We start from the raw sequence: 57,671 nt of genomic DNA on the forward strand, positions 1-57,671 counted from the left end.
ATTGACAATTATTTCGATATATTTTTCTCGGAAAGTAACTCCTCTCTGAAAGAGATAGAAACTGGAACAACCAAGGTTTTGCCGTTAATGAACTTAAGTGTTACTCGGAAAGTAACTCCTCTCTGAAAGAGATAGAAACTCATTTCCATCATTGTTAATAAAGAAATCCCTAGTTCTCTTCTCGGAAAGTAACTCCTCTCTGAAAGAGATAGAAACTAATCATACGAGTTTTCCATGAAATTCATTTCATACATTTCTCGGAAAGTAACTCCTCTCTGAAAGAGATAGAAACTACGGTTCTACCGTTCGAGACCCGATTTTCCCCCTAATGTCTCGGAAAGTAACTCCTCTCTGAAAGAGATAGAAACTTATCTCATGTAAAAAACTACCGTTTTTCCCGGCGTCATTCTCGGAAAGTAACTCCTCTCTGAAAGAGATAGAAACCCAAATTTCTCTTCTAAATCACTTAATAATCTCTCTGGTTTCTCGGAAAGTAACTCCTCTCTGAAAGAGATAGAAACATCTGGGTATTTTTTAAACCAGATGTCAAGGTCGTCGCCTAACTCGGAAAGTAACTCCTCTCTGAAAGAGATAGAAACTTTCCTCAAAACTGGGGTGGGTAAAGCTATATTTTTCATACTCGGAAAGTAACTCCTCTCTGAAAGAGATAGAAACATTTAAGTCATTTATTACTTCTTTATAATCCCCACTATTAGCTCGGAAAGTAACTCCTCTCTGAAAGAGATAGAAACGCCTTGCCGAAAACATTGTTTCGGCATTCCCACACTGTTCCTCGGAAAGTAACTCCTCTCTGAAAGAGATAGAAACTCTGGCAATGCTATTTCCGTTACTAATTGTTCTTTTTCTCGGAAAGTAACTCCTCTCTGAAAGAGATAGAAACTGCACTTTTTCTTTCGTTCTTTTATTAATAAGAAACCATTCTCGGAAAGTAACTCCTCTCTGAAAGAGATAGAAACCAATAGGAAACCGAGGAATCATCGCTGAAATCTATGATTTCTCGGAAAGTAACTCCTCTCTGAAAAGAGATAAAGCTACAATTATAGCAATATAATTTAGTGGTAATAAAAAATAAGACGCAGTTATGCGTTTTATTTTTTTATTTTTTGTTCATTAAATTTATATTAAAAATAATACAATTTAAAAATACTATTTTGTTAATAATGATAATATATAAATTCATTTATTATTATTAAATTAAAATAAACTAAATAAAAAATAAAATATTATTACAATAAATAAGATAAAGTTAATAACTATTGACAATATATATAAAAAGGTATAATATTATTAATGTATATATATTCTTATTAAAATTATGAAGGAGTGAGTTTTGTGGAAATAAAAAATGTTATGATTGCTGGTGCGGGAGTGTTGGGGTCACAAGTTGCTTGGCAAGTTGCTTTTAATGGATTTAATGTTATAGTATATGATGCTTTTGAAAAAGGAATAGAAGCTGGTAAAGAATTTCATAAGCAGTTTGCAAAGTTATTTGAAGAAAAGAAAGGAGCAACTAAAGAGGAAATAGAAGATACTTTTTCAAGATTGAATTATACTACAAATTTGAAAGAAGCTGTTGAAAATGCAGATTTAGTAAGCGAATCTATACCTGAAGTAGAAGAGATAAAAAAGAATTTTTACACTGAGTTATCAAAATATGCACCTGAGAAGACAATATTCACAACAAATTCTTCAACAATGCTGCCAAGTATGTTTGCAGAATATACGGGAAGACCAGAAAAATTTTTAGCGTTGCATTTTGCTAATCCAGTTTGGGATGCAAATATTGGAGAAGTTATGATGCATGATAAAACTGATAAACAATATTTTGATATAGTATTAAAATTTGCATCAGATATAGGGATGATACCTATACCAATTTATAAAGAACAACCGGGATATGTATTGAATTCATTGTTGGTTCCATTATTAAAAGCAGCAAGAACACTTCTTTTTAGAGGTATATCAGATCCGTATAGTATTGATAAAACTTGGATGATTAGCACAGGTGCGAAAATAGGTCCGTTTGGTATTATTGATATGGTTGGTATGGATACAGTATATAATATTGCATTAAGAAATGGAAAATTAAATAATGATGAGGAATCATTAAAAATGGCGGAATATTGTAAGAAAAACTATATAGATAAAGGTAAAAAAGGTATTAAAACAGGAGAAGGGTTTTATAAATATCCAAATCCTGCATATCAAGATCCAGAATTTTTATCCGTTAATAAGTAAATAATTAAAAATATTTATTTTAATTATACTAATTTAATATATTGACATTTTTGGAATTTTTTGATAGAATCACGATGTAGTATTTAAAAATTTAATATTAAATTTTTATCCTCTTCCTGTATAATCCTGGGAATATGGCTCGGGAGTCTCTACCAGGTGGCCGAGAACCACCTGACTACAGGAAGAGGGGTGTGGGATTTTGTTATCTATAATCACGCCTCTCTTCCTGAGAGGCGTTTTTGTTTTTTTAAAATAATTTGAGGAGGTATATTATGCCAAAAGTGTTAATTGTTGCAGGTAGTAAATCTGATCAAGATTTTGTAAAACAAGCTTTGGATCTTTTTAATGAATGGAACATAGAATATGAATTTAAAATCTTTAGCGCGCACAGAAACTTGATTGAGCTAACAGAGTATATAAAAAATTTATCTTCCGATTTTAAAGTAATTATTGCTGTTGCTGGACTTTCTGCCGCGCTTCCTGGTGTTGTATCTTCTTTAACTTCTCTTCCTGTGATAGGTGTCCCCCGTGATGTCGGCCCTCTTAATGGAGTTGATGCTCTTCTTTCTATTGTTCAAATGCCTAAAGGAGTTCCTGTTGGAACTATGGGTATAGGAGATCATGGGATGAAAAATGCAGCCTATTTTACAAAGAGAATACTAGATTTGGAGGAGAAAAAATGAGACTTCAGAATTTAAAACTATTATATGAAGGAAAGGCTAAAAAGATATTTGAAAATACAGAAAGTGAAGTAGTCGTTTATTTTAAAGATGATGTGACAGCTTTTAATGGTGAAAAAAAAGATACAATTCTTGGAAAAGGAAAAATAAATAAAAAAATTACTACATTTTTCTTTGAAATGTTGGAGGAAAAAGGGATACCGACACATTTTATTAAAGATTTTAACGAAAATGCTTTTATTGCTAAAAAAGTTAAAATAATCCCTCTTGAAGTTATCGTAAGAAATTATACAGCAGGAAGTTTTTGTAAAAGATATGGTATTGAAAGAGGAGTGAAATTAGAAAAGCCAATTGTTGAATATTCATTAAAGAATGATGATTTAAGGGATCCTATGATATGTAGAGATGTTATTTTTTCTTTAAATCTTGTAGAAGAAAAATTTTTAAATAAGATTGAAGAGTATTCATTAAAGATTAATGATATACTTTCACAATTTCTTGATACAAAAAATATTATTCTTGTGGATTATAAATTGGAATTTGGAATTGCTAATGGAAAATTGTATCTTGCAGATGAAATTTCACCAGATACATGCAGGTTTTGGGATAAAAATACAATGGAATCTTTAGATAAAGATGTTTACAGGGAAGAAAAAGGTGATTTAATAGATGAATATACAAATTTCTTAAGGAGGATAGATTTATGAATAAATATATTTTTGAAGTATTAATTACATTAAAAGAAGGTATTTTAGATCCTCAGGGGAGTGCAACTCAAAAAGTTTTGAAAAGAATGGAATATCCTATAGATAATGTGAAATTTGGTAAATTAATTACTTTTGAAATAAGTGCTGATAATGAAGAAGAAGCTAAGAATTTAGCGAATAACATAACTTATAATTCTTTGATTAATCCAATATTGGAAAATTATGAATTAAAACTTTTAAAGGAGATAGAAATATGATAAATGCTGGAATAATAGTTTTTCCGGGTACAAATTGTGATAGGGATGCAGAATTTGCTTTAAAAATGGCAGGTTTTAATGTTGAATATGTTTGGCATGATTTCGAAAAAGTAAATGATTATGATTTTATATTTATTCCTGGGGGATTTTCATATGGTGATTATTTAAGAGCAGGAGCTTTAGCTAAGTTTTCACCTGTTATGAAACATATAGAAAAATATGTAGAAGAAGATAAAGGTTTGGTTTTAGGAGTTTGTAATGGATTTCAAATTTTAACAGAGGCAGGAATACTTCCCGGTGCTTTAACTAAAAATAAATCATTAAAGTTTATATGTAAGGATGTTGAAGTTAAAAGTGTTAATAATAAAACGAAATTTTCAAAGTATATAAGAAAAGAAAAATTAACAATTCCAATTGCTCATGCTGAAGGGAATTATTATATTGATAATTATGAAGAATTAAAAACGAAAAATTTAATAGCTTTTGAATATATTGAAAATCCAAATGGTTCTATAGATGATATTGCTGGGATATATAATGAAAGGTTTAATGTTTTAGGGATGATGCCACATCCAGAAAGAAATTCGGTTAAGTTATTAGGGAATGGAGATGGGTTGGAAATTCTTCTTTCTATTAGGAGGTCTTTAGAAAATGAATAAATTGTATAAAGAATTAGGTTTAAAGGATTTTGAATATGAAAAAATAATAAGGGATTTAAATAGAGAGCCTAACGAATTGGAAGTATATATGTATTCTGCTCAATGGTCAGAGCATTGTGGTTATAAACATTCAAAAGATTTATTAAAAAAATTACCTAAAAGTATAGAAGATGAAAATGCAGGTTATGTAACTATTGATGATTATACAGTTGTTTTTAAGGTGGAAAGTCATAATCATCCAAGTGCAGTAGAACCATATCAAGGAGCTGCAACAGGTATTGGTGGAATTGTTAGAGATGTTTTAGCAATGGGTGCAAGGCCAGTAGCTTTGCTAGATTCTTTAAGATTTGGAATAGATAAGAATTCAAAGAATATATTTGAAGGTGTTGTTTCAGGAATTAGTGGGTATGGTAATTCTATAGGTGTTCCAACTATTGCTGGAGAAACTTTTTTTGACGAAAGTTATAATTCTAATCCACTTGTTAATGTTATGTGTGTTGGTCTTGTAAAAAAAGAGAATTTAGCTTCATCAAAATCAAAAGAACCAGAAAAATTATATGTATATGTTGGGTCTAAAACAGGAAGAGATGGTATTCATGGAGCATCTTTTGCATCGAAAGAGCTATCTGGTAAAGATGAAAGACCTTCTGTTCAAGTTGGAGATCCTTTTGCAGAAAAAAATTTAATAGAAGCAACTCTTGAGATTCTTGATTTAAATGGCGTTTTAGCTTGTCAAGATATGGGAGCAGCTGGTATTTTGAGTTCATCTTCAGAGATGTCTTTTAAAGGCAATTTAGGTTGTGAATTATATATGAATAAAGTACCTTTAAGAGAAAAAAATATGAATGCATGGGAAATATTATTATCTGAATCTCAAGAAAGGATGTTATTTTTAGTTGAACCTGGTACAGAAAAAGAGATTGAAAATATAGCAAAAAAATATTTTCTTGATTTTGCAGTTATAGGTAAGACTATTGAAGGAGAAAATATTAGAATTTTAAAAGAAAATAAATTATTATCCGAAATTCCTATACCTTCGCTTGTTGATGCACCGTCTATGTATAGGAAAACAGAAGAACCAAAATATATAGGAGAAATAAGAAAAAAGCAATTTAAAATAAGTATTGACTTAAAAAATGCTTTGTATAAGATATTGAATAATTTGAATATAGCGAACAAATCATGGATTTTTGAACAATATGATTATAAGGTTGGGACAAATACTTTGATAACTCCTGGTAAAGCAGATGCTTCAATTATATGGATAAAAAATACAAATAAGGCTATTGCTGTTACTATTGACGGGAATGGATTATATACCTATATTGATCCATATGAAGGGAGTAAAAATGTTGTATTTGAAGCATCAAGAAATTTAATTTCAGTAGGTGCTAAACCTTTAGGAGTTACTGATAATATGAACTTTGGAAATCCTGAAGATGATGTGGTGATGTGGCAATTTGAAAAAAGTATAGAAGGAATTACTGAAGCTTGCAATTATTTAAAAATTCCAGTTACAGGAGGTAATGTAAGTTTTTATAATGAATCAGGAGATAAAGCTATATTACCAACACCTGTGATAGGAATGGTGGGAGAATTAGATGTAAATAAGAAAATGAATATGTTATTTAAAAACCCGACTGATAAGGTTTATTTAATAGGTAAGGTCGATTTGGATTATAAAAAGTTAGGTGGTAGTTTATATCAAAGAATTTTATCGGGATTTATAGGTGGAGAAATTGATATTGTTGATATTGAATTAGAATTAAAGTTGCACAAAATAATTCTTTATTTAATCGAGAATGAAATTGTAAATTCAGTTCATGATGTTTCAAAAGGTGGTTTAGCTATAAATATATTAGAATCATGTTTGAATGGGGAAAAAGGATTTAATGGCAATTTAGGAAATTCAATTGAAGAATTATTTGGAGAAAATCAATCTCGATTTGTTGTATCTGTTTCTACAGAAAAAGCTTTATTATTAGAAAAATATTTGGTTAATAATTATGTTGATTATAAATATCTTGGTGAAGTTATGCCATATGATTATGGAATAGATTTAGGTTTTGGATTATTGAATTATAATGAAATAGAAAAAATATATTTTAACTCAATTGCTCAGTATATGGAGGAGTAATAATGTTGATGGAAGAATGTGGTGTATATGGGACATTTTTAAAAAAGGAAGATAATGCTATTTTGTATACAGTTGAAGGGTTGATTTCTCTCCAGCATAGAGGACAAGAATCTGCGGGTATAGCATATTCTACAAAAAATGAAATAAAAGTATATAAGAAAATGGGGATGGTTTCGGATATTTTTAATAATGGAATATTAAGAAAGTTAAAAAGTAATATAGCCATTGGACATGTGAGATATTCAACGAAAGGAAAATCAGAAATTCAAAATTCACAACCATTTCATGTGAGATATATGAATGAACATTTTGCTATAGCACATAATGGACAGATTGAAGATGCTGAAGAATTGAGAAATGAGTTAGAAAAAGAAGGAACTATATTTTTAACAGAAAGCGATACTGAAATTATTTTACATATGCTAATAAAAAATTTAAACAAAAAAATATCAGAATGGACTTTAGAAAGCGTTGCAAAAGCAATTTTTAATAAAATTTCTCCATCTTATTCATTGCTATTATTGTTCAATGATAAAATAATTGCAATAAGGGATAAATATGGTTATAGGCCACTATACTATTATATTTCAGAAGATGGCTATTATATATCTTCTGAAGATAGTGGTTTTAATTTTTTGAATCCTGATCAAGATAAAGTATATGAAGTATTGCCTGGAGAAGCAATTGAATTTTCTCAACAAGGAATAAAAAGATATAAAATTGAAAGCGAAGAAAAAAGATATTGTTTTTTTGAGCATATTTATTTTGCAAGGCCAGATTCGAATTTATTTGGTAAGAATGTACATTTAATGAGAAAAGAGCTTGGGAAATTATGTGCTAAAGAACACCCAATTAATGCAGATATAGTTGTTCCTGTTTTAGATAGTGGATTTTCAGCAGCTTTGGGTTATTCACAAGAAAGTAAAATCCCAATAGAAATGGGGTTAATGAGAAATAGATATATAGGTAGAACATTTATTAATCCAAATCAGTTAGACAGAGAAATTGGAGTGAAAAGGAAACTTCCTCCAATTATGCCTGTGATTAAAGATAAAAAAATTGTTCTTGTGGATGATTCAATTGTAAGAGGAACAACGATGAAAAAAATAGTATCTATGCTAAGGAAGGCAGGAGTTAAAGAAGTTCATATTAGAATAGCTAGTCCAAAAGTGGTTAATGTTTGTAATTGGGGTGTTGATATTCCTGATATTAAAGAATTAATTGCAGCAAATAATACATTAGAAGAAATGGCTAAATATTTTAATGCTGATTCTATTGGATATGTTTCATTAGAAGGTATAAAAGAAATGTTGAAAAAAGAATTCAATGATTATTGTTTTCATTGCTTTTTAGGAAGGTGAGAATATGGATTATATAGGAAGTGGAGTTAATATAAATGAAGCTAATAATATGTTGAGTGGAATAAAGAATAAATTAAAGGAAAATGCTGATATGTATGCAGGATTATTTTCTATAAATGAATTGGTAAATGAATATGAGAATCCAATGTTGGTAGCTTCAACTGATGGCATTGGAACAAAAATGCTTTTATTAGAAAAGCTAAAGAGATGGGATATTGTAGCCCAAGATCTCGTAGGTATGGTTTTGAATGATCTTGTTTGCGTTGGTGCAAAACCGTTGTTTTTTCTTGATTATTATGCTACTGGAAGATTAAATAGTAAAGATGGGGAATCATTTTTAAATTATTTAATAGAAATATTAGAAAGTTTAAATTGTAAATTAATTGGTGGTGAAACTGCTGAACTTCCTGGTTTATTAATTAATGATAAGGTTGATGTTGCAGGATTTGGTGTTGGAATAGTGGATAAAAACAATATTTTAGGAAAGTCTAAAGTAAAAGAAGGGGACATTTTAGTAGGTCTAAAATCAAATGGAATACATTCAAATGGATATTCTCTTGTAAGAAAATTATTAGAACAAGAAAAAATAAAAATGTCAGAAAAATTAATAGCTTCAACAAAAATAATGGTAAATCAAACATTGTTAGTAAAAGATTATATAAATGCTGCAGCTCATATAACTGGTGGCGGTATTGAAGGTAATTTATCAAGGATAATACCTGAAGGATTAAGTGCAAAAATTGATGTTAAGTGGGAAATTGATGATATATTTATAGATATCTTAAATGCAGGTGTTTCATTAAAAGAATCATTTAATGTTTTTAATATGGGAATCGGTATGATTTATGTATTACCTAAAGAAAATTTAGAGAAGGTAAAGCAACTTTTAAAAAATGAAGAAATTATTGAAATAGGTATTGTGAGATCAGGTGAGAAAAAGGTTGAGATAAATTTTTAGGAAGGCGATATTATGAAGAAGAAAATAGTAGTTTTAGCATCCGGAAATGGTTCTAATTTTGAGGCTATTGTTAGAAAATTAAGGAATAGATATGAAATAAAGTTAATAAGCGATAATAAAAAAGCATATGCTTTACAAAGAGCAATAAAATTATATATTGATTATGAAATAGTAAATTATGAATATTATAGGGAGAGGGAGCGTTTTAATAAAAAACTGTTTGAATGTTTAAAAAATGAAAATCCGGATTTAATTGTGTTAGCCGGTTATATGAGAATACTTCCAGATTATATTGTTGAATATTTTTCTGGAAAAATAATAAATATTCATCCATCTTTATTACCTGCTTTTAAGGGACTAAATGCTATAAAAAAAGCTTTTGATTATGGAGTTAAATATACTGGTGTTACTATACATTATGTAAATAATGAACTTGATGGTGGGGAAATTATTACCCAAGATATTGTAAAAATAGAATATGAGGATACGTTAGAATCTTTAGAAGAAAAAATACACAAAGTAGAGCATAAATTATATCCAAAAGTAATAGATAAAATTTTAAGAAATATGTAAGGGGGTTAATATGAAAAGGGCACTTATTTCTGCGTATTATAAAGATAATATAGATAAATTAGCTGAAACATTAATTGAGAATAATTATGAAATAATTTCAACAGGTAAAACAGCAAATTATCTTGAAGAGAAAGGTTTTAAAGTAACAAAAGTAGAAGAAATAACAAAATTTCCAGAAATACTAAATGGAAGAGTAAAAACATTACATCCAAAAATTCACGGAGGAATTTTGGCAAGAGATATTGAAGAGGATAAAAAAACGTTAAAAGATTTAAATATAGAAAAAATAGATTTAGTTTATGTTAATCTTTATCCCTTTGAAGAGAAATTAAAAGAAGAATTAGATACATCTGAATTGTGTGAGTATATAGATATTGGTGGCCCTACGTTAATAAGAGCAGCTGCGAAAAATTTTGAAAATACTATTGTATTAGTGGATCCTGAAGATATAAATTTTATTATTGAAAATTTAAATGATATTGATTATGAAAAAAGGATATATCTTGCTGCTAAAGCTTTTAACTTAACTGCATATTATGACTCAGTTATCTCTATGTATTTTAATAAAATAGTAAATATAGATTTTCCAATATATATGAATTTGCCCCTTAAAAAGAAAACAGAATTAAGATATGGGGAAAATCCACACCAAAAGGCAGTATATTATGAGAATACTATGGAAGAAGGTTTTTTTAAGAATTTTGAAAAATTAAATGGTAAAGAATTATCATATAATAATATGAAGGATATTGATGTTGCATGGAAGGTGGTTAATGAATTTGAAGAAAATGTATGTTGTGCATTAAAACACCAAACACCTTGTGGTGTTGCTGCAGGAGATACCAATTTAAGTACATATATGAGGGCATATGAGTGCGATCCTATTTCGATTTTTGGAGGAATAGTTGCATTTAATCATAAAGTAACGAAGGAAACTGCAGAAGAGATAAAAAAGATTTTTTTAGAGGTTGTGATTGCTCCAGATTTTGAAAATGAAGCTATAGAAATTCTCAAAAAAAAGAAAAATCTAAGAATTATAAAAGCAAAAATAAAACCATCTCAAAAATTTGAATATACATCTATAGATGGTGGTTTATTAATTCAAGAAAGAGATAATAAGTTATTTGAAAAATTGAATATTGTAACTAAAAAAACTATACCAGAATATTTAATTGAAGATATGATTTTTGCTTTTAAAGTAGTAAAACATGTTAAATCAAATGCTATTGTTGTTTCAAAGGGTAAAATGGCAAAAGGTATAGGAACAGGACAACCAAATAGAATATGGGCAGCTATTGAAGCATTAGATAGAGCTAAAGATGGGGTTGTTTTAGCTTCAGATGCCTTTTTTCCGTTTGATGACGTTGTAAAAAAAGCAGGTGAGTATAATATAAAGGCAATTATACAACCAGGTGGGTCTGTTAGAGATGAAGATTCTATTAAGACGGCTGATGAATTAGGAATTTCTATGGTATTTACAAATATGCGACATTTTAAACATTGATTTTGAATTTAATGAGGTGAAAGAATGAATATAATGATTATAGGGAATGGCGGTAGAGAACATGCAATTGCATGGAAATTATCTCTAAATGATAATATTGAGAAAATTTACTGTGTTCCTGGAAATGGTGGTACTGAACTCGAAAAAAAATGTGAAAATATAAATATGAAAGAAACTGATGAAATAATAAAATTTGCAAAAATAAATGATGTAAAATTAACTATAGTAGGACCAGAAAAATATTTAGTAGAAGGAATTGTTGATGAATTTAAAAAAGAAGGTTTAAATATTATAGGGCCAGATAAAAATACTTCAATACTTGAAGGTAGTAAGATATATGCAAAGAAATTTGCTGAAAAATATGGTGTTCAAACTGCAAAATATAAACCATTTGATAACATAATAGATGCATTAGAATATATAAAAAATATTGAAGATTTTCCAATAGTAATAAAAGCAGATGGATTAGCAGCTGGTAAAGGTGTTGTTATAGCAGATAATTATATAATAGCTAGAAATGTTTTGACAGATTTTATGATTAATGATATCTTTAATGGGGCCGGTAAAAAAATTGTTATTGAAGAATACTTAACAGGTTATGAAATGTCAGTTTTTGTATTATTAGATGGAGAAAATTATAAAATTTTTCAAAGTGCTATGGATCATAAAAAAATAAATGAAGGCGAAAAAGGTTTGAATACTGGCGGAATGGGTGCAATATCTCCACATCCTAAGTTAAATAAAGATTTATTAGGAAAAATTGAAAAGAAAATTATTATGCCAACAATTAGAGGAATAAAGAATGAAAAATTAGTATATAATGGAGTTTTATTTTTTGGTTTAATAATTCAAAACAATGAACCATATCTTCTTGAATACAATGTAAGATTTGGAGATCCAGAAACGCAAGCTATGATGCCTCTTTTGAAAACAGATTTATATGAAATTTTTGATAGTATTTTAAAGAAAAAATTAAAAGAAATAGATATAGAGTGGGAAGATGAGGTTTCTTGTTGTGTTGTTTTAGCTTCAAAAGGTTATCCAATGAAATATGAAAAAGATAAAGAAATAGTAATAAATGATAATATAAAAGTTTTTCATGCGGGCACAAAAGTAGAAAATGATACGATTTTAACAAACGGCGGTAGAGTTCTTTCTGTAGTAGAAACAGATAAAAATTTAAAAAATGCACGAAAAAAAGCTTACCAATCATTAGAAAAAGTAATATTTGAAAATAAATATTATAGAAAAGATATTGGTAAGATATGATATAATAATAAAAATAAAAAAATAAGGTGAAAAAATATGTTTTTAGATTTTTTATATAATTATACCCTTACCAAGGATCAAGAATATTTATCTAATGAATTAGATAAGTTTATAATAAATTCTTTAGATTTTTTAATTATTCAAGGCGGTGCTGGAACTGGAAAAACATTTTTAATTTCTCAATATGCTAGATATTTAAATAGAAAACATATAAATTTTATAATGCTTGCTCCAACAGGAAGAGCCTCAAAAATTCTTCACGAAAAATCTGGATTTGAAACAAAAACAATTCATAGTGATATATATAGTTTTTTTGATAAAAAAATTAATCTTGATAAAGATGAAATAAAAATATTTTTTAAATTAAAAGAAAATCCTCGAAACAATACAATCTTTATAGTTGATGAAAGTTCGATGATTTCTGATATTAATTTGTCAGATGAAAATCTTATTTTTGGAAGTGGTAAATTACTTTCAGATTTGGTGACATATGTTAAATTTGGAAACAATAATAAAATAATTTTTTTAGGAGATGAATATCAGCTTCCACCAATAAGATCGAATAGTTCTCCTGCATTAGATAGAAAATATATAGAAGAAAATTTTGATTTAAAAGGTGAAAAGATAATTCTTAATGAAGTAATTAGACAAAAAAAAGATAGTTATATTTTAAAAAATGCTATTACAATAAAAAATCATATAGATAGAAAAACTTTTTTTGATTTGAAATTTGAATATAATAATGACTTTATAAAAGAAGAAAAATTTACCGAGAAATATAATTATTCAAAACCAGGAAAGGATATTATTATTTGTTCAACAAATGAAAAATCTTTAAAATATAATGTTGAAATAAGAAAAAAATTGAATTTTAAAAACAGTATCGAAATAGGAGATGTTTTATTAAACACAAAAAATATATATTTTAATAATAAGACTATTTTTAACGGTGAATTCTTTAAAGTAATTAAAATATTGAATCATGAAAAGAAAGATGCTTTTTTAGGAAAAAGTGAACATATTGTATTAGAATTTTATGATTTGATATTAGAAAATATTTTTTCTAATGAGAGAATAACTTTTAAAGTTTTTGTGAATTCTTTATTTTCAAAGTCTACAGATATAGATTTAAATTTAAAGAAAGCATTATATAGTATGTGTCTTAATGAAATATATCAAAAGACAGGGTTATATGAGGAATATGTTTTTGAAATGTTGGAATTTGATCCATACTTTAATGCTCTTCATGTGAAATATGGTTATGCGGTTACTGCGCATAAAGCTCAAGGCGGTGAATGGGATAGAGTTTTTATTGATACAAGTTACTTTAATTCTATCAAAACTAAAGAATATTTTAAATGGCTTTATACATCTATTACTCGTGCTAAGGAGAGGGTATTTATTAAAGAATTACCTTTTAAATTATTTCAAAATAATAAATTAAAAATATACAATGAGTTTATTATAAAGAAAGAAATAAATATATCATATAATTTAAGTTTTTTTAATACGTCTTTAAAAGAACTATACCTTGCTTTTAGAGAAAAGATAAAAGAAAAATTATTTGAGATAATTGGTATTGAACATTTTCAATACCATGAAGTGTATTATATAAAAAAGGGAAATGATTATTTGAAAGTTCAGTTGTATTATAATAAGGATTATGATCCAACGTTTATGAGAATATTAGAAACTACAAATAAAAAAATAGCAGAAGAATTTCTTTCAATTTTTGAAAAAAAAGATTTAACTCAAGAAAAAAAGCATGAAGTAAAAACGAATAATTGTCTAAAAATATATATAGATGGTAGCTATGATAATAATTTAAAAAAATTTGGATCTGGTTTTATTGTTATAAAGGAAGATAATGTAGAAAAATATTGGAAAGGGTTTGCATATGAAAAATTTTTAAAACATCGAAATGTTGCTGGGGAAATATTTGCTGCATTATTGGCATTTGAATATGCAAAGCAAGAAAATTTAAAATGTATTGAAATTAATTATGATTATGAAGGTATAGAAAAATGGGCAATTGGTGAATGGAAAACAAATACAGAGTTAACAAAATATTATAAAGAGAGATATGATTATTATTCTTCTATTTTTAAAATAAAATTTAATAAAATAAAATCTCATTCAGGAGATAAATATAATGAATTAGCTGATGAACTTGCAAAAAAAGCTGTATATGAAAGTGATTATAATATAAAATATGATATAGAGGTGGTTTGATGAATTTATTTGAATTAGCTAAAAACAGAAAAACTGTTAGAAAATTTGATTCAAAAATTCCAGACATTAAAGATATAAAATATGCTATTGAAGTTGCAAAAGAAGCACCTTCTGGAAAAAATGATCAGCCATGGTTGTATGTTTTAGTTTCAAGTTATGATAAAAAAAATAAAATTAGAGAGATTTGTGAAAAAGGAGAAAAATCATTTTATGAAAATTCTAAGGGAAAATTGAGAGAATGGCTTGATGAAAAAGGCTTTTCGTGGGAAAAACCTTTTTTGTCAGAAGCCCCGTATTTGCTTTTTGTATATTCAAATAAAAAGTCGCCATTTTCAAAAGAGTCTGTTTGGCTATCTTTAGGATATTTATTGCTAGCTTTAGAAGAAAAGGGATTATCTACTGTTACATATACACCCTCAAATTATAATGAGATTTCAGAATATATGGAAGTTCCAAAGGATTATAGGTTGGAAGTTATACTTCCTATTGGTTATTCTGCTGATCCCAAACCAAAATACGAAAGAAAAAGTCTTGAAGAATTATTGGTTATGTTAAAGTAATTTGATTGATATATAATTTTTATATAATTATTATAAAATAATAATAAGAAGAAAAATGAAATTATTTTAAGTGTGGTGTTTAAATGAAGAAAATTATTTTAAGTATTTTAATTTTAGCTTTATTTCTAAGTAGTTGTGTATTCAATAAGGGTGAAGTTAAGAAAAGTAATTATGATATTGCAAAAGAAATTTCGTCTTTAAGAGACTATATACCAATTACACAAACAATTATAGGATTGGCTCGAGGGAAAAAAATGGATAAAATTCCAATATCTAAAACAGTAAATGTGGAAAATATAGATGTTCTAAAAGATAAAACACCAGATGATGTTTATTTAGAATATAAAAAAGATGATAAGGATTATGTAAGAGTTCCATCTACGGGATATTTTGATAATTTTTATGGTGAAGGGTCTAATGTTAGGGCAGCTTTTTTTATGACCCCAACAACTTTAAGCGATGATTCTACAGGATATTTAATAGATTTATATTTAGAACCATATTTGGATCTTTCTGTTGATTATGATTACGAAAAATATAAGATTTCACATGACTCTTGGGATTTTAAATTAGAAAATTTGATAGATTATAAAACATATCTTTCTGATGGTAGTATTGTTGATAGAGATATAATAGAACAAAAAGAGGACTGGAATTCCAATGTGGGATATGCAATGTTTGACGTTCCAGCTGTTTTAAGTAATATAGATAAATATATTTATCCGGAAGTAATACCACATCCTGCAACTTCTACTAATATCTATTTTTATTCGCATACCAAGTCAACTATAAATACTTTTTTTAGTGAAATTTTGTCAGAAGAGTTTTATACAGAAGCAGCCTCAGATGGGTCAATAAATTCTGGAATAACTTATATTGATGCTGATGATGGGTTTTTATGGAGTACAAAAACTAAAACTGTTGTTAGATTTATGAGAAATGGTAATATTAGCAAATCCAATGCTTTTACAACTACAGGCAATATAGGGTTAATATGGTATTCGGCATTAGAAGAAGTAACGATTGATTCAACAGGAGTTGATAATGAATTAACTCATTATAAAAAGAAATTCATGGAATGGTGGGATGAACCAGAATATATTTCCGATGATAATTTTTCATATAAAGAAATTATAGAAATGGATGAATTAGGAGAAAATAGAGCTGAATATGAAGGTACAATTAAGAAGTTTTGGAATGGGAATAATAGAGGTAATGGATATCATGTTTCTTTGTTAAAGGATGAAAATGATAATTATGTTTTTACTATTGATTGGCAATGGTTTGAAGCAACTGATAAATCATTTGCGAAAGATGTTATCGTTAAAACAGCTGATGATGAGAAATATATAAAATCATTTAAAATAATAGATAATGAGCTAGTTATTCAAATTGGTGACGGTGTTTTTAAAGGTCACTTTAATAATGGGGCATTTATAGGAAAATATATAATAGGAGATAAAGAGTTTGAAAATGTGGTAATAAATTCTTTTGGGGTAGTAATAGGAGATAAAAAATTTAGATTTGACAAAAATGGAAATTTAATTACAATTTAAAATAGCCTGGGGTTCCAGGCTATTTTAAATTGTAGGAATTATTTCTTTTAAATGTTCCTCGAAATCTTTATCAGGTTCAATTTCAAATATCTTCCCGTTTTTTAAACTTATAACATATCCTTTTTGTGGATTACCAAAATCTTTTAATAGATACATATAGAATTGCAATTGAAATTTATAATCCTCTATTTTTTCTTTGTTTGATAAATCAGAATATTTGTAATCAATAACTTCAATATTGTTATTTTCATCAAAAATTACTCTGTCAGGAACACCAAATATCATATATTCTTTTCCATTTAAAACCATTCTTTTTACTAATCTCCATTCAGTTTTAAATTTTTTTGATTCAAATAATCTTTTTATTAAGTCATTGTCAAGAGCTTTTGGTAATTTTTCATTTTTAATTAAATATTTTATTTGGTTGAAACTTGTAATTCCCTCCATTATAGCATGCATTTCAGTTCCTTTTAATAAATAATCTTCATTTTCAAAAAAATCTTTAATATCTATATAAATTTCTTCTGTTAAATCTTCAGAATTTTCTTCTTTTTTCATTTCATTAATAATATATGTTGGGGCTATATATTTTTTATAAGCATATGCTGTTAAATCGGATAAATTTTTTTCATTAATATCATCTAAAAATTTTTCAGTCTTTTCTTCTAATTTTTGATCTTCAAAAATTATTTCATTTTCTGAAATTAAATCCTTTTTTTCATATGTTGATTTCATAAATAGGGCAGCAGATGATTTTTCTGAAGGGCTTTTTTTATCTTTTCCATTTAATGGAATAATTGGTATTAACATTTCTTTTGGTCTAGTAATAGCAACATATAGTAATCTTAGTATTTCAGTGTCTTCAAGGAATTTGTTAATATCAAATATATTTAAGAATTTTTCTCCAAACTGTATTTTTATTTTATCTTCTGTGCTTATAGAAGATATATCTATATTTTTAACCTTTTTTAAGAATAGCTTTTTTAGTACAAAATACCTAATATTATTTTCTGGCAGAGAAAATTCTATTTTTTCATTTAATACATTAATATTATCTCCAATTTTATCTTCTGTGTTTAGATCATTTTTTTTACCTAAGCCCCCTAGTATTACAATAGGAAATTCTAGACCTTTTGATTTATGAACGGTTAGCACTCTTACAACATTTTGTTTTTCATCTTCAATAGCAGCTTCACCTTCTGAAAGTTCTGAAGTTTTTCTTAATAGTCTTATTAATTCTGAAAAAGATACTGCTAATGTATTGTATTTTTCTGCTTCATTTAACAATTTTTTCACATTTGCTATTGCGTAATGTGAATCGTGTAATACAGTTAATCGTGATAAATAATTAGTTTCTGATATTATCCCTTTAAGAATAACTGTAGGTTTTAAATAATATTTTAATTCCACATATTTTTTTAATATGTCAAACCCAATTCTTTCATTATTTGAAAGGATATTTGTCTTTTCAGCAGTTTCATATAATGATTTGAAATCATTTTTTATCTTTAAATTTACTAGCCCGTTTAATTTTTTAAATGGCATTCCAACCATTAAAGACATCATATAACCTGAAAAATTAAAATCATTATGAGGGTTTTCAATAGCATTAAGTGCATAAAATACTGTTTGAACTTCATTTTTATCGTAAAAGGATTTACTTCCTAAAATATAGAAAGGAATATTGTATTCTTTAAAAACATTTCTTATATTCTCTTCTGAATTTTTTAATTCTCTTAGTAATACAGCAATATCTCTATATTGTATTTCTCTTTCTTCAAAAGCAATAGTTCCATTTATTCTTTTTCTGAATTTTAATTTTTCCCCTACCAATGATTTTATAGTTTTTGCAATAGTTTGATATTCATCATTTGCAATAATATATTTTATTCTATGTTTATCATCTTTTGTGATAGATGGAATAATATCTTTTGTATCTTTTGCTTCAAAATGGGATTTATCTTTTGATTCGTTATATAATAAATTATTAAAAATATCAGGATATATTTTCTTTATGTTTTCATATGAATTTAATAGTTTTTCATTGAATAAAACATTTTTAGAAAAATCATTAGCGAATTCGACTATTTCAGCATTTGAACGCCTATTTATGTTTAACTGGAATTTTGAGTTTTCATTAAATTCTTTTTCTGTTACAGCGAATACTGAAACGTCTGCTCCTCTAAATCGGTATATAGACTGTTTCCTATCGCCAACGTAAAAAATATAATTATGCCCTTTTTGATGTATTTTATCAAATAATTCTTTTTGTAGAAAGTTTGTATCTTGATATTCGTCCACTATTATATACTTAAATTTATTTTGATATTTTTTTAGTATATTTTTATCTTCAAGAGTTTCCAATGTTTTATCAAGAACACCTTTAAAATCAAATTGGAATTGATCTTCTGTATAAACATTATATATTTCTTGAGCGATTAATAGAGAAATTTTGAATAGCCACAATACATCATTAAAATCTTTGTTTATTAAGTCTATTTCTGGAAGTTCACTTTTTTTCATTTCTGTTCGCCAATTTTGCAATGTTTCGGAAAGAACTTTTTTAAAGATATCTAAATTAAGTTCCTGGATTATATATTTCAGTGAATTATTAAATTTTACTAAATCAGAAAGTAATTCATTTATGAATGTTTTTACAGTTTCTCTTCTTTCAATAGGTAAGAAGGATATTAATTCTTCTATATTTATATTATTGTTTTCATATAATTGAAATAATATTTTTAAAGTATTATATACAGATTTTTCTATCTCTATTTCCATTTTTAACTCGTTTATTATTGTGAAATTCGGATCTACTCCAATTGCTATATTATTTTCTCTTAGTATTTTAGAACAAAAACTGTCTATTGTTGTAATCCATGCTCTATTTAAATTTGTTTTTATTTGTCTCCAATATTTATAATTTTTATTTTTTTCCAATTTTTTGTTTACTTCTTCTAAAATTCTTTCTTTCATTTCACCAGCAGCTTTATTTGTGAAAGTAACAGCAAGGATATTTTGAACTATGTCCGGATTATTTTCTTTTTCAAATTTTTCAAGTATAGATAAATAATATTTTGTAATTGTATAAGTTTTTCCTGTACCAGCAGAGGCGGAAATAAAATAGTCTTTATCTAAATTATTTTTTAAATCATCAATATTTAAGTTTTTAGTCAATGTTCTCACCTCTTAATTTTTCTATGTCACTTTTTGTTAAATGTTTTCTTTCATTAAGAGTTATATTTTCTAACCATTGAAATAAGCTACAGAATCTATAAAATTCACATTTTCCGTCATTTCCTATTTTACATGAATAATATTTTTCGTTAGAGTTTTGTACCTTATATCCTTTAATTGATAATTCATCTAAAAATCTATATTTTAATAATTCTTTTTTATAGGTAAAAGCAGGAAGGAAATTTGTATTTTCAATAGAATTAATTATATTATCCAACCATTTTGTGAATTCTTTAAAATCTATTTTCTCATATGCGTTTGAATTTCCTGGATATTTTATATATACAAAGTTGTTTTCAATTTTTATCCATTTTAAAGATTTATATTTATCATTTTCCTTACTCATTGGTAAAAAACTTAGAAATACAGGATTTTTTACAATCTTTTCATTCCATATATCATTATTTGAAAGTGTTAAATAATAGAACAGTAGTTGTTCTGTTTGGAAGCTTGATTTATTTTTATAATCAATAATAGAATAGGCTTTTTTCTCTTCTTTTTTTGAAGGTGTTAATTCAAAAACATTCTTTTTTTTCTTTTCTTTTAATTCAAAATTTAAGGTTTCATTCATTTCATCTATTCTATCAATTCTTGAAATTAAATTATATTTATTATATTTTCCGTTAATAGAATACTCACTTTCAATTATTTTTTGGTATTTTAATGAATAATCATCTTTGTTTTTGTTTTTTGGAGAACCGAAGAAAATATAATGAGAAATTAATGTATCAACGACATTAGAAAGTTCTGTTGAAATGTCTTCTATTTCTATTTCTTTAATTATTTTATATGTCCTTAATTCCTCAACGCCAGACTTATCCCATTCTTCATTTGCTATATTTTTTATTTCATTGTATAATTCATCTTTATTTTCAACTAAACTTTTTATTGAATTATATGTTGGATATTTATCAAATAACTTTTTCATTATTTTGTGTTTTAAATTTCCTACATAGAATATAAAAAAATCTTTATTTGTTTTTATTTTAGCTATGTACTTTAAATAATATTTAAAAGGGCAATCTACATATGTTGAGATTTTATTATGACTAATATCTTTTAATTTAATATATTCATCTAAATTCCATGAAATATTTTTTTTCAAAGTTTTTAATTCATTAATCTGGTCTATAATATTATTTATTTTTTCTATATTTGAATTTAAATTATTGTAAGTATAATATAATGCAGCTTGTTCTAGAGAATAGATTTCATTGGTATTATTTGGAATTATCTCTTCACTTTTTGAAAAGAATATATATTCTTTTATTTCAAATATTTTTTTTAAATCGCTTTCATATGATGAAATTGAGATTTCTTCTCCGGATATAGTGGCTTTTGGATACGTTATTATTACATTATCTGCGAACAACATTGAAATATACATATTTTCTCTAAATTGTAATTCAGAAATTTTAGAATAATAATCATTTTTTGTTATATAAGAAAGTAATGGATTTATTCCTATTGAAGGATAATTATCATCGCTAAATGAAATGAAAAATTTGTATTTTTTATGTATAAACCTAGAATCGTTTAATGTAAAAATTTCTACTGTGTTAGAATATCTTTCTGATATTCTATATTTTTCTGTTTCTATTAAACTTAAAAGGATATTATAAAATTTTGAAAGTTTTATATTTCCTGATATAAGTTTCTCAAGATTTTTTTCTATTTTTAATAAAACTTCTTGAAATTTATATAAAGCATTTAATTCACTTTCTACTTTTTCGATATTATTAATATCAATAATTTTTTCATTAATCCAGTTATTTAGTAGTTTTCTATAATATGATAATTCAAAATCTTTTTTAACCAAATTTTCTAGGAGATTGAATAAATTTAAAAATATATTTTTTAATTCTTCGAGTTCTTTTTTTGATTTTTCAAGTCTTTCTTTTTCATCAGAAGATAATAATTCTTTTTTTACTCCATCCAAATATTCATTAATTCTTTTTAACCACTTTTCTTTTCTTGATTTTAAAGATGATTTAGGATAATCAAAATAAAGATTTAATTTTTTTAAAAGATCTTCAATTTCATCAATGGATAAGGTTCTTTCACTGGCATATCCAGCTTCTATTAAAGCAAGCAAATCATTAACTTCATAACCAGAATATATTACTTTTAACGGTAATAATAATTTATTTACAATAAGACTTTCAGATAAAGAAATATCATTTTTTAACCTATATGGAACTTTTATTTCTTCAAAAAAATCTGCTAAAGAAGTTGCGGTTTGAAAATCCGGAACTATTATTCCAAAATCTTTTGGTTCATAGTTTTCATATAATATTTTTCTTTTTATTTCTTTAGCGATATTTTCTATTTCCAGAATATTATTTTTAAATTCTGCTTTAAAAACATTAGTATCTTTAAATAACTTTTTTAAATTTGTTTTTTTCTCTTCTATATCAAATCCGTTTTCTCTTAAAAAGAGTAAAATTTTTTTTAAGCTATCAAAAGATTCATCGTTATTTAAAGACCAGGCTAAAAAATATACATTGTCAAATAGAGAAAATAATTTTTTTAGCACATTAATAAGTATTGGAGGTAAATCAAAAAAACCACCAATCACTAGAGTTTTACCTAGTCTTTTTATCTCAAAATCTTCATAAAACCATTTATATATACTTATTTGATCATAATTTTTATTAATTGATTTTGAATTATCAAATTTTGTATTTAATATATCTTCTAATTTTTCTTCTAAATGTTTATATAATTTAAATAGATTATCATCACTTTCTATGTCTTTATCCATTTCCAAGTATAATTCATTATTTTCTAAAATATCTTTATCAGAAATCCTGGATATTTCCCATTTTTTTTCAAATATTTCGAGGAGATATTCTATTGACATTTTTGATTTTGAGAGAGTTTTTAAGTATTTCTCAAATTGAACATTATTTTTTTCTTTTTCTATTAAATCTTCTAATTCATTTGCAATGTAAGCCTTTAAAAAATCTCTATCTATAAAAAGTGATGATGGCTCATATTTTTTAAATAATTCAACAATATATTGATTTATAACTCTAAAAGCATCTCTATTTAATGTTTTATCGATTTTTCTTGTTAAAGTTTCTGCGATTTGCTTTACATAGTCTCCAGAAGGTCCTATATATAAAAATTCCATAGGATCTTTTTCATATAACGGAAGTATGAAATCTGCAATTTCATTAAAATGATTTTTCTTTAAATCTATTATTTTAACTTTTTTCATGTAATTACAACCCCCTAATTCCATTTTATGATATTATAACACTTTTATATATAAAAATTCAGACTTAACTTAGGTTGTTGTTAGATTAATGTTTATATATAATAAAAACACCACCAATTAAATTTGGTGGTGTTAATTTTTTTATAATACTTTTTTGCCTTCAATATAAACGCTTTCTGCTTTTGCTCTTACATCAAATGGATGGTAGTTCCAAATTACAATGTCTGCATCTTTCCCGGGTTCTAACGAACCAACTCTATCTTCTATTTTTAATATTTTAGCTGGGTTTATTGTAAGCATTTTTAATAAATCTTCCTCTTTTGCGCCATATCTCATTCCAAGAGCAGCTTGTACATTCGCATGTTCTAAATGTAAAACAGGGTGATCGCACATTAATCCGGCTAAAATACCTTTTTCATTTATTATTCTTAAAGCTTCGAAAGATAAATCTTTTAATTCTAATTTTGTTCTGAATCCAAACAATGGTCCAAGTACAAGTGGAATATTTTTTTCTTTTATATAATCAGCTACTTTATAAGCTTCAGTAGCATGTTCAATTACTAAATCAAAACCGAATTCTTCTGACAATCTTATTGCCGTTAATATGTCATCAGCTCTATGAGCATGAATTCTAGCAGGGATTTCTCTTTTTAACACTTTTTCACCTATTTCCATTTTTAAATCAAATTCATTAAAATCTTCTTTTTCTTTCTTTTTCATATAATTTTTTACTTTTAAGAAGTAATCTCTTATTACTGCTACACTTCCAAGTCTTGTTGCTGGTAATTTGTTTTGAGATCCATATACTCTTTTAGGATTTTCACCCATAGCCATTTTTAATCCTGCTGGTTCTTTAATAATCATTTCATCAACTATTTTTGATTTGAATTTAAGGATTGCCCCTTGACCACCGATTGGATTTGCACTACCAGGAACAACCATTACAGTGGTAACTCCGCCTTTTAAAGCTCTTTTTATTGCAGCATCTTCTGGATAAAAAGCATCAATTACTCTTACTTGAGCTGTATTTGGATCTGTCATTTCATTCCCATCTTGATAGCTCATTCCAACGCCTTCTTCAAATACTCCAATATGAGAATGAGCATCTATAAATCCTGGGAAAATGTATTTTCCTTCAATATCTATTACTTGATCAGCCTTTGCTCTAATGCTTTTTCCTATTTTTTTGATTTTTCCATTTTCAATTAATAAATCCCCTTTAAATGGATCTGAAGTGATAGGATAAATATTAGCATTTTTAAAAAGTATTTTCATTTATATCCCCTCCTGTTTTTTGTGTTTATAATCAAATTATATCATAATTTGATTCGTTAAGCAAATCTTTTTGTTGAAAAAAATTAACATTTAAATCTAATATTCTTTATAAAAGTGTTTGAATTTTTTCTACTTAATTTATCAGATATACATACATATTGTATTTAATGTTTTAATATGATACAATATATCGTGTTATAATTAGTTATTGTGGAGGAGGGGAAATATGAATTTAATTTATGATTACATCAATAATAGTGACTGGAAGGTTAGGGAAAATTCAAATATGCAATATTCATTACAAGGGTTAAACAATCATATTCACCAAGAAATTACAAAACAATTTTGGTTGAATGAAGTATATGATAAACATAACAAAAAGATAAGTGAATATCATAATAAAGGATTTATGCATATACATGATTTAGGTGCTTTATCAGCATATTGTGTGGGATGGGATTTAGAGGAATTATTAAGAAAAGGATTTAATGGTGTTTCTGGAAAAGTTGCATCTGGTCCTGCAAGACATTTTAGAACAGCTTTAGGACAAATAGTTAACTTCTTATATACAATGCAAGGTGAAGCGGCTGGGGCAGTAGCGTTTTCAAATTTTGATACATTATTAGCACCGTTTATAAGATATGATGGTTTAAATTATGATCAAGTGAAACAATCTTTACAAGAATTTATATTTAATATGAATGTACCAACAAGAGTAGGGTTTCAATCACCTTTTAGTAATATTACTATGGATTTAACAGTTCCTTCTACACACAAAGATAAAAAGGTAATAATAGGAGGAAAAGAAAAAGAAGAGACATATAGTGATTTTCAAAAAGAAATGGATATTTTAAATAAAGCGTTTATAGAAGTAATGCTTGAAGGAGATTATGATGGCAGACCTTTTTCATTTCCAATACCAACGTATAATATAACAAAAGATTTTGATTGGAATAGTGAAGTTGCAACAATGATTATGACTATGACAATGAAATATGGGACACCGTATTTTGCAAATTATGTTAACTCAGATATGAATCCTGAAGATGCTCGTTCAATGTGTTGTAGATTAAAATTAGATAATAGACAAGTAATAAAACATATGCAACAACTTTCATTTGGCTTTGTTAATGAAGATAAAAAAGAAGATGAAAAAACAGAAGTAAAAAGAAGAGGCGGATTATTTGGTTCTAATCCATTAACTGGATCTATAGGAGTAGTTACTATTAATATGCCACGATTAATGCATTTATCAAAAGGTGACAAAAATAAATTTTATAATTTATTAGATGAAGTTATGAATTTAGCAAAAGAGAGTTTGGAAATAAAAAGAATATATGTTGAGGAATGGACTAAACAAGGATTGTATCCATACACAAAGGTTTATTTAGACAGTGTTTATAAGTTAACAGGTCAATATTGGGCGAATCATTTTTCAACAATTGGTTTTGTTGGAATGCATGAAGGATTATTAAACTTTGGTATTGCGAATGGTATTGCAAGTGTGGAAGGTAAAGAATTTGCTCAAGAAGTTATGGATTATATGCTTGAAAAATTAAATGAATTTAATAAGGAAACTGGAAATTTATATAATTTAGAAGCATCGCCAGCCGAAGGAACAACATATAGATTAGCAAGAATAGATAAAAATGAGTTTGGAGAAGATATAAAACACTCAGGCTCGGATGAAAAACCGTATTATACAAATTCTGTTCATCCTCCAGTAAATTATTTTGAAGATCCTTTTGATTTATTAGAACATCAAGAAGGATTACAAAACAAATGGACTGGTGGTACAGTTGTACATATTTTTGTAGGAGAAAAAATTACAGATACAGAGGCTTTAAAAGAATTTATTAAATTTAGTTTTGAAAATTACTCTTTACCATATATGAGTATAACCCCGACATTCTCTATTTGTCCTGAACATGGATATATAGCAGGAGAACATTTTAAATGTCCGTATTGTGGAAAAGATACAGAAGTATATTCAAGAGTTGTAGGATATTATAGACCAGTTCAAAATTGGAATGATGGGAAACAACAGGAATATATAGATAGAATACAATTTAAAATTAATAATGAGGTATTAAGGAGTTGACTATATGATATTAGCAGGAATAAGAACATTTAGTTTTGTTGATTATCCAAAAAAGATTTCTGCTGTTGTATATACTGGAGGATGCAATTTTAGATGTCAATGGTGTCATAATTGGAAAATAGCATATTCAAATGATTATAATTCAATTTCTGAAGAAAAGATTATTGAGAAATTATTTGCATTAAGAAAAAGGTTAAATGCAGTTTGTATTACAGGTGGAGAACCAACAATACATAAAGATTTACCAGAATTTATTAATAAAATAAAAGAACTTGGATATTTGGTGAAATTAGATACTAATGGAACAAATCCTGAGATGGTAGAAGAATTAATAAGAAAAAAGTTAATTGATTATGTTGCTATGGATATAAAAGCTAAGCCGGAGAATTATTATAATTTAATAAATGTACCCAAAGATTATTGGGAAAGTATAACCAAAACAATAAACATATTAAGAAGTTCAAATATTGACTATGAATTTAGAATGACGTATGTCCCAAACCTTTCGACAGAAGATGATATAGAATTTTTTGAAGAATTTTTAGAAGAAGACGAAAAAGGATATATTACAATTGCAAATTCAACAGAAATTTTTGAGGTTAATAATAACAAAGAAATTAAAGTTAATAGGTTAATTTTTAGATAATAGGCCAAAAGGCCTATTTTTTATGGTAAAATATTATAAAACGTATAAATGGAGGGTTATGATGAAAAAGTATTTTTTTATAGTTAATCCACATTCTTTTGGGTCAAAAGCAATAAAATTATGGCCTATTATTAAAAATAATCTAGAAAATAAAGGATTTGATTTTAATTATAAATTAACAAAAGGGAAGATGCATGCTTATAAACTTACTATTGATGCTATAAAAGAAGGTTATAGATATATAATAGGAGTTGGTGGAGATGGAACGATAAATGAAATAGTCAATGGTTTGTTTAATCAAAAGTATATAAATCTTTTAGATGTAGTTATTGGTTTAATACCTACTGGAACAGGAAATGATTGGGGAAAAAGTATTGGAATTCCAAATAATTATATTGAAGCAATAGATATTATCAAAAAAAATAATATAATTACCCAAGATGTTGGAAGAGTAGAGTATTATGAAGGAGAGAAGAAAAAAGAAAGGTATTTTATAAATATTTCAGGAATGTTTTTTGATGCTATAGTAACTAGAAATACAAATATATCAAAAGATAAAAATAAAAGTGGATCATTTTCCTATTTGCTCAATTTGATAACCACATTATTTAAATATAGTTCTCAAAAAGCAATAATTAAAATTGATGATAAAATTATAAGAGAAAAAATTTTTTCTATGGCTGTAGGAATATGTAAATATAGCGGTGGTGGTATGATGATGCTCCCGAATGCGTTATATAATGACGGACTTTTTGATATTACTATAATAAATGAAGTTCCTAAATTACAAGTAATTAAGAACATAAAAAAGATTTTTGATGGAACTTTTATTAATTTAAAATGGGTAAAGCAGTTTAGAGGGAAAAGTGTTACAATTGATTCCGAGGGAAAAATTTATTTAGAGGTGGACGGAGAAAGTTTAGGACATTCTCCTTTTAAATTTAATATTTTACAAAATTCATTAAGAGTATTTGGAGGTGAATAAATGATACCAACATTAGTGAATGCAATAGCTGTTATTATAGGTAGTTTGTTAGGGTTAGCTGCAAAAAAAGGAATTCCTGAAAAACTAAAAACAATATTATTTTACGCTGTAGGTTTGACTACTTTGGGAATAGGTATAAATATGTCAATGTCTGCAAATAATTTTTTAATTGTTTTAGGTTCTATGGCTATAGGAGGATTAATTGGAGAATTGATAGATATTGAAGGCTTTTTGAAAAAAATTGGAGATAATATGAAGGAAGGAGATTTTTCAACAGGTTTTGTTATGTCATCAATTTTATTTTTGGTAGGTCCATTAACAATTATTGGTTCCATCAATGCTGGATTAACTAATGATGGAACATTAATATACACAAAATCATTATTAGATGGAATATCCTCTACAGTGTTAGCATCTATATATGGATTAGGAGTTATGCTTTCTGCTGGTTCGGTGTTGATTGTACAAGGTAGCATAGTATTATTAGCATCAAAATTATCTTTTTTAACAAATGAAATATATTTGAATGATTTGGTAGCTGTTGGTGGTATAATAGTATTAGGAATAGGATTAAAAATTCTTGAGATAAAGGATACTAGAGTTGGAAATTTTTTACCTTCTTTGATAATTTCTCCAATTTTAGTATGGATTGTATCATTGTTTTAGAGGGGTGAAATAATGAAATTAATAAAAGATATTGAAAGTATATATTTTGAAGCTAAACCATTAGTAGAAAAAAGATGGCAAGAATTTGTTGAATTAGGAAAAAATGGTTCAGAAAAGGAGTTGTTTTCTGAATTGTGTTTTTGTGTATTAACAGCAAATTGGAGTGCAAAAGGTGGTATTAAAGCTCAAAAAGAAATTACACCTGAAGGTTTTGCTCATTTTGATATAGATGAATTAGAATATGCTTTAAGAAAGGTAGGACATAGATTTCCAAAGGCAAGAGCTCAATATATTGTTTCAAATAGATGGGTTATTAATACAATTAAACATTTGTTTGTTCTTCCATATTATCAGATTAGGGAATTTTTGGTAAAAAATATTAAGGGAATTGGTTGGAAAGAATCAAGTCATTTTTTAAGAAATGTTGGTTATGGAGAAGTTGCCATACTTGATAAGCACATATTAAGACTAATGCTAGAAAATAATCTAATTGATTCAATTCCTAAAGGGTGGACAAAAAAAAGATATCTAGATTATGAAAACCGTTTAAAAGTGTTAGAAGATCATTTTAATGAACCAATTGGTAAATTAGATTTATATTTATGGTATTTAGTAAAAAAAGAAATTGATAAATAGATTCTTATTTAGGCAAACTTAAAATATAGCCAGACATATGTCTGGCTATATATATTTTTTAATTTCTTCAATAGTTATTTCTCCTATAATACTTCCTCGGTTTTTCCCCCCACCACCTTTTACTTTTGGATTATTATTTTTTATATTATTTATCAAATCCTTGCAATTTATAAGTTCTGATGAAATTTCAAGTCTATTATCTTTTTTTACAATATACAAAACTTCATTCATTGGGAGAAATTTTGGTAAATAATTTACATAATCATCTTCAGTTTCTATGTAAATTAGCTTAACATTATTTATGATTTCAGATTTTGAATAAATATCTTTAGCTATTATTTGTGCGAATTTTTCATTTAACTTTTCATATTTAGATTTATATTCTTTCATTTTTTTAATTAATTCTTCGACTCTTTTGGGAATGTCTTCAATTTTTGAAGTTAATAAATTTGATGTTGATTTTGTGATTTTTATTCTACTATCATAATCTTTTAATGCTCTATTTCCAGCTACGAAATACAATCTTGTAAGATTTCCTTTAACCTTTTCTTTGTTAATGATTTTTAATAGACCTATTTCTCCAGTGTTTTTTACATGAAATCCTCCACAGGGGTTTACATCAAAATCTCCAATTTTTATTAATCTTACATCACCAACTATTTTTTTGCTTAATTCATTTCTTAAATTATACTTATGAATTTGTTCTTTTGAAGTAATTATTTCTTCTACGTCTAAACATTTTTGGATTATCTCATTTGATAATAATTCAGCTTTTTTTTCAACATTTTCAGGAAGATTTGGGATTTCTAAATCTATAGTAGTATATTCTTCAGCCATTCTAAAACCTACAGTATCCAAATCTGCAATTTGTTCAAATGCTGCAGATAATATATGTTGAGCAGTATGTTGCTGAGAAATATCTTTGCGTCTAATATTATCAATTTCTTCATCATAAATTCCAATTTCAATTTCTTTATCAATTAAATGATAAAATTTATTATTTTTATATTCTACAAATAACACATTTGCATTTCCTATTTTACCTCTATCGCCCAATTGACCGCCTTTTCCATCAGGATAAAAAGGACTTTCATTAGAAATTGCATAAATTTTCTTTTTTTCTTTTATTATTTCATCAATTTTTATCATTTTACACCTCCTATAGAATTAATAAATTGCCGTTTTCCTTAAACCATTTTCTAGATTCTAAATAATCATCACAATAATGTTTTACGTAATCCCAAAACTCTTTTCTATGGTGTTTATGTTTTATATGAGCTAATTCATGTATTATTATATAATCTATTTTCCTCATTGGCGCCATAATTATTCTAAAATTAAAACTTAAATTATTTTTTCCTGAACAACTTCCCCATCTTGTTTTTTGGTCTCTAATATAAATTTTATTATATTTTAAATTCATTAAATTCGAGTAATAATCAACTCTTTGAGTAATAATCTCTTTTGCGCGACTTTTATACCACTTTAGAATCATATCTTTTTTTAAATCGACGTTTTCAAAAAACTCTCTTTTTAATAATATGTATATATAGTTATCCTGAATTCCAACTTTATAATTCCCTTCTATGGTTATTAATTTATAATATTTACCCAGAAAAAGAAACCTTTCGCCATCAATATATGACTTTTCTTTAATAGGTTTAATATTTAATAGTTTTGATATTATCCAATGACGTTTGTCAAAAACAAATTTTTTTATTTCATAATCTGAAAGAAATTTGGGAGCACGAACAACAACGTCGCCTGTATTTTCAATTATAATAGATATACTTTTTCTTTTTGATTTTATTATTGAATAATTTATCTCCATGTATTCTGTCTTTAGAATATTCATTTTGCACCTCTAAATATTGTCAAATTAAAGAAATTATAACATATTAATCTTTTTTTTACAAAATCTTATATTTGAAGGGGTTTGATAGAAAATATTTTACATTAATTTGTTAAAATCTTATTAGAATATTGTAAGGAGGAGTAATGATGTTAGAACTGAAAAATATCAATTTTATTACAGGGTCCAGGAAAATATTAGAAGATATTACTTTTAATTTTGAGAAAAGAAAAATATATGCGATTTTGGGAAATAACGGTGTAGGGAAATCAACATTAGCAAGAATAATAATGGGATTGGATGGATATAAAAATAATCATGGAGGGAAAATATTTTTTGAAAACAAAGATATTACAGATTTATCCGTTACAGAAAGAGCAAGGTTAGGAATAACAATGGCTTGGCAGGAACCTGCAAGATATGAAGGGTTAGGTGTAAGGGAGTATTTAACCTTAGGGAAAAGGATAAAATTGAGTGATAATGATTTATTAGAAATATTAAATTTGGTTGGATTAAACCCATTTTACTTACATAGAAAAGTTGATAAAACTCTTTCTGGCGGGGAAAGAAAAAGAATAGAATTAGCGTCTTTGATTATATTAAAACCAAAATTTGCAATATTTGATGAACCTGATTCAGGTATTGATATGATGTCTAATATCATGATTGAAAGAATTTTTAAAGTTATTACAGCTAATGGCGGAACGGTATTGAGCATAACCCACAGAGAAGAAATTGCAGAAATTGCAGATGAAGCCTTTTTAATTTGCTCTGGTAAAATAACTGCGAAAGGTGATCCTAAAAAAGTTTCAGAGGTGTATAAGACTACATGTGATAGTTGTTCGCATATTAATGTTCCTGTAGATTTTTTGGGAAATGAGGTGAAGTTATGAATATAGAAAAAAATTATGCTAAAGAATTTGAAATGATTGAAAAGGCATATGAACAAGCAGGTGGGGATATAAGTAATTTATTAAGCAAAGATATAGTTTCTTTAATTATAAGCGGTGATAAGGTATTAGGAAAAAATACCGTAGAAGGAATTCACTTAAATGTTGAAACTAAAGAAGGTGTTGTTAATTATGAAATGATAATAGAAGATAATATAAAATTAGATAAACCAATTCATTTATGTGTAGGATTTTTAAAAAATCAAGGAGAGCAGTATATTAATGCAAAATATAAAATAGGAAATAATTGTGATATTAAATTTTTATCCCATTGTTCTTTTCCATTTGGAAAAATACATCATAAAATGGATTCTGAAATGATAATAGGAGAAAATACAGTTGTATTTATGGAAGATGAACATTTTCACAATGAAAAAGATGGAATATTTTTAGAAACATCATATTACACAAAAGTTGGGAAAAATTCAGTATTTGATAGTAGATTTAAATTAACTAAATCAAGAGCAGGTAAATTAAAAATAGACATGTTTGTAGATTTAGATGATAATTCTAAAGCATTGTTAGAATCAAAAGTCTGGGGTAAAAAAGATGATGAATTAGAAATAAGAGAAATAGTAAACCTTAATGGAGAATATTCTTCAGGTATTGCAAAAAGTTATATTTTTGCCCAAGATTCAACAAAAGCTGAAGTTATTAATGAAGCTTATGGAAATGCTCCTTATTCAAAAGGACATATAGAATGTATGGAAATTAGTAAAGGTTCTAATATCAATATCAGCACAATTCCAATTTTAAGAGTTAAAAATGATTTAGCGGAATTAACTCATGAAGCATCAGTTGGAAGGATAAATCCGCAACAACTTGAAACATTGATGGCTAAAGGGCTCGATGAAGATGAAGCTACGGAATTAATTATAAAAGGAATTTTGAAATAATATAGAATTTTAAAAAGTGCGGCGTAAGCTGCACTTTTTTACATAAATTTAATTTAAATAAGATTAATTTTATCCAATTTATGATATAATAATTATGATAAAAATAATCATAATTGAGGTGAGCTTATGAGAATAATAATAAATTTTTTTGTAGATTTTATTTTAATATTTGTTAGTTTAAATAAAGATTTAGATGAATACATAAAAAAAGATCCAGCCTCTAAAAAAAAGTTAGGTGTTATATTGTTTAATACAGCATTTCATGGTCTTGTATATTATAGAATATATCATTTTTTTTATAAATATAAATTATATCCAATTTCTTATATACTATATATGATAAGTAAGATATTGTATTCTATGGATATTCATCCAGCTGCAAAGTTATCTCCGGGTATTGTTATAGATCATGGGTTGGGTATTGTTATTGGTTCTACTACAACAGTTGGTAAAGGGACATTAATCTATCATCAAGTTACTTTAGGTGCAAAACATATTAAAAATGGAAAGAGACATCCTGATATTGGTGAAAATGTTATATTAGGCGCAGGTTCTAAGATTTTAGGAGATATTATAGTTGGTGATAATTCAGTGGTAGCGGCAAATTCTGTAGTTTTAACCAATGTTCCTTCTAACTGTTTGGTTGCTGGAATTCCTGCAAAAATAAAGAATTTTGAATATGACCAGAATCACATTTATGAAATATCTCATAATTATGATTTTTCTATTTAATAAAATAGAATTTTAATTTTGATATGATTATAAATTTTGATATAATATAATTAGATATAATATAATTAATTAATAATGAAGGTGAAAAAATGCAGTATATTAATTATTTATTTTATAATTATGAGAAAATAATAAAAGAGTTATTAAATCATTTACGAATAATTGGAACAGCCTTACCTTTTGCAATTATCATAGGGGTAGGAATAGGCTTTTTGATATCTAAAAATAAGATTATATCAAAAATAGTGTTATATATTGCTGGTGTATTAATGACTATTCCAAGTCCTGCACTTTTTGGTATCATGGTAATCCTTCTTGCTCCTTTTCACTTAGGTTTAGGAAGACCCCCTGCAATTATTGCTTTAATTATTTATTCACTCCTTCCTATGATTAGAAATACGTTAGTAGCAATTTATACTTTAGATAAAGGTATAATTGAATCAGCCAGAGGAATGGGGATGACTGAGAAACAAATATTATTTAAAATAAAATTACCGTTATCTATTCCTATTATAATGTCTGGAATAAGAAATTCAGTTGTTATGGGAGTTGGGGTTGCGACAATTGGATATTATATTGCAGCTGGTGGTTTGGGTTATTTTATTTTCGCAGGATTAAGTAGAGGTAGATATGAAATGATAATTACTGGAGTAATATTATTAGCATTACTTGGAGTTGGGTTAAATTTAATCATGTTAAAAATAGAAGAGTATATTACACCTAAAGGGTTAAAAATAAGTAATGGGGGTAAATGATGCCAATAGAACTAAAAAATATATCAAAAAAATTCGGAGATTTTTATGCTGTAAAAGATTTGAATTTGGAGATTGAAGATGAGAAAATAACTGTTTTAATTGGTCCGTCAGGATGTGGTAAAACAACAACATTAAAACTTATAAATAGGTTAATTGAGAGAACTTCAGGTGATATATTATTTGACAAAATTTCTATAGATAAGATAGATAAGATTCAATTAAGAAGAAGTATAGGTTATGTTATTCAGGAAATAGGGTTATTTCCTCATTATAATGTTTTTGACAATATTGCAGTTGTTCCAAGATTATTAAAGTGGGATAAAGAAAAAATAAAAAACAGAGTGAAAGAGTTAATAGATTTAGTAAATTTAAATTATGATGATGTAATTAATAAATATCCAATGGAATTATCTGGTGGTCAAAGGCAAAGAGTTGGAGTTGCGAGGGCTTTAGCTGCAGATCCTAAAATATTATTAATGGATGAACCTTTTGGCGCTATAGATCCTATTAATAGAGAAATTTTGCAAGATGCTTTTTTAGATATACAAGAAAAGATAAAAAAGACAATTGTTTTTGTTACACATGATATTAGAGAGGCAATAAAACTAGGTGATAAAATTGCTATATTTAATCAAGGAGAATTAGTTCAATATGATAATACATTGAATATTATAAAAAATCCTAAAAATGAATTTGTAAAAGATCTTTTAGGTAGAAATGCTGAACTCAATTTTATGGAATTCATTAAGGCAGAAAAAGTAGTTAAAGATAATTATGTCATTATTAATTCTTTGGATGAAATAAAAAATGATTCAAATTGCTATATTATATATAATGAAAATTATCAAGGATTTATTACTAAAAATGATTTAAGATTGAATAGAAAAAATATTAGAAAAGAATACATTAATTATAATGATAGTGTTTTAGAAGGATTAAACATAATGTTTAAAAATAATATTCATTATTTACCTGTTATAAAAAATGGGAAAGTAATAGGAATATTAGATTATAGTGCTTTATTGGAGGATTAATATGTATATATTTTCATATTTGATTGAGGATTTTGATGTTGTGATTCAAAGATCTTTAGAACATTTAATGATTTTTTTCTTTTCATGGATATTATCTGTAATTGTAGGTGTGTTTATAGGAGTATATATTACCCGTGAAAAACGAAAAAAATATACAAATATAGCGCTTTCTATTACAGGTATTACTCAATCGGTTCCAAGTATAGCAGTAATAGCATTAATATTTTTATTTATGGGTATAGGAAAAATAACGGCAATAACAGCATTGTTTTTATATGGTTTAGTTCCTATAATTTTTAATACTACATCTGGTATTGTAAGTATTAATCCGAAAATAATTGAAATAGCAAAAGGTATGGGGATGGATGAAAAAGATATACTTTATAAAATAGAAATCCCAATAGCTTTACCAGCTATTTTTTCTGGTTTAAGAAATTCTGCTGTAATAAATATAGCAACTGCAACAGTAGCTTCAGTAATAGGTGGAGGAGGTTTAGGAGTTATTATTTTTACTGGATTATCTCATTATAATGCACCTATTATTTTTGCTGGAGTTTTGCCAGTTTCTATATTAGCTATTTTAGTAGATAATGTTTTAGGTTTTTTAGAGAAAAAGTACGTTTCCAGAGGTTTAATAAATGAATTCTAGGGAGGGATTTTATGAAAAAGTTAGTAGTTTTTTTATTAATTGTTATTATGGGATTTAATGTTTTTGCTGCAAAAAAGGTAGTTGTAGGTGCAAAAATGTTTACAGAAGGTTATGTTATAGCAAATATGATTTCGTTATTACTTCAAGATTCTGGATTTAAAGTAGAAGAACAATTTGGCTTAACTTCATTTCCATTAAGGGCAGCTATTGAAAATGGTCAAATTGATATTTATTCAGAATATACAGGTACTGCGTGGGCAGCCTATTTTAAACAAAAGAAAAATATATATGACCCATATGAATTATTTAATGAAGTCGCCAAAATGGATTATGAAAAGAATAAAATTGTTTGGATTAATATGATTCCTTTTAATGATACTTATGCAATGGCAGTAAGAAATGAATTTGCAGAAAGATACAATTTAAGAACATTATCAGATTTGGCTAACTTAGTTAATTCTGGAGAAAAAGTATTATTTGGTGTTAATCCTGAATTTTATGAAAGAGCTGATGGATTTTTTGCAATGGCAAAGGCATATAATATGAATATTTCAAAGAAAAATGTTAAAACTATGGAAGCAGGTCTTACATATGAAGCTGTTTCATCAAGGAAAATAGATGTTGCAATGGTTTATTCTACAGATGCTAAATTATTAAAATATAATTTAACTGTATTAAAAGATGATAAAAGTTTTTTCCCATTATATAATCCTGCAGTATTAGTAAGAGAAGAGGTTTTAAATAAATATCCTGAAATAAAAAACATATTAAAACCTTTAACATTATACTTAAATGAAAATATAATTATAAGGTTAAACTATTTAGTTGATGTTATGGGAATGGAACCAGAAATTGTAGCAAAAAATTATTTAAAAGGATTAGGATTAATAAAATAGGAGGCTTATATGGAGGAAATTGTTGAATTTTTAGGATGGTTAAATGTCTTTTTTTTGAGTTTTAATTTATCCTTATTCATTATTAGAAGATTATATAAATATTTTATTAAAAACAAAAAATCACAAAAGGCAAAGTTCATTGTAAAATTAATGTTTTACTTAAAGAAATATCACAAATTATCTGGAATACTATTGATTATTTTTGGAATAATACATGGTTATTTAGCATTAAATGGAAATTTATATTTTCATACAGGTGTTATTTTGTGGTTAGGTATTGTATTAATGTTTGGTTTATATTTTTTAAGTAAAATAGAGTATTTTAAATTTTTTTGGATTAAGTTGCATAGATATGTTGGACTTGGATTAATTATTTTATTACTTATTCATTTGATTAATCCATGGTTATTTTAGGAGGTATATAATGAAAAAGATTTTAGTATTAACAATTTTAATGCTAAGTATTATTATGTTTGGAGAGTATATGAGTATTTTAGATGTAAATATAAAAGATTATGGAACGAGGTATAAAATAATTCCTTATAAAGAATTAATCAAAAATAATGGCAAAAATGGTAATGATTCTTTTATTGCGGTTAGTGGATTTGTATATGATGTTACATATTCAAAACCGTGGGAAAATGGATATCATGAAGGGAATTATGCAGGTTCTGAGTTAACTTTCGAAATGTTGAGACTTTCACCTCATGGTGTAAGTAAACTTAATAATATTGATCAACTTGGCATTTTATCATTTACGATAAATGATTTAATAGAATTCAACGGAAGAAATGGAAGTAAAGCATATGTTGCAGTAGATGGAATAGTATATGATGTATCACATTCAAAATTATGGAAGGATGGCGAACATAAAGGAAGGCATGAAGCCGGGAATGAATTAACATATGAAATAAGAGAATTATCGCCGCATGGAATAAAAAAATTAGATAATGTATTTCCTATTGGAATATTAACATTAACAATGGAGGAATTAAAAAAATTCAACGGAAAGAATGGAAATAAAGCATATGTTGCAGTAGATGGAATGGTGTATGATGTATCAAATTCAAAATTATGGAAAGATGGCGAACATAAAGGAAGGCATGAAGCCGGGAATGAATTAACATATGAAATAAGAGAATTATCGCCGCATGGAGTAAAAAAATTAGATAATGTATTTATGATTGGATATTTGGTATTAGATGAAAATGAATTAAGAACTTTTAATGGAAAAAACGGAAATAAAGCATATGTAAGTTATAAAGATATAGTTTATGATGTAACAAAAGCTAAAAAATGGAAAAATGGTGAACATAAAAATGGTATTAAAGCGGGTATGATATTAGATGAAGTATTTGGAACATCTCCTCATGATGAAAGTATATTTTCCGAAAAAAATAAAGTATTTATGATTGGATATTTAATTAAATAATAAAGGGATTGATTTAAATTTTAGTTTATGATATAATCAACTGGGTTTAGGAGGGATAGTATGGATTCAATTGAATTAGTTGTAAAAGTATTATCGGAGTCTAAGGAACCTTTGAAATCAGCTGAAATAGCTGAAAAAGCAGGGATTGATAAAAAAGAAGTTGATAAAGCAATTAAAAAATTAAAAAAAGAGGAGAAAATTGAATCTCCCAAAAGATGTTACTATACTATAAAAAAAGGCTGAAACCAAGTGGTTTCAGTCTATTTTTTTAAGGAGGGATTATATGAAAATAGGTGTTATAGGATTTGGAGCTGCTGCAGTAGGTTTTTTAAGAGAAATAAATAGACATGATATTACAGTGTTTGAGATGAATAAAGATATATTTTCTTCATCAATAAGTGGAATCAGAGCTGATGGAAAGCTTTTTGTTTCTTCTGAGATGGGTGGTGATTTAGAAGAAATATTATATGATAAAATTTTGCAAAAAGATATTGTGGATTATTATTGTGAATTATCTGAGACAGAACCAGAAGTTGGATCAAGAGAGAATATCGAAGAATTACAAAAAAGATTTTTTATTAATGGTTTTAAGTTGGTTGAGTCGAAATTTTTCCATATTGGTACAGATAAATTAAAAACATTTCTTAAAAATGCACATAATGAATTTATAAAAAAAGGTGTTAATTTTAAATTTAATTCTTTTGTGAAAAATATTGATGTACAAGAGAAAATATTAATTGAATATATAGATAGAGAAACTAGAGCTGAACTAAAAGATTATTTTGATAAGGTTTATGTTGCAGTAGGGCGTAGTGGTTTTAAATTAATTGACACTTTAACGAAAAAATATTCCGACATAATATTATCTAACACGAAAGTGGATTTAGGTGTAAGATTTGAATTGCCAGATATTGTAGTTAAAGAATTAAATGAAGCTTTATATGAGTTTAAAGTTAAATTTAAGTCATCTAATGGGCAATTAGTAAGAACATTTTGTAATAATCCGTCTGGGTATGTTGTGACAGAAAAATATGCAGATTTTATAACTGTGAATGGGCATGCAATACACGATCAAAAATCTACAAATACTAATTTTGCAATTTTGGTAACGCATTCTTTTACTAAACCATTTAATGACCCAAATGGTTATGGATCATATATTGCCAAGCTTTCTAATATTTTAGCTGGAGGTAATAAAATTATACTTCAGACATATGGAGATTTTAAAAAAGGAAAAAGAACAAAAAAATTATGGAAAGTTTTTCCAACATTAAGTAATAATGAATATGTTTTAGGCGATTTGAACCTAGTATTTCCAAGTAAAACATCTGTATCTTTAATAGAATTTATAGATAATTTAAATCAAATTATACCAGGTATCGCTGATGAAGAAAATCTTTTATATGGTGTTGAAGTAAAATTTTATGGAAAAAAGTTAAATAACAATTTATTTGAAAATCTTAAATTTATAGGGGATTGTTCAGGTCATACAAGAAGTATTGTACATGCAACAGCCCATGGAATTATAGAGGCAAGAAAAATCAAATAAAACTAATTTTTTAATTTTGTTTTGAAACTATCGTAAAGTTAATACTTTATACTTATTATGGTATAAACAAAAATTTATAAATAATGGAGTGTAATATTATGGACGATTGCGTATTGGTCGCTGAAATATTTAAGGCATTATCACACCCTACACGATTAAGAATATTGAAATTATTAAATGAAAAAAAATGTAATGTTATTGATATTTCTGAAGAATTATCACTAACTCAGTCAAGTGTTTCTCAACACCTTAAAATTTTAGAAAATTCTGGAATCATAAAAAAGGAAAAAGAAGGAAATGTTGTTTTTTGCGAAATTAAATATAAAAGCATATTTAAACTGTTTGATGATGCAAAAAAGATTCTTTATGAAGAATTAAACGCTGCACATAATATGATTAAAAATTCTTAATCCACATCATCAGATGTGGATTTTTTATTCTTTATTTTTTTTAAAATGTTTTACTGTATATTTAACTACAATACCTATAACAAAATGATCTATTGAAATTTTAAAATATAAAATATCTATAAACTGTTTGAAAGTAAAATTCATAAAATATGCATAAATATATATTACAACTATATATAAAAGGATTGAGGTTAAAAAATATATATATTTTCTTTTTTCTCTTTCTTTAAATATACATATTTCTCTAATTATTGCAATTATTATAATCATGATACAAGTAAAAACAAATCCCATAGAAAAAATCGAGGGATATTTATAAGTAAAAATACGTTTAGAAGTTCCAAAAGTAGGTAGAATATACCAAAAATAAAAGCAATCAAAAATAACAAAGTATAAAAAATCCTTTATATTTAGTGGAATTATTTTTTTTATATCAATCACCTCAATAAGTATATAATACTTTCTTGAATTCTATTTCAGTTGAAAAAATTTCGTATCCTGCTATATAAAAATCAATATTATATAATCCTAAAAAATTTTTTGTGTTTTGTTTAAATACCACTGTAATGTTTTTATTTGGATTTGTGAAATCTGGAGATATAATATTATAATATACATTATATATAATATCATCTTTTGTTAATACACAAAAAACAGGTAAATATTTATCGCTTTTTAGTATTTTTTTGATTCTTAAATTTACTAAAATTTCATTTTCAACGCCACTATAAAAAACAGATTTATTATTTTTTGATTCATTTGAAAATATGCTAAATTTCATATTTTCATATTTAAAACTACTAGATTTCTTACGATTACATATACCATATCCATTAATTATTTCAAATTTATGTGTATTAAAAGGAATTGGATAGAAAACCTTTTTCCTAATTTCTAACATATAATAATCATAATCATAATCATTATATTTTGATTTTTTTTCTAATGGAATTGAGGATATGACCTTCAAATTTTTATTGAGTATAATTATTGATATTTCTTTATATTTTTTCATAATTAATTAATTTTTCTTGGGTGATATAAATCATTGGTGTCTACTATTTTAAAATCGGACGAAAAATACCCATCCAAAAAACCTTTTGCAAAACCTACAGCAGCTCCTGTAACTGCACCTCCTATACCTCCGCCAAATCTAACACCTGCATAAGCGCCCAATACAGCATTTTTTACACCGCTGTTAATTCCATTTGCAGTTCTTCTTGCGACTTCTTCATTTTTTCCTGTTACTTCATCACGCAATTCCATATTATATTGTTTCCAATAATCACTAGAGTCATGAGAAATACCATTGTTAATATACATACTATCCCTCCTATTTTAAAATTTTATAGAAATAATTTTTAAAGTTATTACATATAGTTATTTAATTCAAAACAATTTTATCAAAAAAAAAAAAAAATCAACAAATTAATGTAAATTTTATGTAAAGCAGTATTTAAACTATTTGATGATGCAAAAAAGATTCTTTATGAAGAATTAAATGAAACTCATAGAATGATTTAAAAATAAATAATTTAATTGTAAATATGGATAGATTTGTGATATAATAGAAATATGATTGCTATAGAAAAAGGTTTAATAAAAGAGAAAGATTTAAAAAAATTAAAATTCGAATATACTATTTTTGACAATGATGCAGAAATAAATTCTGCTAATATTGTTGTTTCAAAAAAAAAAGATAGATAATGTATATACAATATTAGTTACAAAAAAATTAGATGAAAAAATTCTTGAAGTAGATGATTTTATTTTCGCTCCAGTTAATCCAGAAGAACTTAATTATAGAGTTAAAATTGGATTGGAAAAAGTAAAAAGAATAAAAGAATTGGAGAGATTATCTCTAATTGATTATTTAACGGGTGTTTATAATAGAAGAGCTATTACAGATTTGTTAAAAAAAGAGATTGAAAGGTCAAAAAGAGAAAATAAAAAATTTGTAGTTTCAATGCTTGATTTTGATAATTTTAAAAGTGTGAACGACAAATACGGTCATGATGCTGGAGATGAAGTTTTAAAAAAAACTATTGAACTTGTAAGAAAAAATATTAGATATTATGATTCCATTGGAAGACTTGGAGGAGAGGAATTTTTAATAGTATTTTCTAATATTAGTAAAGAGAATGCCTTTAAAGTTAGTGAAAGAATAAGATTATCTGTAGAAAAAAATATTGTTTACATAAATGGGTATCAGATAAAAATTACAGTAAGTCAGGGGTTATCTATATTTGATGGGAATAAAAATATAGATCAATTAATAAAAGAAGCAGATATAGCTTTATATAAAGCAAAAGAAGAAGGAAAAAATAGAATAAAATTTTATGAATAAACCCCGGTAAAGTTTTTACCGGGGTTATTATTTTATTATTTTACTAATGCATTCATTCCTGCATCAATAGCTTTTAAGTTTAATTCTAGTAAATCTGCTTTTTTGCCTTTTAAAGATTTTTCTAATGCTTTTTTTATAGAATCAAGAGAAACAGCATTTGTAGCTTTTAAATAAGCTCCTAACATTACCATATTTTGGACTTTGATATTACCCAATTCGTCGGCGATATCATTTGCAGGAACTTTGTAAATTTGAACATCTTTTCTTTCTGGTTCTCTATCTATAACTGAAGAATTTAATAATAAAATACCGTTTTCAGGTAATAACTTTTCAAATTTATACATTGAAGGAATATTAAATGCCACAATTTCTGTTGGCTGATCAACAACTGGAGATGCAATATATTCTTCAGATATTACAACTGTACAATTAGCAGTTCCTCCACGCATTTCGGGCCCATAAGAAGGTAACCATGTTGTATATAAATTTTCATACATAGCAGCCAAAGATAAAATTTTTCCAAATAACATAACACCTTGACCACCAAATCCAGCAGCTATAAATGCATGAAGTTTCATTTTTCATCACCTACCTTATCAACATAAACACCTAATGGGAATTCAGGTACTAAATTTTCTTCAAGCCATTTATTTGCTTCAACTGGTGGAACCCCCCAGTTTGTAGGACATGTTGACAATACTTCAACCATTCCAAATCCTTTTCCTTGGATTTGAGCTAAAAATGCTTTTTTTATCATTTTCTTAGTTTTTAAAACATCTTGAGGTTTGTTGACTTTAGTTCTTGCTAAATAGGCAACACCAGGTAAATTAGAAAGCATTTCTGCAATATGTAAAGGATAACCTTCATTTTCAGCGCTTCTTCCGTATGGAGAAGTTGTGGTTTTCATTCCTAATAAAGTTGTAGGAGCCATTTGCCCTCCAGTCATTCCATATATAGCATTATTAATAAAAATTGTAGTAATTTTTTCGCCTCTATTAGCAGCATGAATTATTTCTGCTGTACCAATAGCAGCTAAATCACCATCTCCTTGATAAGTAAATACAACATTTTCTGGCATTGCTCTTTTCATACCAGTAGCTACTGCTGGAGCTCTTCCGTGTGGTGCTACAGTACCGTCAACATCAAAAAATTCATATGCAAATACTGAACAACCAACAGGAGCAACCATTAATGTTTTTTCTCTAATTCCTAATTCATCAATTACTTCAGCAACAAGTCTATGCACAATTCCATGATGACATCCTGGACAATATGTAAATTCTTTTCCACTTAATGATTCAGGACCTTTAAATTTTATTTTATATGACATAATTTTCCTCCTTTCTTATATCAATTCCATTAATTTTGCAAATACTTCATTTGGTGTAGGTACAACTCCACCAGTTCTTCCATAGAATTCAACAGGTTTTTTACCATTTACTGCTAATTTAACATCTTCAACCATTTGACCCATACTCATTTCTACTGTAAAGAATAATTTTGCTTGATCAGCCAATTTTGATAATGCATCGTATGGATAAGGCCATAAAGTTATTGGTCTGAATAAACCAGCTTTTATACCCTTTTCTCTTGCCATATTTACTATAGTTTTTGCAATTCTTCCCATTGTTCCATAAGCTACGATTATTACTTCAGCATCTTCTGTTTTATATTCTTCCCACATTTGTTCATTTTCAATAATTTTCTTATATTTTTCTTGATATCTCAAATTCATTTTTTCTAAAACATATTCATTTATATCAAATGAAGTTATTTTATGAGGTTCTCTACCTTTTGCTCCTTGCATTGCCCATGAACTATGATCCGGTAATGTACTTAAATCTCTAAAATCAGGGAATTCAACAGGTTCCATCATTTGACCTAACATTCCATCTGCTAATATTAAAGCAGGATTTCTATATTTATCAGCAACATCAAATGCTTTAGCTGTTAATTCAACTGCTTCTTGTAATGATTCAGGACCATAAACAACTAATCTATAATCACCATGGCCTCCTCCTTTTGTTGCTTGAAAATAATCACTTTGGGCAGGTTGAATATCACCTAATCCTGGACCACCTCTAACAACATTAACAAAAACAACTGGTAATTCAGCACCAGCAATATATGAAACACCTTCCTGCATTAAACTGTATCCAGGAGAAGAAGTTGAAGTCATAACTCTGTGCCCGGTAGAAGCTGCTCCATATAACATATTTACTGCAGCAACTTCACTTTCAGCTTGCAAAAAAACACCATCAATTTGAGGCATTCTTCTTGACATATATTCAGTTAATTCACTTTGAGGTGTAATTGGATAACCAAAATATAATCTACATCCAGCTCTTATGGCGGCTTCACCAATTGCTTCTGTACCTTTTACCATTACCTTTTCAGCCATTAATATCCCTCCTTAAGCTTTAGCTTTTTCTAATGTTGAAACTGTTATACATACATCGGGACACATTTGATAACAAAATCCACAACCTATACATTTTTCAGGATTTAATACAGCAGCAGGATGATATCCTTTAGCATTAAAACCTTCAGAAAAACCTAATGTACCTGTTGGACATGCATCTATACAAAGACCACATCCTTTACATCTTTCTTGATCAATTTCAACCTTGTTTTTGTATTCCATCGTATCCCTCCTTTATCATAATTGATATACTTTATCTAAAAATCTTTTTAATATAAATTTTGGGAATTCAGTTTTTATATTTTTTAGAAATTCTGGAACAACAGTGAAAGCAATAGGAATTCCTGTTTTCTGCGAAACTTCTTTTAATATCTTTTCACCTTTTAAAATAATATCTTCTGTAGTTTCGTCTTGTAAATTAGTATTAGATACTAAATAATCTACCTTTCTTCTAGACTTTGCACTTAATCGATCAATATAATATAATATATCCTCAACTGTGTTCATAAAAGGTCGTTTGGTATTAACAACAAAGTAAGTAGCTGTATTAGTTTGATCTAAAAAATTTTTTAAAGATCCAACTACAGTTGAGCCATCTTCATTGCCACCAGCATCTATAACAGTTTGAAAATCAGGGTTTACTATATATCCTCCAACTGCAGCAGGTATTATAGGTAAATCTGCATGCATAAACTTTCTTGGAGGGGTAACAACTTTTATTCCCATGTTTTCTAATATATCAATTTCATCTCTTGTTCGGAAATATGGACTAATTACATCAATATCAGCTATAGCCACTTTATCGAATTTTTCTTTTAAATAGATTGCAGAATTCAAAGCTATTTCAGTTTTCCCAGAACCAAACATTCCAATAATAACATGACATTTATAATTTGTATTAAGCATTGTTTTCCTCCTTAGGTGGATATGTTTTAGCACTATCTTTTCCGTTTAAAACTCTTAATGCAGCTTCTGCTAAAGCTTTTTCTTCATCTCCACCTGGAACAACATAAATAGGAGCTATAAATTGTGTATGTTCAGTCAGCCATTTAACCATATTGTTTTTATCATATGCTAATCCACCTGTTAATATAATGCCATCTACCTCAAAATTTAAAGCTGTAGCCATTTTCCCTATCCATTTTGATATTTGTAAAGCCATAGCTTTATAAATAAGAGTTGCATACTCTTCTCCATTTTCAACTCTTTTTTGAACTTCCAAAGCATCATTTGTATCTAAATATGCAACTAATCCACCTTTTCCTTTAATTCTTTTTTTCATTTCATCAAAAGTTGTTTTCCCAGAATAAGCCAGATCAATTATTTGAGTCATTGGTAATGTTCCAGACCTTTCAGGGGTAAAAGGGCCGTCGCCATCTAAGGCGTTATTAACATCAATAACTTTTCCTTTTTTATGGGCACCAATAGATATTCCGCCTCCCATATGAACTACAATTAAATTTACATCTTTATAATCTTTTCCCATGTTCTTAGCAGTTAATCTTGCAACAGCTTTTTGGTTTAATGCATGAAAGATGGACTTTCTTTCAAAGTCTGGATGACCAGAAAATCTTGCAATATCATCCATTTCATCAACAACAACTGGATCAGCAATATAAGATGGGATATTATATTCAGAAGCCAATTCATGAGCTATCAAAGCGCCTAAATTTGAAGCATGCTCACCATATTTACCTTCTCTTAATTCTTTTTTCATAAGTTCATTAATTTCATATACACCACCTGGAATAGGCCTTAAAAGTCCTCCTCGCCCAACAATAGCAGAAAATGAAGAGATGGGATAACCAGCTTTTTCTAAGAAATTTTTAATAACTTCTTTTCTAAATTCGTATTGATCTGCTATATGTTCAAATGGAGCTAATTCTTCAGATGTGTGTCTAACAGTTTCTTTTGATATTAATTTATCATCATCATATATTGCTAATTTTGTAGATGTTGATCCAGGATTTATAACCAATATTTTATACATATTATTACCTCCTAAGCTAAGAGTACTGATAATGCAATTGATAATAATTTTGCATCATCAGAATCAGCTCTTGAAGTTAGAACAACAGGTTTTTTACCACCTAAAATTGTACTTGCAACACCAGATCCAGCTAAAAACACCATAGATTTATAAAAAATATTTCCAGCTTCAATATCTGGCATAATAACAATATCGGCATCTCCAGCGACTTCACTTTCTATTCCTTTGTGTTTTGCAGCTTCTTTAGAAATAGCATTATCCATAGCAAAAGGTCCGTCAACAATGCATCCTTTTATTTGCCCTCTTCTATTCATTTGCGAAATAATAGCGGCATCCATAGTAGCTGACATTTTAGGATTAACCTTTTCTAACGCTCCTACAATTGCAACTTTTGGATTGTTTATTCCCAAAGCATTTGCAACTTTTACAGCATTATTTATAGAATCAACTTTTTGTTCAAGTGTAGGCGAAATAACCATACCAGCATCAGTCACAATCAACAATTTATGATATTTTTCAATATCAAATACACTTACTAAATTTATTGTTCCTTTTGTTCTAAGACCATATTCTTCTTTCAAATATACTGACAATAACTCTCCAGTTGTAATATGACCTTTCATAGGTAAATCAGTTTTTCCAGAAGAAACATCTTCTATAGTTTTTATAACAGCTTCTTTGTTTGAATTACAATGAATAATTTTCATTTTTGATATATCAATATTATTTTCTTTAGCAATTTCTTTTATTTTCTTTTCATTTCCATATAAAATTGCATCGCATATTCCTTCGTTAACAGCTTTAGAAACAGCATTTAAAACAACTTCATCTTCAGCAGCTGCAACCCCAACAGTTTTTTTTACATCTAAATTTTTTGCTAATTCAATAATTTTATTTATTCTCATAATTTCACCTCATATTTCCATTCTTTAGCTTCTTCTTCTTTCTTTAATACCCTTAAAGCACCTTCAGCTAAAGCCTCCATTTCAAAAGAACCGGGATAAAGCATTATTAATGCTATTTTTGAAATTCTTGTTTTAATCATATCTATAAATGTATCATTTCTTGCCATACCGCCAGTAATAAGAATAGCATCAACTTCTCCTTTTAAAACAGCTGCCATACCGCCAATTTCTTTTGCAATTTGATAAGCCATAGCTTCAACAACTTTTTTGGCATATTCATCTGTTTCAGCTTTTTTCATAGCTACTCTTAAATCATTTGTTCCTAAATAAGCAACTAATCCGCCTTTACCTATATATCTCTTTTTTAATTCTCTTTTAGTATACTTTCCTGAAAAGGCTAATTTTGCTAAGTCGCCAACAGGCAATTCACCAGTTCTTTCAGGGCTAAATGGTCCTTCATCGTTTGCATTATTTACATCAATCATTTTCCCTTTTCTTTGTGCACCTATTGAAATTCCACCACCTAAATGGGCTATTATGAAATTGCATTCTTCATATTTTTTATTTAATTCTTTTGCGGCTTTCCTAGCCACGCTTTTCATATTTAATGCATGAAATAAACTTTTCCTTTCAATTTCAGGCATTCCAGAAATTCTTGATTCTGGGATAAATTCATCAACTGAAACTGGATCAGTTATATAAACAGGAATATTATTTCCAGCTAATTCCCATCCTATTACCGCTGCTAAATTTGAAGCATGTTCTATAGGAGTGATGTTTTTTAAATAATTTACCATTTCTTTTGAAACTTTATATGTTCCGCTTTCTAAAGGAGGTAAAACACCTCCTCTTGCTGCAATAGCGTTAAAATCAGAAATTTTATAGCCATATTTTTCTATAAAAGAAGTTATTTCATTTTTTCTCAAATCAATCTGATCCATAAGTTTTTCATATTTATCTAATTCTTCTGTGGAATGTGTGATTTCTTCTGATACAACAAGTTTATCATCTTCAAAGACAGCTATTTTTGTAGATGTTGATCCGGGATTTATTACTAAAATACGATTCATATTTTCACCTCACTAGTGATTATTTTGTTTTTAAAGTTAATCCTTTTTTCTTTGCATATTCTTCAACAGTGTCTCTTAATCTTTTAACACCTTCATCTAATTCTTCAAATGAAGGAAGACAGAAAGATACTCTCATAGTATTTCTTTCTGGTTCGTCAACATAGAATGTTTCACCAGGAATATAAATTATTTTCTTTTCTTTAGCTATATTAAACATTTCCATTGTATCAAACCCTTCAGGAAGTGTGATCCATGAGAATAAACCACCTTCAGGGTGTATCCAGTCAATTCCTTCTATATCACCTAAATATTTTTCTAGTGCCTCCATGAATTTATCTTTCTTTTCTTTGTATAATTTTATTGTAGGTTGTATCTCCTCAAATAAATCATATTTTTCCATAAATCTTGCTGCTATTCTTTGAGTTAATGTTGAAGAACATAAATCCATTCCTTGTTTAGCTAATACCATTTTTCTTATTAATTCTTTGTTTCCGATAATTACACCAATTCTTAAACCTGGAGATAATACTTTACTAAATGTGTTTAATAGAATAACTCTTTCTCCATTATTTAACTTGAAAATACTTGGTAATTTCTCACCTTCAAATCTTAATGCACCATATGGATCGTCTTCGATAATAATAAAGTCGTATTTTTCTGCTAATTCAATTAATCTTTTTCTTTTTTCTAAAGATAAAGTAGTGCCTGCAGGGTTGTGGAAATTACTTACAGTATAAACAAATTTGAATTTATCAATTTTTCCTTCTCTATCTAACTTTTCTAATTCTTTTTCTAAAAAGTCAATATTCATACCATCTTTTTCTAATGGAATACTAATATATTTTGGGTTTCTTTGATTAAATGCACTACCTGCTCCTAAATATATAGGTTTACTAACAGCACAGTAACTATCTTCATCTAAAAATACTGTACCAATTATAAATAATGCTTGTTGTGAACCAGTTGTTATCATTAAGTTTTCTTCATCTAAACAAGTAATATCTTCGTGTTTTTTTAATAGTCTAATATATTGCTTTATTAATTCTGGATCACCTTCTGTAGATCCATATTGTAAAGCAATTTTATATTCATTCATTATTACATCTTTTGAGATTTCTGATAATTTTTCTATAGGAAAAGTATCAGGATCAGGTATTCCTCCGCCAAAAGAAATTATTCCTTCCGCTGTTGCTGTTTTTAACAATTCTCTAATAATGTTAGATTTAATTCTATTTACTGTTACAGAATATTTACTATCAAAATTCATAGTCTCACCCCTTTATTTGATTTTTTCTTGATTTTATTTTACACTTTTAATTTAAATTTTACAAAGTTGATTATGTGGAGCTATTTCAGGTTACATAGGATTATATGTGATTATGCCTTGTGTGAAAAAAATTTCACGAAATTTTTTTCAATGTTAATATTGGTATTTTTGTAAATATTGTTGTATAATTAGTTCAGAATAAATAATTTAAATCTAACTTTTTACAAGGAGGAATAAAAATGTGGGATAACTTGAAAAATGTAGATCCAGAAATTTATGAAATAGTTATTAAAGAACTAAAAAGGCAGGAGTATGGTTTAGAATTAATAGCCTCAGAAAATTTTGCATCACAAGCAGTTATGGAAGCAATGGGTAGTGTTTTAACTAATAAATATGCAGAAGGTTATCCTAAAAAAAGATATTATGGTGGTTGTGAATTTGTTGATGAAGCAGAAACTTTAGCTAGGAATAGAGCTAAAAAATTATTTAATGCAAAATATGCAAATGTTCAACCACATTCAGGTTCACAAGCAAATATGGGAGTATATCTAGCTTTAATGGAAACGGGAGAAACATTAATGGGAATGTCTTTAAGCCATGGAGGACATTTAACGCATGGAGCATCTGTTAATTTTTCTGGGAAAATTTTTAATGTTGTTCAATATGGTGTAAATGAAGAGACAGAAGTTATTGATTATGATGAAGTTGAAAAATTAGCTTTAGAACATAAACCTAAAGTAATTGTGGCCGGTGGAAGCGCTTATGCAAGAATTATTGATTTTAAAAGATTTAGAGAAATAGCTGATAAAATTGGAGCTTATTTAGTTGTTGACATGTCTCATTTTGCAGGATTAGTTGCTGCAGGATTGTACCCAAATCCATTAGAGTATGCACATGTTGTTACTACAACAACGCATAAAACATTAAGAGGGCCAAGGGGCGGTATGATTTTAACTAATGATAAAGAATTATATAAATTAATAAATAAAAGCATTTTTCCAGGAATTCAAGGCGGTCCATTGATGCATGTTATAGCTTCTAAAGCAGTTGCATTTAAAGAAGCATTATCACCAGAATTTAAAGATTATCAGGCACAAGTTATAAAAAATGCTAAAAAATTAGCTAAAGAAATGGAATTGTTAGGCTTTAGAATTGTATCAGGAGGTACTGATTCGCATTTATTTTTAGTTGATTTAAATGAAAAAGGTGTGACAGGTAAAGCAGCAGAAAAGGCATTAGAAGCTTCTGGTATTACAGTAAATAAAAATACTATTCCAAAAGAAACAAGATCACCATTTGTTACTAGTGGCATAAGAATTGGAACACCTGCTGTTACTACAAGAGGAATGAAAGAAGAAGAAATGAAAATTATTGCAGAATTAATAAATGAAGTTATATCAAATATCAAAGATGAAGATGGAACTCTAGATGAAGAATTCAAAGCAAATATGAAAGAAAAAGTAAAAGAATTATGTGAGAAATTCCCATTATATAAAGGTAAAATATTTTAATTGCCCCATTTAGGGGCTTTTTTTATAAAAAAAATGGAGCACTTGGCTCCAAAATCCTTTATTTATTTTAAGGAGGATAGGGGTACTATCATAGTATCATTTTTATGTTAAATAAAAAACAACAAATTATTCAAAAATATGTATTAAAAATTAAGAAATGTAAAACAAAAGGTATAAAAAAAATTTTCTTAAATCAAAATTTAATGATATAATATAGTGAGAAAAAATTTAGGAGGTGTTTTTTGGTGAAAAACTTTTCAAAGCTTTTTATTTTAGTAGTTGTTTTAGTAACTTTTTTATTCATTCCAAAAGTGGGAATTTCAGAACAATCTAAAGAAACAGGGAAAAATTTGAAAATAGCTTTTGTACAAATGGAAAAGGCTACACAAAGTTATTACAAATGGGTAGATTTACAAGAAAAGTATAAAAACGATCTTCAATATTATCAAAGTAAAATAAATAAAATGCAACAAGATTTTGAAAGTTTAAAAAGTTCTGGTGCTTCTCAAGAGGAGATCTCTCAAAAGCAACAAGAATTGCAATTAAGAGTATCTGAGTATCAAAAAGCAATTCAAGATGAATATACGCAAAAAACAAACGCTATTTTAGAAGAGGTAAAGAATAAAGTGATAGAATACGCTAAATCGAATGGATATAATTTAGTGTTATATGAACCTTCTGTAATATATGCAGATGAATTAGTTGATATTACACCGCAAATTATAGAATTATTAAAAAAATAAAATATGAATAATCTTGTTTGTAAAAAGATTACAAAAAAATATGGAAAAAAAATAGTTTTAAATAAAGTAGATTTTAAAGCCAGCACCGGTAAAATTGTTGGGATTTTAGGTCCCAATGGTGCTGGTAAATCTACTTTATTTAAGTCAATATTAGGAATAGTTGTCCCAAAAAGTGGGGATATATATTTGGATAATGAAAAAATTACGCACTTACCAGTTCATGTTAGAGCAAAAATAGGGATAGCTTATTTGCCTCAAGAACCTTCAGTATTCCGTAATTTAACTGTTTGGGATAATATGGATTTAATAGCTTCAATGTTAAAAATACAAAATAAAGAAGAAATTATCAAAGGAATTTTAGAAGAATTTGGAATATATGATTTAAGAAATCAAATTGCTGATTCTCTTTCTGGTGGAGAGAAAAGAAGATTAGAGTTTGCGAGAACGTTAATTTCAAAACCTAAATTCATTTTATTAGATGAACCTTTTGTAGGTATAGATCCTATAACTGTAAAAGATATTCAAAAAATAATAAAAGCTCTTTCAAAAAAGAATTTAGGTGTTATTGTAACAGATCATAATGTTGATGAAATTGCTGAAGTAGTAGATATATTATACGTATTACACAAAGGTAAAGTAATAGCCTTTGGAGAACCACAAAATGTATTAAAAGATAAAGTTGTTATAGAAAATTATTTAGGTTGGTGAAAAAAATGAATATAGGTGTAATTGGATATTCAGGTAATCCAAATGAAGAACCAATTAATTCTTTAAAAGATATTATATATGAAGTTGGTAAAATGATTGCTAAAAATAAATGGGTTTTATTTAGTGGTGGAAGAAATGGGGTTATGGAATTAATTTCTAAATCTGTAAAAGAAAATGGTGGAGAAAGTGTAGGTATTTTACCTTGGGAAATAGATGGGAATAAATATGTGGATATTTCAATAAAAACAGGCTTAGATTTTTCTATGAGATCGTATATTTTAGTGAAAAGCGTAGATGTAATTGTTAGTATAGGGGGAGAAATTGGTACGGCTATAGAAATTTTGGGAGCATATGCCAATGAAAAACCTGTTATTTTATTAAAAGGAACAGGTGGCTGGACAGATAGAATACAAAAAGTGTTAATAGATGGAAAATATTTAGATAATAGAAAAATGGCTGAGATTTATATAGTAGATAATGTAATAGAGTTAGAAATTTTATTAAAAATATTTGAAAAAGAGCTTTAGGAGGAAAAATTATGTTTAGATTAAGATTTGCGCCAAGCCCTACTGGAGATTTACATGTTGGTGGAGTAAGAACGGCTCTTTTTAATTGGTTATATGCACGAAAATATAATGGAAAATTTATATTGAGAATAGAAGATACGGATTTAGAAAGATCTTCGAAAGATTATGAAAATAATATTTTAAAATCTTTAAAATGGTGTGGGATTGATTGGGATGAAGGTCCTGATATAGGTGGGGATTATGGTTCATATAGACAAAGTGAAAGATTAGAAATTTATGAAAAGTATATAAATTATTTAATTGAAAATAATAAAGCATATTATGCTGTTTATGATAAAGATAATAATGAAATATTTACTTCAACTAAATATCCCGAAAAGTATAAAAATGAAAGTATTGTAGTTAAATTTAAAGTTGATAAAAATGGTAATACTAATTTTGATGATTTATTAAAAGGAAGAATCTCTTTTAGAAATGATCTTTTAGATGATTTTATTATAAAACGTTCAAATGGAATTCCTGTATATAATTTTACAGTTGTAATAGATGATCATTTTATGAAAATAACCCATGTAATTAGAGGAGAAGATCATATTTCTAATACTCAAAAACAGATTATGTTATATAAAGCTTTTGGTTGGGAACCACCAAAGTTTATGCATATTCCACTAATTTTAGGTAATGATAGAAAACCTTTAAGTAAAAGACATGGAGGAACTACTGTAGAGTACTTTAGAAAAGAAGGAATATTGAGAGATGCTTTAATGAATTATTTGGCCTTATTGGGGTGGACAATAGATGATGAAATATTTTTGTTTAGAGAAAAATTAGAAAGTTTTTCTCCTGATAAATTATCAAATAAAGGTGTAATTTTTGATTATGAAAAGTTAGAATGGATATGTGGAAAACATTTAAGGATGAAAGAAATTGAGGATATTATGGATTTATATATTGAATGGTTAGATTATATTGGATATTTATCCATGAAAGAAAAAATATTAGAAGATAAAAGTTTTTCTTTAAATGTTTTGTCAATTAGTAGAGAAAAAGTAAATACATTAAAGCAGTTAGAGGAATTTTCGCGAAATTTCTTTATAGAAAATTTTCATTATGAAGAAAGATTTATAGAAAAATTTTTAAAAAAAGAATGGTCAAGTGAATTGGTAAAGATAGCAAAAAAAAGATTTGAAGAATTAGAAGATTATACAATAGAAAATGTTGAGAAAGTTATTCGAGAATTAGCGGATTTAAAAATAACTTCAAAAAAGAATACATTTCAAACAATTAGGGGTATAGTTTTAGGTAAATTAGTTACACCTGGACTATTTGAATCTATATCTGTTTTAGGAAAAGAGAAAACTATATCACGCTTTAGAAAAGCTGAGGTGTTTTTAAATGAATATATTAAAGAATAAAAAAATTTTATTAGGTGTAAGTAGTGGAATTGCTATATATAAAGCAGTAGATTTATCTTCTAAATTAAGGAAGTTAGATGTTGATTTAAATATAGTTTTAACAGAAGATTCGAAAAAAATAATATCTCCAGTAGTTTTTTCCGCTGTAGGGAATTGCCCAGTTTATACAGATTATTTTAATGAAGTGAAAAATGGGTGGATACCTCATACTCAACTCTCTATGGAATCAGATGCTCTAATAATAGCACCAGCAACAGCAAATATTATTGCAAAAATTGCTAATGGTTTTGCAGATGATTTATTATCATTAATAGCACTTGCTTTTAATAAAAAAGCAAAAATATTGGTACCAACTATGAATACTAGAATGTATGAATCACCAGCTTTCCAAAGAAACTTAGATATTTTGAGGAAAGATGGATGGATTATAGTTGAGCCAGAAATTGGGCATTTAGCTTGTGGAGAAATAGGAAAGGGAAGATATCCTGATAATGAAATGATTTTGGAATTTTTAGAATATGCGATTATGAAAAAGGATATGAAAGGGAAAAAGGTTTTAATAACTGCTGGCCCTACCGTTGAACCTATAGACCCTGTAAGGAATATAACTAATAAATCGAGTGGTAAAATGGGATATGAATTAGCTAGAGCATTTTCTTATAGAGGGGCTGAAGTAACTCTTATTTCTGGTCCTGTTTATATAAAACCACCATATATATTAAAAAACTATATTAAGGTAAATTCTGCATCTGAAATGAGGAATGAGGTTATTAATCATTATAAGGATTCAGATATAATAATTATGGCTGCAGCTGTTTCTGATTATAAAGTTAAAAATTATTCAGATAAAAAGATTAAAAAAGAGAATGAAAATATTATATTGGAGTTAGATAAAAATCCGGATATTCTTAAAGAATTAGGAAAAATAAAAAAAGATAATCAAATATTGGTTGGGTTTGCTGCAGAAACTAATAATTTGATAAATTATGCTAAAAGAAAATTGAAAGAAAAAAAATGTGATTTAATTGTAGCAAATGATGTATCAAAAAAAGAAACGGGTTTTGATTCAGATTTGAATGAAATTTATTTATTGAATAAAATGGGAGAGGTTACCCATGTTGAAAAAAATACAAAAAAGAGTATTGCTTTTTCTATTGTTGATTATATTTCAAATTACTATTTTAGCAGGTAATATAGAATTTGTTAAATTTCAAAATAATATTATATATTTGAAATATGTTACAAATGAGAGGATTATTAATCCTAAGGTTTTTTTAAATACTTTAGGATTTAGAGTAATACCTCAATTTTCATATAGCCCTACGTATATAGATATAAAGGTTAATATATATGATTTTAGCAAAAATGATGTATTGGATCTAAAGTTGCAGTATTATACTTTAAATGGGAAAAAAGAAATAAAATTCAAAAAAATTTTAGAATTAAAAAATTTTTTTGAAGAAATAAATCTTGAAATTTCAACTATAGAAATGTTAGATGGATGGAAAGGAGTTTTAGTTAATAATTCAAATGGAAAGTTTAAAATAAAAAGTGTTTATATTGATGATAAAATAAAGATATATAATAGTGATAATAATATATACTATTTACCAGAAGATTTAAAAGATGGTTTTCATGAAATAAGAGTAAATTATTATGATAAATATAGATTAGAAAGAGAAAAAATTATAAAATTTTATAAAAAAGATTGGTTTTTTGCTTCATCAAATCTTAAGGGAGCAACGTATAAAGTAGAGTTTATTGATAACTATCTTGTTAAAAAAGGCGATTCTATTTATAAAATAGCTAGAGAATATAATGTAAAACCAGGAGAAATTATATTATATAACAATATTACAGATCCTAAAAAAATATATCCTGGACAATTATTGAGAATTGGAAAGATTAAATTTGGAGAAAGCCCTTTAGTTATAACAATAGATTTGGATAAATCAATACTTAATTTATATTATCTTGGAAGAAAAGTTTTAACCTTTCCTGCAGCTGTTGGAAGAAGTGATGCCACACCACCTGGATATTATAGAATTATGTATAAAGAAAAGGAACCTGCTTTATATTGGTATGGTGAATATATTAAACCAGGATCTATAATCAATGGTGTAGGTAGTA

General features: G+C 27.0%; 57 protein-coding genes, 1 CRISPR repeat array and 1 riboswitch (1 of these 59 running past the window's edge). Of the genes, 40 read left to right on the plus strand and 17 right to left on the minus strand.

What is annotated here, in order from left to right; translation table 11 throughout:
- The first annotated feature begins 26 nt into the window (after window positions 1–26).
- Window positions 27–977: direct repeats of the CRISPR family, unit length 36 nt; unit sequence CTCGGAAAGTAACTCCTCTCTGAAAGAGATAGAAAC.
- Between the two features lie 376 nt (window positions 978–1,353).
- The 14 genes from ACYQ44_RS03810 (at window position 1,354) to ACYQ44_RS03875 (ending at window position 16,712) form a co-directional block, all read left to right on the plus strand.
- Window positions 1,354–2,259 carry a 3-hydroxyacyl-CoA dehydrogenase gene (locus ACYQ44_RS03810; protein WP_459995340.1) on the plus strand — a complete coding sequence of 302 codons (906 nt, stop codon included), beginning with the start codon at window positions 1,354–1,356 and terminating at the stop codon, window positions 2,257–2,259.
- A 96-nt stretch (window positions 2,260–2,355) separates the two neighbouring features.
- A riboswitch (purine riboswitch) is annotated at window positions 2,356–2,457 on the plus strand.
- Window positions 2,458–2,531: 74 nt separating this feature from the next.
- A complete protein-coding gene (locus ACYQ44_RS03815) occupies window positions 2,532–2,942 on the plus strand; it encodes a 5-(carboxyamino)imidazole ribonucleotide mutase (protein ID WP_459995341.1) in 411 nt (136 codons plus the stop codon).
- Window positions 2,939–3,646 carry a phosphoribosylaminoimidazolesuccinocarboxamide synthase gene (purC, locus tag ACYQ44_RS03820; protein ID WP_459995342.1) on the plus strand — a complete coding sequence of 236 codons (708 nt, stop codon included), beginning with the start codon at window positions 2,939–2,941 and terminating at the stop codon, window positions 3,644–3,646. Before ACYQ44_RS03815 ends, purC begins: the two co-directional genes overlap by 4 nt.
- A complete protein-coding gene (gene purS / locus ACYQ44_RS03825; protein ID WP_459995344.1) occupies window positions 3,643–3,903 on the plus strand; it encodes a phosphoribosylformylglycinamidine synthase subunit PurS in 261 nt (86 codons plus the stop codon). Before purC ends, purS begins: the two co-directional genes overlap by 4 nt.
- Window positions 3,903–4,562, plus strand: coding sequence for a phosphoribosylformylglycinamidine synthase subunit PurQ (gene purQ / locus ACYQ44_RS03830; protein WP_459995417.1), 660 nt, complete (start codon window positions 3,903–3,905; stop codon window positions 4,560–4,562). The genes purS and purQ overlap by 1 nt, the downstream gene beginning before the upstream one ends.
- Window positions 4,555–6,699, plus strand: a complete 2,145-nt coding sequence (gene purL / locus ACYQ44_RS03835; RefSeq protein ID WP_459995346.1) for a phosphoribosylformylglycinamidine synthase subunit PurL — start codon at window positions 4,555–4,557, stop codon at window positions 6,697–6,699. The genes purQ and purL overlap by 8 nt, the downstream gene beginning before the upstream one ends.
- 2 nt (window positions 6,700–6,701) lie before the next feature.
- Entirely contained in the window at window positions 6,702–8,060 is a 1,359-nt protein-coding gene (gene purF, locus ACYQ44_RS03840; RefSeq protein WP_459995348.1) for an amidophosphoribosyltransferase, read from the plus strand.
- Between the two features lie 4 nt (window positions 8,061–8,064).
- Window positions 8,065–9,018: a phosphoribosylformylglycinamidine cyclo-ligase gene (gene purM, locus ACYQ44_RS03845; protein WP_459995350.1), complete on the plus strand. Its 954-nt coding sequence runs from the start codon at window positions 8,065–8,067 to the stop codon at window positions 9,016–9,018.
- Between the two features lie 12 nt (window positions 9,019–9,030).
- Window positions 9,031–9,591, plus strand: a complete 561-nt coding sequence (purN, locus tag ACYQ44_RS03850) for a phosphoribosylglycinamide formyltransferase (RefSeq protein WP_459995352.1) — start codon at window positions 9,031–9,033, stop codon at window positions 9,589–9,591.
- 10 nt (window positions 9,592–9,601) lie between these two features.
- Window positions 9,602–11,095, plus strand: a complete 1,494-nt coding sequence (gene purH, locus ACYQ44_RS03855; protein ID WP_459995354.1) for a bifunctional phosphoribosylaminoimidazolecarboxamide formyltransferase/IMP cyclohydrolase — start codon at window positions 9,602–9,604, stop codon at window positions 11,093–11,095.
- A 24-nt stretch (window positions 11,096–11,119) separates the two neighbouring features.
- A complete protein-coding gene (purD, locus tag ACYQ44_RS03860; RefSeq protein ID WP_459995355.1) occupies window positions 11,120–12,364 on the plus strand; it encodes a phosphoribosylamine--glycine ligase in 1,245 nt (414 codons plus the stop codon).
- A gap of 36 nt (window positions 12,365–12,400) precedes the next feature.
- A complete protein-coding gene (locus ACYQ44_RS03865; RefSeq protein WP_459995357.1) occupies window positions 12,401–14,596 on the plus strand; it encodes an AAA family ATPase in 2,196 nt (731 codons plus the stop codon).
- On the plus strand, window positions 14,596–15,156 hold the full coding sequence (locus tag ACYQ44_RS03870; RefSeq protein WP_459995358.1) for a nitroreductase family protein: 561 nt from the start codon (window positions 14,596–14,598) through the stop codon (window positions 15,154–15,156). Before ACYQ44_RS03865 ends, ACYQ44_RS03870 begins: the two co-directional genes overlap by 1 nt.
- Window positions 15,157–15,239: 83 nt before the next feature.
- Complete coding sequence (locus tag ACYQ44_RS03875) at window positions 15,240–16,712, plus strand: hypothetical protein (protein WP_459995359.1); 1,473 nt, start codon at window positions 15,240–15,242, stop codon at window positions 16,710–16,712.
- Between the two features lie 24 nt (window positions 16,713–16,736).
- On the opposite strand, the gene ACYQ44_RS03880 is transcribed toward ACYQ44_RS03875, so the two are convergent.
- From ACYQ44_RS03880 to ACYQ44_RS03890, 3 genes are all read right to left on the minus strand, one after another.
- Entirely contained in the window at window positions 16,737–19,889 is a 3,153-nt protein-coding gene (locus ACYQ44_RS03880) for a UvrD-helicase domain-containing protein (RefSeq protein ID WP_459995360.1), read from the minus strand.
- Window positions 19,882–23,172 (minus strand): PD-(D/E)XK nuclease family protein, encoded by a 3,291-nt coding sequence (locus tag ACYQ44_RS03885; RefSeq protein ID WP_459995362.1) that lies wholly within the window; start codon window positions 23,170–23,172, stop codon window positions 19,882–19,884. The genes ACYQ44_RS03880 and ACYQ44_RS03885 overlap by 8 nt, the downstream gene beginning before the upstream one ends.
- A gap of 141 nt (window positions 23,173–23,313) precedes the next feature.
- Complete coding sequence (locus ACYQ44_RS03890; RefSeq protein WP_459995364.1) at window positions 23,314–24,447, minus strand: amidohydrolase; 1,134 nt, start codon at window positions 24,445–24,447, stop codon at window positions 23,314–23,316.
- A gap of 226 nt (window positions 24,448–24,673) precedes the next feature.
- Between ACYQ44_RS03890 and ACYQ44_RS03895 the strand changes: the two genes are divergently transcribed.
- The 5 genes from ACYQ44_RS03895 (at window position 24,674) to ACYQ44_RS03915 (ending at window position 29,481) form a co-directional block, all read left to right on the plus strand.
- A complete protein-coding gene (locus ACYQ44_RS03895) occupies window positions 24,674–26,548 on the plus strand; it encodes a ribonucleoside triphosphate reductase (RefSeq protein WP_459995365.1) in 1,875 nt (624 codons plus the stop codon).
- A 4-nt stretch (window positions 26,549–26,552) separates the two neighbouring features.
- Window positions 26,553–27,194, plus strand: coding sequence for an anaerobic ribonucleoside-triphosphate reductase activating protein (locus tag ACYQ44_RS03900; protein WP_459995366.1), 642 nt, complete (start codon window positions 26,553–26,555; stop codon window positions 27,192–27,194).
- A gap of 61 nt (window positions 27,195–27,255) precedes the next feature.
- Window positions 27,256–28,179 (plus strand): diacylglycerol/lipid kinase family protein, encoded by a 924-nt coding sequence (locus ACYQ44_RS03905; RefSeq protein WP_459995367.1) that lies wholly within the window; start codon window positions 27,256–27,258, stop codon window positions 28,177–28,179.
- On the plus strand, window positions 28,180–28,845 hold the full coding sequence (locus ACYQ44_RS03910; RefSeq protein WP_459995368.1) for a DUF554 domain-containing protein: 666 nt from the start codon (window positions 28,180–28,182) through the stop codon (window positions 28,843–28,845).
- Between the two features lie 9 nt (window positions 28,846–28,854).
- A complete protein-coding gene (locus ACYQ44_RS03915) occupies window positions 28,855–29,481 on the plus strand; it encodes an N-glycosylase/DNA lyase (protein WP_459995418.1) in 627 nt (208 codons plus the stop codon).
- A 45-nt stretch (window positions 29,482–29,526) separates the two neighbouring features.
- Here the strand turns inward: ACYQ44_RS03915 and ACYQ44_RS03920 are convergent, their stop codons facing one another.
- On the minus strand, window positions 29,527–30,630 hold the full coding sequence (locus ACYQ44_RS03920) for an alanyl-tRNA editing protein (RefSeq protein ID WP_459995370.1): 1,104 nt from the start codon (window positions 30,628–30,630) through the stop codon (window positions 29,527–29,529).
- A gap of 10 nt (window positions 30,631–30,640) precedes the next feature.
- A complete protein-coding gene (locus ACYQ44_RS03925; RefSeq protein ID WP_459995371.1) occupies window positions 30,641–31,336 on the minus strand; it encodes a M48 family metallopeptidase in 696 nt (231 codons plus the stop codon).
- A gap of 146 nt (window positions 31,337–31,482) precedes the next feature.
- Between ACYQ44_RS03925 and ACYQ44_RS03930 the strand changes: the two genes are divergently transcribed.
- The 12 genes from ACYQ44_RS03930 (at window position 31,483) to ACYQ44_RS03985 (ending at window position 40,636) form a co-directional block, all read left to right on the plus strand.
- Window positions 31,483–32,226 (plus strand): ATP-binding cassette domain-containing protein, encoded by a 744-nt coding sequence (locus ACYQ44_RS03930; protein WP_459995373.1) that lies wholly within the window; start codon window positions 31,483–31,485, stop codon window positions 32,224–32,226.
- Complete coding sequence (locus ACYQ44_RS03935) at window positions 32,223–33,179, plus strand: SufB/SufD family protein (RefSeq protein WP_459995375.1); 957 nt, start codon at window positions 32,223–32,225, stop codon at window positions 33,177–33,179. Before ACYQ44_RS03930 ends, ACYQ44_RS03935 begins: the two co-directional genes overlap by 4 nt.
- Window positions 33,180–33,305: 126 nt before the next feature.
- The gene (epsC, locus tag ACYQ44_RS03940; protein WP_459995376.1) at window positions 33,306–33,911 is read left to right on the plus strand and encodes a serine O-acetyltransferase EpsC; all 606 of its coding nucleotides are present in this window, start codon (window positions 33,306–33,308) and stop codon (window positions 33,909–33,911) included.
- 89 nt (window positions 33,912–34,000) lie between these two features.
- On the plus strand, window positions 34,001–34,666 hold the full coding sequence (locus ACYQ44_RS03945) for an ABC transporter permease (protein WP_459995377.1): 666 nt from the start codon (window positions 34,001–34,003) through the stop codon (window positions 34,664–34,666).
- Window positions 34,666–35,700 carry an ABC transporter ATP-binding protein gene (locus ACYQ44_RS03950; RefSeq protein WP_459995378.1) on the plus strand — a complete coding sequence of 345 codons (1,035 nt, stop codon included), beginning with the start codon at window positions 34,666–34,668 and terminating at the stop codon, window positions 35,698–35,700. Before ACYQ44_RS03945 ends, ACYQ44_RS03950 begins: the two co-directional genes overlap by 1 nt.
- 1 nt (window position 35,701) lies before the next feature.
- Window positions 35,702–36,349 (plus strand): ABC transporter permease, encoded by a 648-nt coding sequence (locus tag ACYQ44_RS03955; protein WP_459995379.1) that lies wholly within the window; start codon window positions 35,702–35,704, stop codon window positions 36,347–36,349.
- A gap of 11 nt (window positions 36,350–36,360) precedes the next feature.
- On the plus strand, window positions 36,361–37,245 hold the full coding sequence (locus ACYQ44_RS03960) for an ABC transporter substrate-binding protein (protein ID WP_459995381.1): 885 nt from the start codon (window positions 36,361–36,363) through the stop codon (window positions 37,243–37,245).
- 9 nt (window positions 37,246–37,254) lie between these two features.
- The gene (locus tag ACYQ44_RS03965) at window positions 37,255–37,659 is read left to right on the plus strand and encodes a hypothetical protein (RefSeq protein ID WP_459995382.1); all 405 of its coding nucleotides are present in this window, start codon (window positions 37,255–37,257) and stop codon (window positions 37,657–37,659) included.
- Between the two features lie 10 nt (window positions 37,660–37,669).
- Window positions 37,670–38,677: a cytochrome b5 domain-containing protein gene (locus ACYQ44_RS03970; protein ID WP_459995383.1), complete on the plus strand. Its 1,008-nt coding sequence runs from the start codon at window positions 37,670–37,672 to the stop codon at window positions 38,675–38,677.
- 60 nt (window positions 38,678–38,737) lie between these two features.
- Complete coding sequence (locus ACYQ44_RS03975; RefSeq protein WP_459995384.1) at window positions 38,738–38,920, plus strand: HTH domain-containing protein; 183 nt, start codon at window positions 38,738–38,740, stop codon at window positions 38,918–38,920.
- Between the two features lie 40 nt (window positions 38,921–38,960).
- Window positions 38,961–40,226, plus strand: coding sequence for an NAD(P)/FAD-dependent oxidoreductase (locus tag ACYQ44_RS03980; protein WP_459995386.1), 1,266 nt, complete (start codon window positions 38,961–38,963; stop codon window positions 40,224–40,226).
- A gap of 98 nt (window positions 40,227–40,324) precedes the next feature.
- Complete coding sequence (locus tag ACYQ44_RS03985; RefSeq protein ID WP_052913106.1) at window positions 40,325–40,636, plus strand: ArsR/SmtB family transcription factor; 312 nt, start codon at window positions 40,325–40,327, stop codon at window positions 40,634–40,636.
- Between the two features lie 24 nt (window positions 40,637–40,660).
- On the opposite strand, the gene ACYQ44_RS03990 is transcribed toward ACYQ44_RS03985, so the two are convergent.
- The 3 genes from ACYQ44_RS03990 to ACYQ44_RS04000 all read right to left on the minus strand — a co-directional run bounded on the left by ACYQ44_RS03990 (window position 40,661) and on the right by ACYQ44_RS04000 (window position 41,959).
- Window positions 40,661–40,906: a hypothetical protein gene (locus tag ACYQ44_RS03990; RefSeq protein WP_459995388.1), complete on the minus strand. Its 246-nt coding sequence runs from the start codon at window positions 40,904–40,906 to the stop codon at window positions 40,661–40,663.
- Between the two features lie 172 nt (window positions 40,907–41,078).
- Complete coding sequence (locus ACYQ44_RS03995; RefSeq protein WP_459995390.1) at window positions 41,079–41,651, minus strand: hypothetical protein; 573 nt, start codon at window positions 41,649–41,651, stop codon at window positions 41,079–41,081.
- Window positions 41,652–41,653: 2 nt separating this feature from the next.
- On the minus strand, window positions 41,654–41,959 hold the full coding sequence (locus ACYQ44_RS04000; RefSeq protein ID WP_459995391.1) for a hypothetical protein: 306 nt from the start codon (window positions 41,957–41,959) through the stop codon (window positions 41,654–41,656).
- Window positions 41,960–42,211: 252 nt separating this feature from the next.
- Here ACYQ44_RS04000 and ACYQ44_RS04005 point away from each other — a divergent pair, with 252 nt between their 5' ends.
- Window positions 42,212–42,343, plus strand: coding sequence for a hypothetical protein (locus ACYQ44_RS04005; RefSeq protein WP_459995392.1), 132 nt, complete (start codon window positions 42,212–42,214; stop codon window positions 42,341–42,343).
- Window positions 42,318–42,983 (plus strand): GGDEF domain-containing protein, encoded by a 666-nt coding sequence (locus tag ACYQ44_RS04010; RefSeq protein WP_459995393.1) that lies wholly within the window; start codon window positions 42,318–42,320, stop codon window positions 42,981–42,983. Before ACYQ44_RS04005 ends, ACYQ44_RS04010 begins: the two co-directional genes overlap by 26 nt.
- Before the next feature lie 35 nt (window positions 42,984–43,018).
- On the opposite strand, the gene ACYQ44_RS04015 is transcribed toward ACYQ44_RS04010, so the two are convergent.
- Genes ACYQ44_RS04015 through ACYQ44_RS04055 form a run of 9 tightly spaced genes read right to left on the minus strand, consistent with a single transcriptional unit; the run spans window position 43,019 to window position 50,637 of the window.
- Complete coding sequence (locus ACYQ44_RS04015; RefSeq protein ID WP_459995395.1) at window positions 43,019–43,561, minus strand: 2-oxoacid:ferredoxin oxidoreductase subunit gamma family protein; 543 nt, start codon at window positions 43,559–43,561, stop codon at window positions 43,019–43,021.
- A complete protein-coding gene (locus ACYQ44_RS04020; protein ID WP_459995396.1) occupies window positions 43,558–44,313 on the minus strand; it encodes a thiamine pyrophosphate-dependent enzyme in 756 nt (251 codons plus the stop codon). The genes ACYQ44_RS04015 and ACYQ44_RS04020 overlap by 4 nt, the downstream gene beginning before the upstream one ends.
- Before the next feature lie 15 nt (window positions 44,314–44,328).
- Window positions 44,329–45,384, minus strand: coding sequence for a 3-methyl-2-oxobutanoate dehydrogenase subunit VorB (locus tag ACYQ44_RS04025; RefSeq protein ID WP_459995397.1), 1,056 nt, complete (start codon window positions 45,382–45,384; stop codon window positions 44,329–44,331).
- A 12-nt stretch (window positions 45,385–45,396) separates the two neighbouring features.
- The gene (locus ACYQ44_RS04030; protein ID WP_047264906.1) at window positions 45,397–45,627 is read right to left on the minus strand and encodes a 4Fe-4S dicluster domain-containing protein; all 231 of its coding nucleotides are present in this window, start codon (window positions 45,625–45,627) and stop codon (window positions 45,397–45,399) included.
- A 15-nt stretch (window positions 45,628–45,642) separates the two neighbouring features.
- Window positions 45,643–46,311: a cobalamin biosynthesis protein CobQ gene (locus tag ACYQ44_RS04035; protein ID WP_459995399.1), complete on the minus strand. Its 669-nt coding sequence runs from the start codon at window positions 46,309–46,311 to the stop codon at window positions 45,643–45,645.
- The gene (gene buk, locus ACYQ44_RS04040; RefSeq protein ID WP_459995400.1) at window positions 46,304–47,395 is read right to left on the minus strand and encodes a butyrate kinase; all 1,092 of its coding nucleotides are present in this window, start codon (window positions 47,393–47,395) and stop codon (window positions 46,304–46,306) included. The genes ACYQ44_RS04035 and buk (ACYQ44_RS04040) overlap by 8 nt, the downstream gene beginning before the upstream one ends.
- Before the next feature lie 11 nt (window positions 47,396–47,406).
- The gene (locus tag ACYQ44_RS04045) at window positions 47,407–48,300 is read right to left on the minus strand and encodes a bifunctional enoyl-CoA hydratase/phosphate acetyltransferase (protein WP_459995401.1); all 894 of its coding nucleotides are present in this window, start codon (window positions 48,298–48,300) and stop codon (window positions 47,407–47,409) included.
- Window positions 48,297–49,370: a butyrate kinase gene (gene buk, locus ACYQ44_RS04050; RefSeq protein ID WP_459995402.1), complete on the minus strand. Its 1,074-nt coding sequence runs from the start codon at window positions 49,368–49,370 to the stop codon at window positions 48,297–48,299. Before buk (ACYQ44_RS04050) ends, ACYQ44_RS04045 begins: the two co-directional genes overlap by 4 nt.
- A gap of 19 nt (window positions 49,371–49,389) precedes the next feature.
- Entirely contained in the window at window positions 49,390–50,637 is a 1,248-nt protein-coding gene (locus ACYQ44_RS04055) for an aminotransferase-like domain-containing protein (RefSeq protein ID WP_459995404.1), read from the minus strand.
- Between the two features lie 239 nt (window positions 50,638–50,876).
- Here ACYQ44_RS04055 and glyA point away from each other — a divergent pair, with 239 nt between their 5' ends.
- The 7 genes from glyA to ACYQ44_RS04090 form a co-directional block, all read left to right on the plus strand.
- Window positions 50,877–52,148 carry a serine hydroxymethyltransferase gene (glyA, locus tag ACYQ44_RS04060; RefSeq protein ID WP_459995406.1) on the plus strand — a complete coding sequence of 424 codons (1,272 nt, stop codon included), beginning with the start codon at window positions 50,877–50,879 and terminating at the stop codon, window positions 52,146–52,148.
- Between the two features lie 245 nt (window positions 52,149–52,393).
- Window positions 52,394–52,891 (plus strand): OmpH/Skp family outer membrane protein, encoded by a 498-nt coding sequence (locus tag ACYQ44_RS04065; protein WP_459995408.1) that lies wholly within the window; start codon window positions 52,394–52,396, stop codon window positions 52,889–52,891.
- A 3-nt stretch (window positions 52,892–52,894) separates the two neighbouring features.
- Window positions 52,895–53,599, plus strand: coding sequence for an LPS export ABC transporter ATP-binding protein (gene lptB, locus ACYQ44_RS04070; protein WP_459995409.1), 705 nt, complete (start codon window positions 52,895–52,897; stop codon window positions 53,597–53,599).
- Between the two features lie 5 nt (window positions 53,600–53,604).
- Window positions 53,605–54,126 (plus strand): TIGR00725 family protein, encoded by a 522-nt coding sequence (locus tag ACYQ44_RS04075; protein ID WP_459995420.1) that lies wholly within the window; start codon window positions 53,605–53,607, stop codon window positions 54,124–54,126.
- Between the two features lie 11 nt (window positions 54,127–54,137).
- A complete protein-coding gene (gene gltX, locus ACYQ44_RS04080; RefSeq protein ID WP_459995410.1) occupies window positions 54,138–55,541 on the plus strand; it encodes a glutamate--tRNA ligase in 1,404 nt (467 codons plus the stop codon).
- On the plus strand, window positions 55,522–56,733 hold the full coding sequence (gene coaBC, locus ACYQ44_RS04085; RefSeq protein WP_459995411.1) for a bifunctional phosphopantothenoylcysteine decarboxylase/phosphopantothenate--cysteine ligase CoaBC: 1,212 nt from the start codon (window positions 55,522–55,524) through the stop codon (window positions 56,731–56,733). Before gltX ends, coaBC begins: the two co-directional genes overlap by 20 nt.
- On the plus strand, window positions 56,657–57,671 hold the 5' portion of the coding sequence (locus ACYQ44_RS04090; protein WP_459995414.1) for a L,D-transpeptidase family protein. Its footprint extends 173 nt past the window's final position; only the first 1,015 of its 1,188 coding nucleotides appear in the window; it begins with the start codon at window positions 56,657–56,659; its stop codon lies beyond the right edge, outside the window. Before coaBC ends, ACYQ44_RS04090 begins: the two co-directional genes overlap by 77 nt.

It is taken from the genome of Marinitoga arctica (assembly GCF_054657315.1).

Excerpts from the sequence above, each read along its gene's own strand:
- ACYQ44_RS03930 (WP_459995373.1), top strand. The coding sequence starts at position 31,483 with ATGTTAGAACTGAAAAATATCAATTTTATTACAGGGTCCAGGAAAATA.
- ACYQ44_RS03870 (WP_459995358.1), top strand. The coding sequence starts at position 14,596 with ATGAATTTATTTGAATTAGCTAAAAACAGAAAAACTGTTAGAAAATTT.
- ACYQ44_RS03980 (WP_459995386.1), top strand. The coding sequence starts at position 38,961 with ATGAAAATAGGTGTTATAGGATTTGGAGCTGCTGCAGTAGGTTTTTTA.
- purL (WP_459995346.1), top strand. The coding sequence starts at position 4,555 with ATGAATAAATTGTATAAAGAATTAGGTTTAAAGGATTTTGAATATGAA.
- coaBC (WP_459995411.1), top strand. The coding sequence starts at position 55,522 with ATGAATATATTAAAGAATAAAAAAATTTTATTAGGTGTAAGTAGTGGA.
- ACYQ44_RS03910 (WP_459995368.1), top strand. The coding sequence starts at position 28,180 with ATGATACCAACATTAGTGAATGCAATAGCTGTTATTATAGGTAGTTTG.
- ACYQ44_RS03935 (WP_459995375.1), top strand. The coding sequence starts at position 32,223 with ATGAATATAGAAAAAAATTATGCTAAAGAATTTGAAATGATTGAAAAG.
- purC (WP_459995342.1), top strand. The coding sequence starts at position 2,939 with ATGAGACTTCAGAATTTAAAACTATTATATGAAGGAAAGGCTAAAAAG.
- ACYQ44_RS03890 (WP_459995364.1), bottom strand. The coding sequence starts at position 24,447 with ATGAAAATACTTTTTAAAAATGCTAATATTTATCCTATCACTTCAGAT.
- ACYQ44_RS03945 (WP_459995377.1), top strand. The coding sequence starts at position 34,001 with ATGCAGTATATTAATTATTTATTTTATAATTATGAGAAAATAATAAAA.
- ACYQ44_RS03990 (WP_459995388.1), bottom strand. The coding sequence starts at position 40,906 with ATGATTATAATAATTGCAATAATTAGAGAAATATGTATATTTAAAGAA.
- ACYQ44_RS03900 (WP_459995366.1), top strand. The coding sequence starts at position 26,553 with ATGATATTAGCAGGAATAAGAACATTTAGTTTTGTTGATTATCCAAAA.
- ACYQ44_RS03985 (WP_052913106.1), top strand. The coding sequence starts at position 40,325 with ATGGACGATTGCGTATTGGTCGCTGAAATATTTAAGGCATTATCACAC.
- glyA (WP_459995406.1), top strand. The coding sequence starts at position 50,877 with ATGTGGGATAACTTGAAAAATGTAGATCCAGAAATTTATGAAATAGTT.
- ACYQ44_RS03950 (WP_459995378.1), top strand. The coding sequence starts at position 34,666 with ATGCCAATAGAACTAAAAAATATATCAAAAAAATTCGGAGATTTTTAT.
- ACYQ44_RS04055 (WP_459995404.1), bottom strand. The coding sequence starts at position 50,637 with ATGAATTTTGATAGTAAATATTCTGTAACAGTAAATAGAATTAAATCT.
- ACYQ44_RS04025 (WP_459995397.1), bottom strand. The coding sequence starts at position 45,384 with ATGGCTGAAAAGGTAATGGTAAAAGGTACAGAAGCAATTGGTGAAGCC.
- purM (WP_459995350.1), top strand. The coding sequence starts at position 8,065 with ATGGATTATATAGGAAGTGGAGTTAATATAAATGAAGCTAATAATATG.
- ACYQ44_RS03995 (WP_459995390.1), bottom strand. The coding sequence starts at position 41,651 with ATGAAAAAATATAAAGAAATATCAATAATTATACTCAATAAAAATTTG.
- ACYQ44_RS03960 (WP_459995381.1), top strand. The coding sequence starts at position 36,361 with ATGAAAAAGTTAGTAGTTTTTTTATTAATTGTTATTATGGGATTTAAT.
- purD (WP_459995355.1), top strand. The coding sequence starts at position 11,120 with ATGAATATAATGATTATAGGGAATGGCGGTAGAGAACATGCAATTGCA.
- ACYQ44_RS03965 (WP_459995382.1), top strand. The coding sequence starts at position 37,255 with ATGGAGGAAATTGTTGAATTTTTAGGATGGTTAAATGTCTTTTTTTTG.
- ACYQ44_RS04045 (WP_459995401.1), bottom strand. The coding sequence starts at position 48,300 with ATGAGAATAAATAAAATTATTGAATTAGCAAAAAATTTAGATGTAAAA.
- purN (WP_459995352.1), top strand. The coding sequence starts at position 9,031 with ATGAAGAAGAAAATAGTAGTTTTAGCATCCGGAAATGGTTCTAATTTT.
- ACYQ44_RS04020 (WP_459995396.1), bottom strand. The coding sequence starts at position 44,313 with ATGTCATATAAAATAAAATTTAAAGGTCCTGAATCATTAAGTGGAAAA.
- purH (WP_459995354.1), top strand. The coding sequence starts at position 9,602 with ATGAAAAGGGCACTTATTTCTGCGTATTATAAAGATAATATAGATAAA.
- buk (WP_459995400.1), bottom strand. The coding sequence starts at position 47,395 with ATGTATAAAATATTGGTTATAAATCCTGGATCAACATCTACAAAATTA.
- ACYQ44_RS04000 (WP_459995391.1), bottom strand. The coding sequence starts at position 41,959 with ATGTATATTAACAATGGTATTTCTCATGACTCTAGTGATTATTGGAAA.
- ACYQ44_RS03885 (WP_459995362.1), bottom strand. The coding sequence starts at position 23,172 with ATGAAAAAAGTTAAAATAATAGATTTAAAGAAAAATCATTTTAATGAA.
- purF (WP_459995348.1), top strand. The coding sequence starts at position 6,702 with ATGTTGATGGAAGAATGTGGTGTATATGGGACATTTTTAAAAAAGGAA.
- ACYQ44_RS03970 (WP_459995383.1), top strand. The coding sequence starts at position 37,670 with ATGAAAAAGATTTTAGTATTAACAATTTTAATGCTAAGTATTATTATG.
- ACYQ44_RS04035 (WP_459995399.1), bottom strand. The coding sequence starts at position 46,311 with ATGCTTAATACAAATTATAAATGTCATGTTATTATTGGAATGTTTGGT.
- ACYQ44_RS04030 (WP_047264906.1), bottom strand. The coding sequence starts at position 45,627 with ATGGAATACAAAAACAAGGTTGAAATTGATCAAGAAAGATGTAAAGGA.
- ACYQ44_RS04005 (WP_459995392.1), top strand. The coding sequence starts at position 42,212 with ATGATTGCTATAGAAAAAGGTTTAATAAAAGAGAAAGATTTAAAAAAA.
- ACYQ44_RS03925 (WP_459995371.1), bottom strand. The coding sequence starts at position 31,336 with ATGAATATTCTAAAGACAGAATACATGGAGATAAATTATTCAATAATA.
- epsC (WP_459995376.1), top strand. The coding sequence starts at position 33,306 with ATGAGAATAATAATAAATTTTTTTGTAGATTTTATTTTAATATTTGTT.
- ACYQ44_RS04015 (WP_459995395.1), bottom strand. The coding sequence starts at position 43,561 with ATGAAACTTCATGCATTTATAGCTGCTGGATTTGGTGGTCAAGGTGTT.
- ACYQ44_RS03865 (WP_459995357.1), top strand. The coding sequence starts at position 12,401 with ATGTTTTTAGATTTTTTATATAATTATACCCTTACCAAGGATCAAGAA.
- ACYQ44_RS03895 (WP_459995365.1), top strand. The coding sequence starts at position 24,674 with ATGAATTTAATTTATGATTACATCAATAATAGTGACTGGAAGGTTAGG.
- ACYQ44_RS04075 (WP_459995420.1), top strand. The coding sequence starts at position 53,605 with ATGAATATAGGTGTAATTGGATATTCAGGTAATCCAAATGAAGAACCA.
- ACYQ44_RS03975 (WP_459995384.1), top strand. The coding sequence starts at position 38,738 with ATGGATTCAATTGAATTAGTTGTAAAAGTATTATCGGAGTCTAAGGAA.
- purS (WP_459995344.1), top strand. The coding sequence starts at position 3,643 with ATGAATAAATATATTTTTGAAGTATTAATTACATTAAAAGAAGGTATT.
- ACYQ44_RS03920 (WP_459995370.1), bottom strand. The coding sequence starts at position 30,630 with ATGATAAAAATTGATGAAATAATAAAAGAAAAAAAGAAAATTTATGCA.
- buk (WP_459995402.1), bottom strand. The coding sequence starts at position 49,370 with ATGAATCGTATTTTAGTAATAAATCCCGGATCAACATCTACAAAAATA.
- ACYQ44_RS03905 (WP_459995367.1), top strand. The coding sequence starts at position 27,256 with ATGAAAAAGTATTTTTTTATAGTTAATCCACATTCTTTTGGGTCAAAA.
- ACYQ44_RS03875 (WP_459995359.1), top strand. The coding sequence starts at position 15,240 with ATGAAGAAAATTATTTTAAGTATTTTAATTTTAGCTTTATTTCTAAGT.
- gltX (WP_459995410.1), top strand. The coding sequence starts at position 54,138 with ATGTTTAGATTAAGATTTGCGCCAAGCCCTACTGGAGATTTACATGTT.
- ACYQ44_RS03815 (WP_459995341.1), top strand. The coding sequence starts at position 2,532 with ATGCCAAAAGTGTTAATTGTTGCAGGTAGTAAATCTGATCAAGATTTT.
- ACYQ44_RS03955 (WP_459995379.1), top strand. The coding sequence starts at position 35,702 with ATGTATATATTTTCATATTTGATTGAGGATTTTGATGTTGTGATTCAA.
- lptB (WP_459995409.1), top strand. The coding sequence starts at position 52,895 with ATGAATAATCTTGTTTGTAAAAAGATTACAAAAAAATATGGAAAAAAA.